The organism is Pseudomonas sp. AC070 (genome assembly GCF_979258635.1).
Window position 1 is genome coordinate 2873242 of record NZ_OZ409871.1, and the last position, 55786, is coordinate 2929027.

At 62.6% G+C, this 55786-nt stretch carries 52 protein-coding genes (2 of these 52 running past the window's edge); 23 read left to right on the forward strand and 29 right to left on the reverse strand.

Going from position 1 to position 55786, the window contains the following annotated elements; genetic code table 11:
• The 7 genes from pxpB to ACZZ0Q_RS12765 all read right to left on the reverse strand — a co-directional run.
• Positions 1–77, reverse strand: partial view of a 5-oxoprolinase subunit PxpB gene (pxpB, locus tag ACZZ0Q_RS12735; RefSeq protein ID WP_463542070.1) — the beginning only. Its footprint begins 628 nt before the window's first position; only the first 77 of its 705 coding nucleotides appear in the window; the start codon lies at positions 75–77; the stop codon falls past the left edge of the window.
• Positions 74–820 (reverse strand): 5-oxoprolinase subunit PxpA, encoded by a 747-nt coding sequence (locus ACZZ0Q_RS12740; RefSeq protein ID WP_463542069.1) that lies wholly within the window; start codon positions 818–820, stop codon positions 74–76. Before ACZZ0Q_RS12740 ends, pxpB begins: the two co-directional genes overlap by 4 nt.
• Before the next feature lie 479 nt (positions 821–1299).
• Entirely contained in the window at positions 1300–2397 is a 1098-nt protein-coding gene (locus tag ACZZ0Q_RS12745) for an extracellular solute-binding protein (RefSeq protein WP_463542068.1), read from the reverse strand.
• Positions 2384–3436 (reverse strand): histone deacetylase family protein, encoded by a 1053-nt coding sequence (locus ACZZ0Q_RS12750; protein WP_463542067.1) that lies wholly within the window; start codon positions 3434–3436, stop codon positions 2384–2386. The genes ACZZ0Q_RS12745 and ACZZ0Q_RS12750 overlap by 14 nt, the downstream gene beginning before the upstream one ends.
• Before the next feature lie 212 nt (positions 3437–3648).
• Positions 3649–4668, reverse strand: a complete 1020-nt coding sequence (locus ACZZ0Q_RS12755) for an AraC family transcriptional regulator (protein ID WP_463542066.1) — start codon at positions 4666–4668, stop codon at positions 3649–3651.
• A gap of 6 nt (positions 4669–4674) precedes the next feature.
• Positions 4675–6396 carry a bifunctional isocitrate dehydrogenase kinase/phosphatase gene (gene aceK, locus ACZZ0Q_RS12760; RefSeq protein WP_463382543.1) on the reverse strand — a complete coding sequence of 574 codons (1722 nt, stop codon included), beginning with the start codon at positions 6394–6396 and terminating at the stop codon, positions 4675–4677.
• 204 nt (positions 6397–6600) lie between these two features.
• Entirely contained in the window at positions 6601–7527 is a 927-nt protein-coding gene (locus tag ACZZ0Q_RS12765) for a LysR family transcriptional regulator (RefSeq protein WP_463542065.1), read from the reverse strand.
• Between the two features lie 106 nt (positions 7528–7633).
• Between ACZZ0Q_RS12765 and ACZZ0Q_RS12770 the strand changes: the two genes are divergently transcribed.
• From ACZZ0Q_RS12770 to ACZZ0Q_RS12795, 6 genes are all read left to right on the forward strand, one after another.
• Entirely contained in the window at positions 7634–9376 is a 1743-nt protein-coding gene (locus tag ACZZ0Q_RS12770; RefSeq protein ID WP_463542064.1) for an amidohydrolase, read from the forward strand.
• Between the two features lie 199 nt (positions 9377–9575).
• Positions 9576–10310: a TorF family putative porin gene (locus ACZZ0Q_RS12775; RefSeq protein WP_463542063.1), complete on the forward strand. Its 735-nt coding sequence runs from the start codon at positions 9576–9578 to the stop codon at positions 10308–10310.
• A gap of 118 nt (positions 10311–10428) precedes the next feature.
• Positions 10429–11811 carry a substrate-binding domain-containing protein gene (locus ACZZ0Q_RS12780; RefSeq protein ID WP_463542062.1) on the forward strand — a complete coding sequence of 461 codons (1383 nt, stop codon included), beginning with the start codon at positions 10429–10431 and terminating at the stop codon, positions 11809–11811.
• A 252-nt stretch (positions 11812–12063) separates the two neighbouring features.
• Positions 12064–12249 carry a hypothetical protein gene (locus ACZZ0Q_RS12785; RefSeq protein WP_463542061.1) on the forward strand — a complete coding sequence of 62 codons (186 nt, stop codon included), beginning with the start codon at positions 12064–12066 and terminating at the stop codon, positions 12247–12249.
• A 408-nt stretch (positions 12250–12657) separates the two neighbouring features.
• Positions 12658–13830 carry an acyl-CoA dehydrogenase family protein gene (locus ACZZ0Q_RS12790; RefSeq protein WP_463542060.1) on the forward strand — a complete coding sequence of 391 codons (1173 nt, stop codon included), beginning with the start codon at positions 12658–12660 and terminating at the stop codon, positions 13828–13830.
• An 8-nt stretch (positions 13831–13838) separates the two neighbouring features.
• Positions 13839–14936, forward strand: a complete 1098-nt coding sequence (locus ACZZ0Q_RS12795; RefSeq protein ID WP_463542059.1) for a sigma-54 interaction domain-containing protein — start codon at positions 13839–13841, stop codon at positions 14934–14936.
• Positions 14937–15081: 145 nt separating this feature from the next.
• On the opposite strand, the gene ACZZ0Q_RS12800 is transcribed toward ACZZ0Q_RS12795, so the two are convergent.
• The 7 genes from ACZZ0Q_RS12800 to ACZZ0Q_RS12830 all read right to left on the reverse strand — a co-directional run bounded on the left by ACZZ0Q_RS12800 (position 15082) and on the right by ACZZ0Q_RS12830 (position 22862).
• The gene (locus ACZZ0Q_RS12800; RefSeq protein WP_463560631.1) at positions 15082–15804 is read right to left on the reverse strand and encodes an ABC transporter ATP-binding protein; all 723 of its coding nucleotides are present in this window, start codon (positions 15802–15804) and stop codon (positions 15082–15084) included.
• Positions 15805–15806: 2 nt separating this feature from the next.
• Positions 15807–16655, reverse strand: coding sequence for an ABC transporter permease (locus ACZZ0Q_RS12805; protein WP_463542058.1), 849 nt, complete (start codon positions 16653–16655; stop codon positions 15807–15809).
• Between the two features lie 75 nt (positions 16656–16730).
• Entirely contained in the window at positions 16731–17747 is a 1017-nt protein-coding gene (locus tag ACZZ0Q_RS12810) for an aliphatic sulfonate ABC transporter substrate-binding protein (RefSeq protein WP_463560633.1), read from the reverse strand.
• Between the two features lie 226 nt (positions 17748–17973).
• A complete protein-coding gene (locus tag ACZZ0Q_RS12815) occupies positions 17974–20394 on the reverse strand; it encodes a TonB-dependent siderophore receptor (protein WP_463542056.1) in 2421 nt (806 codons plus the stop codon).
• A gap of 66 nt (positions 20395–20460) precedes the next feature.
• Positions 20461–21426, reverse strand: a complete 966-nt coding sequence (locus tag ACZZ0Q_RS12820) for a FecR domain-containing protein (RefSeq protein ID WP_463542055.1) — start codon at positions 21424–21426, stop codon at positions 20461–20463.
• Complete coding sequence (locus tag ACZZ0Q_RS12825; RefSeq protein ID WP_463542054.1) at positions 21423–21944, reverse strand: sigma-70 family RNA polymerase sigma factor; 522 nt, start codon at positions 21942–21944, stop codon at positions 21423–21425. Before ACZZ0Q_RS12825 ends, ACZZ0Q_RS12820 begins: the two co-directional genes overlap by 4 nt.
• A gap of 111 nt (positions 21945–22055) precedes the next feature.
• Entirely contained in the window at positions 22056–22862 is an 807-nt protein-coding gene (locus ACZZ0Q_RS12830) for a cyclase family protein (RefSeq protein ID WP_463542053.1), read from the reverse strand.
• 78 nt (positions 22863–22940) lie between these two features.
• On the opposite strand from ACZZ0Q_RS12830, the gene ACZZ0Q_RS12835 reads away from it, so the two are divergent.
• A complete protein-coding gene (locus ACZZ0Q_RS12835) occupies positions 22941–23336 on the forward strand; it encodes a carboxymuconolactone decarboxylase family protein (RefSeq protein WP_463542052.1) in 396 nt (131 codons plus the stop codon).
• A gap of 9 nt (positions 23337–23345) precedes the next feature.
• Here the strand turns inward: ACZZ0Q_RS12835 and ACZZ0Q_RS12840 are convergent, their stop codons facing one another.
• The 4 genes from ACZZ0Q_RS12840 to ACZZ0Q_RS12855 are packed head-to-tail and all read right to left on the reverse strand — an operon-like array spanning position 23346 to position 28365.
• Entirely contained in the window at positions 23346–25712 is a 2367-nt protein-coding gene (locus tag ACZZ0Q_RS12840) for a CehA/McbA family metallohydrolase domain-containing protein (protein ID WP_463542051.1), read from the reverse strand.
• A 43-nt stretch (positions 25713–25755) separates the two neighbouring features.
• Positions 25756–26505: an ABC transporter permease gene (locus ACZZ0Q_RS12845; protein ID WP_463542338.1), complete on the reverse strand. Its 750-nt coding sequence runs from the start codon at positions 26503–26505 to the stop codon at positions 25756–25758.
• A gap of 20 nt (positions 26506–26525) precedes the next feature.
• Entirely contained in the window at positions 26526–27515 is a 990-nt protein-coding gene (locus ACZZ0Q_RS12850) for an ABC transporter substrate-binding protein (protein WP_463542050.1), read from the reverse strand.
• A 13-nt stretch (positions 27516–27528) separates the two neighbouring features.
• Entirely contained in the window at positions 27529–28365 is an 837-nt protein-coding gene (locus tag ACZZ0Q_RS12855) for an ABC transporter ATP-binding protein (protein ID WP_463542049.1), read from the reverse strand.
• A 140-nt stretch (positions 28366–28505) separates the two neighbouring features.
• Between ACZZ0Q_RS12855 and ACZZ0Q_RS12860 the strand changes: the two genes are divergently transcribed.
• The 3 genes from ACZZ0Q_RS12860 to ACZZ0Q_RS12870 are packed head-to-tail and all read left to right on the forward strand — an operon-like array spanning position 28506 to position 31137.
• Positions 28506–29234 (forward strand): GntR family transcriptional regulator, encoded by a 729-nt coding sequence (locus ACZZ0Q_RS12860; protein ID WP_463542048.1) that lies wholly within the window; start codon positions 28506–28508, stop codon positions 29232–29234.
• A gap of 50 nt (positions 29235–29284) precedes the next feature.
• Entirely contained in the window at positions 29285–30295 is a 1011-nt protein-coding gene (locus ACZZ0Q_RS12865; protein ID WP_463542047.1) for an ABC transporter substrate-binding protein, read from the forward strand.
• Entirely contained in the window at positions 30292–31137 is an 846-nt protein-coding gene (locus ACZZ0Q_RS12870; protein WP_463542046.1) for an ABC transporter permease, read from the forward strand. The genes ACZZ0Q_RS12865 and ACZZ0Q_RS12870 overlap by 4 nt, the downstream gene beginning before the upstream one ends.
• Here the strand turns inward: ACZZ0Q_RS12870 and ACZZ0Q_RS12875 are convergent.
• The 3 genes from ACZZ0Q_RS12875 to nirB all read right to left on the reverse strand — a co-directional run bounded on the left by ACZZ0Q_RS12875 (position 31134) and on the right by nirB (position 35007).
• Positions 31134–31820: a substrate-binding periplasmic protein gene (locus ACZZ0Q_RS12875; RefSeq protein ID WP_463542045.1), complete on the reverse strand. Its 687-nt coding sequence runs from the start codon at positions 31818–31820 to the stop codon at positions 31134–31136. The genes ACZZ0Q_RS12870 and ACZZ0Q_RS12875 overlap by 4 nt on opposite strands.
• Positions 31821–32095: 275 nt before the next feature.
• On the reverse strand, positions 32096–32443 hold the full coding sequence (gene nirD / locus ACZZ0Q_RS12880; RefSeq protein WP_463542044.1) for a nitrite reductase small subunit NirD: 348 nt from the start codon (positions 32441–32443) through the stop codon (positions 32096–32098).
• Positions 32443–35007 (reverse strand): nitrite reductase large subunit NirB, encoded by a 2565-nt coding sequence (gene nirB / locus ACZZ0Q_RS12885; RefSeq protein ID WP_463542043.1) that lies wholly within the window; start codon positions 35005–35007, stop codon positions 32443–32445. The genes nirD and nirB overlap by 1 nt, the downstream gene beginning before the upstream one ends.
• 597 nt (positions 35008–35604) lie before the next feature.
• Between nirB and ACZZ0Q_RS12890 the strand changes: the two genes are divergently transcribed.
• From ACZZ0Q_RS12890 to cobA, 6 genes are all read left to right on the forward strand, one after another.
• The gene (locus tag ACZZ0Q_RS12890; protein ID WP_463542337.1) at positions 35605–39621 is read left to right on the forward strand and encodes a molybdopterin-dependent oxidoreductase; all 4017 of its coding nucleotides are present in this window, start codon (positions 35605–35607) and stop codon (positions 39619–39621) included.
• Between the two features lie 294 nt (positions 39622–39915).
• On the forward strand, positions 39916–41121 hold the full coding sequence (locus ACZZ0Q_RS12895) for a CmpA/NrtA family ABC transporter substrate-binding protein (protein WP_463560635.1): 1206 nt from the start codon (positions 39916–39918) through the stop codon (positions 41119–41121).
• Positions 41122–41136: 15 nt separating this feature from the next.
• Positions 41137–41712 (forward strand): ANTAR domain-containing response regulator, encoded by a 576-nt coding sequence (locus ACZZ0Q_RS12900; RefSeq protein ID WP_463542042.1) that lies wholly within the window; start codon positions 41137–41139, stop codon positions 41710–41712.
• Between the two features lie 446 nt (positions 41713–42158).
• Positions 42159–43373, forward strand: coding sequence for an MFS transporter (locus ACZZ0Q_RS12905; protein WP_122498280.1), 1215 nt, complete (start codon positions 42159–42161; stop codon positions 43371–43373).
• A gap of 9 nt (positions 43374–43382) precedes the next feature.
• The gene (locus ACZZ0Q_RS12910) at positions 43383–45062 is read left to right on the forward strand and encodes a protein kinase domain-containing protein (RefSeq protein ID WP_463560637.1); all 1680 of its coding nucleotides are present in this window, start codon (positions 43383–43385) and stop codon (positions 45060–45062) included.
• Between the two features lie 88 nt (positions 45063–45150).
• On the forward strand, positions 45151–45903 hold the full coding sequence (gene cobA, locus ACZZ0Q_RS12915) for a uroporphyrinogen-III C-methyltransferase (RefSeq protein WP_463542041.1): 753 nt from the start codon (positions 45151–45153) through the stop codon (positions 45901–45903).
• Here cobA and ACZZ0Q_RS12920 read toward each other — a convergent pair.
• Positions 45900–46343, reverse strand: a complete 444-nt coding sequence (locus ACZZ0Q_RS12920; RefSeq protein WP_463542040.1) for a hypothetical protein — start codon at positions 46341–46343, stop codon at positions 45900–45902. The two genes, cobA and ACZZ0Q_RS12920, sit on opposite strands and share 4 nt — an antisense overlap.
• A 263-nt stretch (positions 46344–46606) precedes the next feature.
• On the opposite strand from ACZZ0Q_RS12920, the gene ACZZ0Q_RS12925 reads away from it, so the two are divergent.
• Positions 46607–47221 carry a hypothetical protein gene (locus tag ACZZ0Q_RS12925; RefSeq protein ID WP_463542039.1) on the forward strand — a complete coding sequence of 205 codons (615 nt, stop codon included), beginning with the start codon at positions 46607–46609 and terminating at the stop codon, positions 47219–47221.
• A 6-nt stretch (positions 47222–47227) separates the two neighbouring features.
• On the opposite strand, the gene ACZZ0Q_RS12930 is transcribed toward ACZZ0Q_RS12925, so the two are convergent.
• Both ACZZ0Q_RS12930 and ACZZ0Q_RS12935 read right to left on the reverse strand, forming a co-directional pair.
• On the reverse strand, positions 47228–47758 hold the full coding sequence (locus tag ACZZ0Q_RS12930; protein WP_463542038.1) for an MgtC/SapB family protein: 531 nt from the start codon (positions 47756–47758) through the stop codon (positions 47228–47230).
• Positions 47755–47925, reverse strand: a complete 171-nt coding sequence (locus tag ACZZ0Q_RS12935; protein ID WP_463542037.1) for a PSPA7_2676 family Cys-rich small protein — start codon at positions 47923–47925, stop codon at positions 47755–47757. The genes ACZZ0Q_RS12930 and ACZZ0Q_RS12935 overlap by 4 nt, the downstream gene beginning before the upstream one ends.
• A 257-nt stretch (positions 47926–48182) precedes the next feature.
• Here ACZZ0Q_RS12935 and ACZZ0Q_RS12940 point away from each other — a divergent pair, with 257 nt between their 5' ends.
• From ACZZ0Q_RS12940 to ACZZ0Q_RS12950, 3 genes are all read left to right on the forward strand, one after another.
• The gene (locus ACZZ0Q_RS12940) at positions 48183–48407 is read left to right on the forward strand and encodes a hypothetical protein (protein WP_463542036.1); all 225 of its coding nucleotides are present in this window, start codon (positions 48183–48185) and stop codon (positions 48405–48407) included.
• A gap of 56 nt (positions 48408–48463) precedes the next feature.
• On the forward strand, positions 48464–49066 hold the full coding sequence (locus ACZZ0Q_RS12945) for an NAD(P)H-binding protein (protein WP_463542035.1): 603 nt from the start codon (positions 48464–48466) through the stop codon (positions 49064–49066).
• Positions 49067–49286: 220 nt separating this feature from the next.
• Positions 49287–49706, forward strand: coding sequence for a hypothetical protein (locus ACZZ0Q_RS12950; RefSeq protein ID WP_463542034.1), 420 nt, complete (start codon positions 49287–49289; stop codon positions 49704–49706).
• Positions 49707–50104: 398 nt separating this feature from the next.
• On the opposite strand, the gene ACZZ0Q_RS12955 is transcribed toward ACZZ0Q_RS12950, so the two are convergent.
• Complete coding sequence (locus ACZZ0Q_RS12955) at positions 50105–52627, reverse strand: glycogen/starch/alpha-glucan phosphorylase (protein WP_463542033.1); 2523 nt, start codon at positions 52625–52627, stop codon at positions 50105–50107.
• A 98-nt stretch (positions 52628–52725) separates the two neighbouring features.
• On the reverse strand, positions 52726–53127 hold the full coding sequence (locus tag ACZZ0Q_RS12960; protein WP_163016749.1) for a DUF2513 domain-containing protein: 402 nt from the start codon (positions 53125–53127) through the stop codon (positions 52726–52728).
• Between the two features lie 319 nt (positions 53128–53446).
• Between ACZZ0Q_RS12960 and ACZZ0Q_RS12965 the strand changes: the two genes are divergently transcribed.
• The 3 genes from ACZZ0Q_RS12965 (at position 53447) to ACZZ0Q_RS12975 (ending at position 54695) form a co-directional block, all read left to right on the forward strand.
• A complete protein-coding gene (locus tag ACZZ0Q_RS12965) occupies positions 53447–53824 on the forward strand; it encodes a Rho termination factor N-terminal domain-containing protein (RefSeq protein ID WP_463542032.1) in 378 nt (125 codons plus the stop codon).
• Between the two features lie 11 nt (positions 53825–53835).
• The gene (locus tag ACZZ0Q_RS12970; protein WP_463542031.1) at positions 53836–54147 is read left to right on the forward strand and encodes a hypothetical protein; all 312 of its coding nucleotides are present in this window, start codon (positions 53836–53838) and stop codon (positions 54145–54147) included.
• 182 nt (positions 54148–54329) lie between these two features.
• Positions 54330–54695, forward strand: coding sequence for a DUF3509 domain-containing protein (locus ACZZ0Q_RS12975; protein ID WP_122498252.1), 366 nt, complete (start codon positions 54330–54332; stop codon positions 54693–54695).
• 104 nt (positions 54696–54799) lie between these two features.
• On the opposite strand, the gene ACZZ0Q_RS12980 is transcribed toward ACZZ0Q_RS12975, so the two are convergent.
• The 3 genes from ACZZ0Q_RS12980 to ACZZ0Q_RS12990 all read right to left on the reverse strand — a co-directional run.
• Positions 54800–55078 carry a hypothetical protein gene (locus ACZZ0Q_RS12980; RefSeq protein ID WP_463542030.1) on the reverse strand — a complete coding sequence of 93 codons (279 nt, stop codon included), beginning with the start codon at positions 55076–55078 and terminating at the stop codon, positions 54800–54802.
• Positions 55079–55147: 69 nt separating this feature from the next.
• Positions 55148–55393, reverse strand: coding sequence for a hypothetical protein (locus ACZZ0Q_RS12985; RefSeq protein ID WP_463542029.1), 246 nt, complete (start codon positions 55391–55393; stop codon positions 55148–55150).
• A gap of 201 nt (positions 55394–55594) precedes the next feature.
• Positions 55595–55786, reverse strand: the 3' end of a protein-coding gene (locus ACZZ0Q_RS12990; protein WP_463542028.1) for an amidotransferase. Its footprint extends 537 nt past the window's final position; the window shows 192 of its 729 coding nt (coding positions 538–729); its start codon lies off the right edge, out of view; its stop codon occupies positions 55595–55597.

Below are 55786 nucleotides of genomic sequence, written 5' to 3' on the forward strand. Positions count from 1 at the left end.
ATGTGGGCGTCGTCGATGTCGTCGAATAACCGCAGCATCAGGCAATCGACGGCCACGCCCTCAACCCGCAGCTTCATGCCGACTTCAGCCCATCCAATGCCTCACGAATACGCCGCACCGCCGCCCCCGAGGCGGCGTTGTCGCCATGTACGCAAAGGCTGTCGACGTGCAATTGCAGAGCGCTGCCGTCGCTCGCCAACAAAGGTTTGCCCTGCGCCAGATCCAGCGCCTGGGCGACGATGCGCTCGGGGTCGTGGTGCACCGCGCCCGGCAGCTGGCGCGACACAAGATGGCCGGCGCCGTCGTAGGCGCGGTCGCTAAACGCTTCGAACCACAGCGGCACATCGAACTCGGCAGCCAGGGCCTCAGCCGCCGTGTTGTCGGCCCGCGCCATCAGCATCAGGCGCAGGCCGTCGCCATAATTGGCCACGGCCTGGAATACCGCGCGCAGCAGCGCCGGGTTTTTCATCATGTCGTTGTACAGCGCACCGTGCGGTTTCACGTACTCCACCTGCCCGCCTTGCCCCCGGCAAACGCCGGCCAATGCGCCGATCTGGTAATGCAGCAGGTCGATGACTTCTTGCGAGGAACAGGCCATGGAACGGCGGCCGAAGCCCACCAGATCGGGGTACGCCGGGTGCGCGCCAATGCGGACTTTGTGCTCCAGCGCCAAGGCCACGGTGGCGCGCATGGTGCCGGGATCGCCGGCATGGAAACCGCAGGCGATGTTGGCGCAATCGATAAAAGGCATGACCTCGGCGTCAAGGCCCATGGACCAAGCGCCGAAGCTTTCGCCCATGTCGCAATTGAGTAGGACCACGGTTGGTTCCGGGTGGGATTGGGGAGGTTGAAGCGTGGCTCAGGGGGCGGGGTGGGATCAAGGGGCAGGTTAGATTCGGTTTTGTGGAGCGAGCGGTGTTTCCTGCGAAATTCTGGATCCCGAATCGTCGGACCGCCGCGTGCGCGAGGATGACGGAGGTATGTATAAAAACCTCCGTCATCCTCGCGCACGCGGGGATCCAGAATCTTGCGTCGATCACCTATTCCAAAAGTCTCCTACTTCTCCGTCTCAACCTTCGTTTGCGTCCGCGTTCTCAACCGCTCAAACGCCGACAGCGCTTGGTGGAGCGAGCGGTGTTACCTGCGAAATTCTGGATCCCCGCGTGCGCGAGGATGACGGTGATGTGCAGATAGACATCCGTCATCCTCGCGCAGGCGGCGGTCCGACGATTCGGGATCCAGGCTTGCACGTCGAACACTGTCCTCGAAAAACCCACCATCACCCGCGAAACATCACCCTTACTTCCCCGTCTTAACCTTCGTCCACGTCCGCGTCCTTAACCGTTCCAACGCCGGCGGCAACATCTCCACGCTGTACAACTTCGCCTGCATTTCAGGCGACGGATACACGTTGGGGTTGTTACGCAACGCCGGACTGATCAAGTCGTCGGCGGCCTTGTTCGGGTTGGCGTAGGCCACGTAATCCGAAATCGGCGCCACCACCTCGGGGCGTAGCAGGTAGTTGATGAAGGCGTGTACTTCGTCGACGTTCTGCGCGTCGCGGGGAATGGCGAGTACGTCGAACCATGCCGCCGTGCCTTCTTTGGGAATGCGGTATTCGATTTTGATGCCGTTCTTCGCCTCCTCCGCCCGCGCCGCCGCTTGCATGGCCCCGCCCGACCAAGCCAGCGCTACGCAGATGTCGCCGTTGGCCAGGTCGGTGACGAATTTCGATGAGCTGAAGTAGGTGATCGACGGGCGCAGTTTGTTCAGGTGCGCTTCGGCTTTTTTGTAGTCTTCGGGGTTGTGGCTGTTGGGCGACAGGCCGAGGTATTGCAGCACTTCGGGAATCACTTCCGTCGGCGCATCCAGGTAGGCCACGCCGCATTGTTTGAGCTTGGCGAGAATTTCCGGGTTGAACAGCAAGTCCCACGAATCCAGGGGCGCGTCGTCGCCGAGAATGGCTTTGACCTTGTCGACGTTGTAAGCAATGCCATTGGTGCCCCACATGTACGGCACCACGTACTGGTTGCCGGGGTCTTTGGCGGCCAGCACTTTGAGCAATTCCGGGTTGAGGTTTTTCCAGTTCGGCAGCTTGCTCTTGTCGAGTTTCTGGAACACCTGTGCCTTCATGTAGTTGGGCAAAAAGCTGTCGCTGGGCACCACCAGGTCGTAGCCGGAATGGCCGGAAAGCAGTTTGGCTTCGAGCACTTCGTTGCTGTCGTAAACGTCGTACTTGGGTTCGATGCCGGTTTGCTGTTTGAAGCCTTTGAGGGTGTCCGGGCCGATGTAGTCGAACCAGTTGTAGATACGCACCACCGGCTCTGCCGCCATCAGCGTGGCGCTGACCAGCAGGCTGGCACTGGCGACCAGGCTGAGCAATTTATGCCGGCGCATGGGCAGCCTCCGCTTCAAAACCTTGCAGCACGTTCACGGCATTCACGCCGATGGCGTCCACCGCATAACCGCCTTCCATCACAAACAACGTCGGCAGGCCGAGGGCGGCGATGCGCTTGCCCATGCTCAGGTAGTCCGGCGAGTCGAGCTTGAACTGGGAGATGGGGTCGTCTTTGTAGGTGTCGACGCCCAGGGAAACCACCAGCACGTCCGGTGCATAGGCGGCGATTTTCTCGCAGGCATCGTCTAGCGCCGCGCTCCATTGTGCCCAGCCGCTGCCGAGCGCCAGCGGGTAGTTGTAGTTGCAGCCGGCGCCCTCGCCTTCGCCTGTTTCGTCGGCGTTGCCGAGGAAGTATGGGTATTCGTCCAGCGGGTCGCCGTGAATGGAGGCGAACAGCACATCGCCGCGTTTGTAGAACAGCTCTTGCGTGCCGTTGCCGTGGTGGTAGTCGACGTCAAGAATGGCCACGCGTTTGGCGCCCTGGTCGAGAAACGCCTGGCTGGCGATGGCGACGTTATTGAGGAAGCAGTAGCCGCCCATAAAGTCGCTGCCGGCGTGATGGCCCGGTGGCCGGCACAGCGCAAAGGCGGTACGCGCGCCTTGGCGCATGTGGTCCTGGGCGGTCAGCGCAACTTGCGCGGAGCTGTAGATGGCTTGCCACGTTCCGGCGGTAATTGGCGCTTCGGTATCGAAGCAGTAATGGCCCAGCTCACCGATCAGCGCGCGGGGAATCGGGCCGTCTCGGCGCAGGCGGCGGCCGGGAAAGGTTGAGGGCAGCAGGTCGCAGCTGTGCCCTTCTGCCGCCCAGCGCGCCCAGGCGTTTTGCAGAAAAGTCAGGTAGGCCGCGTCGTGTACACGGGCAATCGGCGCCAGGCCGAAATCGGTCGGCGCAATCACCTCGCCGAGTCGTTGCTGCTGCACCCGCGCCAGCACCGTGTCGGCACGGCTGGGCATTTCGAAACAGGGCTGCAGCTGGCCATCGACCAGTTCCGACTGGCCATGGTGAAGACGGTGATCGTCGCTGTACACGGTCAACATGGGCGCTACCTCATCAGTGTTGTTGTGCCCGCATTGTGGGCACGCAACGGCGCTGGCGAGAACGCTGGTAATGGCCAAAAGGGGATCGAAATGGCCAATCTGGTTGGCCGAATACAGATCAAGAACTCGAGGCTGAAGCCTCTCCTACAGGACGGCTCGGCTCCCTGTAGGAGAGGCTTTAGCCTCGATTCCTGCAAACGAAACGCTCAACTCTAAACGCGAAAATAACTCGGCGGCTGCCCGCTCCAGCGCTGGAACGCATGGCGCAACCCTGCGGTTTCGCTGAAGCCGAGCAGCTCGGCGATGCGGTAGATGGGCAGATCGCCCTGTTGCAGCAGCTCTTTGGCGCGACTGAAGCGCAGCTCGTCGAGCAGTTGCTGGTAGCTGGTGTGTTGTTGCTGTAAATAGCGCCGCAGGCTGCGGGCCGAGCAGTTCATGTGCCGCGCCAGTTCGTCGAGATTCGGCGGTTGCTGCAAGCGCTCGGCCAGCAGCGCGCGCACACGCTCAAGCCAGGCGCGGTTGGCGGCCAGCTCGGCGTTTTGCCGACGGCATTGGTCGAGCATTTCCTGGTGGGTGATCGGGTCGGCCAAAGGCAGCGGTTCTTCAAGCCAGCGGGCAGCGAAACCGATGGCGTTGCGCGGCTGGTTGAAGTGCAGCGCGCAGGCAAAGCCGTCGCGGTAGGCCTGGCGTCGTTCAGGGGTTTCGCTGTAGTCGAAATGCGCGGCCACTAGCGGCAACGGCTGGCCGAGCAAGTCGGCGCACACCACATTCAGCGAAGCCAGGCACAGCTCAACGTTGAACGGACGCAGCGCTTCGTCTTCGCCATAACCGGTGGCCACCAACCAGGCCACGTCGCCTTCGCGCACCAGGCTGAGGTTGAAGTAGGTGCCCAGCAGCACCGGGTAACTCAGACCGATGCGCAACGCTTGCCCAAAAGTCGGCGCCGAGAGCAGCGCGTAACCGAGCAAACCATAGGCAGAAATACGGGTGCGTACGCCCAGTTGCAGGCCCAACGCCGGTAGCGCGCTCAGGCGCAAGGCGTTGGCGAACACTTGCTGTTCCTGGCCTGGGCCGATCAGGCGCTTCATGCCGCGCAAGTCGTCGGTGGAAATGCCGCTGCCCTCGAGCACCGCTTCGGCCGTGTGCCCGTGCGCTTGCAACAGGCTCACGGTGAGCGTCGACATATGCAGCGAGTTAAGCCACGAGGAACGGGAGAAAATCGCCTCTGCCATGGGCAGTCAGTTCAGTTGCTCTTTGCGCCGGTACGGGAACACGTCGATGACCTTGCCGGCGCGTATCGCGTCCTGAAGGCTCTTCCAGTAGTCCGCGTTGTACAGGTCGCCATGCAGCTCGCTGAACAGCTTGCGCTGGCCCATGTCGGCGAACAGGAACGGCGGGAATTCCTCGGGGAATACGTCCAGCGGCCCGATCGAATACCACGGCTCGGACGACATCTCGTCTTCGGGATAACGCGGTGGCGGAATGACGCGGAAGTTGGCTTCGGTAAGGGCGCAAATTTCGTCGTAGTCGTAAAACACCACGCGCCCGTGACGGGTGACGCCGAAGTTTTTCAGCAGCATGTCGCCGGGGAATATGTTCGCCGCCGCCAGTTGCTTGATGGCCAGGCCGTAGTCTTCCAGCGCTTCCAATACTTGCGCTTCGTTGGCGTGTTCCAGGTAGATGTTCAGCGGCGTCATGCGCCGTTCAGTCCAGCAGTGGCGCACCAGCACGGTTTCCCCTTCGAGCTCGACGGTAGACGGCGCCACTTCCAGCAATTCAGCCAGGCATTCGGGGTCGAACTTGGACTTGGGAAAACGGAAGTCGGCGAACTCCTGGGTATCGGCCATGCGCCCTACCCGGTCGACGCTTTTCACCATGCGGTACTTCTCGATCACGGTGGCGCGGTCGACGTTTTTCGACGGCGAGAATTTGTCTTTGATGATTTTGAATACGGTATTGAAGCCCGGCAGCGTGAACACACTCATGACCATGCCGCGCACGCCGGGCGCCATGATGAAACGATCATCCGTGTTGGCCAGGTGGTTGATCAGCGCGCGGTAAAACTCGGATTTGCCGTGTTTGTAAAAGCCAATCGAGGTGTACAGCTCGGCGACGTGCTTGCCCGGCAGAATGCGTTTCAGAAAGCCGACAAACTCCGCGGGAATCGCCACATCGACCATGAAGTACGAACGGGTGAACGAGAAGATGATCGACACTTCCGCTTCATCGGTAATCAAGGCGTCAATCTGAATGCCGCGCTCCTCGCGGTGCAGCAGCGGAATCACCAGCGGCCACTGTTCATCGCGGGTGTAAATGCGCCCCACCAGGTAGGCACCTTTGTTGCGGTACAGCACCGAGGAAAACAGCTCGATGCACAGCTCAGGGTCTTTGCACACCCAGTCCGGCAGGTTGGCGCGCAGTTGGCCTTCCAGGCGCGCCAGGTCACGGTTCAAGTCTTCGTAGGGCACGCTGAATTGGTAGTCGGTGAACACCTGCTCGAGCATGCCGGCCAGGTTCACTTGCGGCATATACGTGCGGGTTTGCGCGCCGCGTTCGTGGCTACGCAAGGAAGGCCGCGTGGTGTGAATAAACATGCAGCCGTCACTGATCAGGTCGTGGCTGAACAGGCCGCAGAAAATCGAGTTGAACCAGGTTTCGGCGAGCTCGTCGTCGAAGCGGCTATCGATCAGGTTGATGTAGGCGCTTTTCACCAGCGGCCACAGGTGCACATCGAGCAGCACCTCATCGGCGTGCGCCTGACGCAGGCGCAGGCTGACTTCGTGAACTTTTTCTTCATACAAATTGATGCGCGCGGCGGAGGCCTGCTGAATTTCCTGCCATTGCGCTTGCTCGAAGCGGGCGCGGGCACCGTCGGTGATCTGTTTGAAATGCTCGCGATAGTCATCGAAGCCGTCGAGGATCAACCGGGCGATATCGGCGGCGGGCCATTGCTGGGGCATAAGAAACTCTCGGCAGTGAAGGTCGGCAGGTGAGGGTCGGCGGCAACAAAAGCGGCAACGAACGCCGAGCTTAGCGCGGCGAAGGCGCTTTCTACCAGCCCGCCACGGGTGACCGAAAGACGGACACCTCGTACCGCGACGATGTCATCGAGCTGCGCAACACCAGCCTGTTGGAGACCGGCCCACTGGCGTCACCCGCTTCTTCTAAGTCGTTCCATCCAGCCCGCGCTGGGCCAGAAACGCAGCGAGAAAATCGATAAACGCCTGCACCTTGCCCGTGGCACGGCGGTGGCTGGGGTACACCGCCAGAATGTGCGGGCCGAAGGCATCGGGGTCGATGTCGTAGTCCGCCATTACCCGTACCAAACGGCCATCGGCCAGGTACGGCACCACGCTCCATTCCGGCGTATGCAGCAGGCCGGCGCCGGCCAGGGCGCTGGCCAACAACAGGTCATAGTTGTCGCTGCGCAGCCGCGTATTGGTGGGGTGCGCCAGGGTCAGACGCTGGCCGTCGCGCTCGACAAACCACTGGTGTTTATCCAGCGCCGGGTGCTGGTACACCAGCCACTGATGGGCGCTGACGGTGCCTGGCGTCACTGGCTCGGCCTGGCGTTGCAGGTACGCAGGGCTCGCGCAAATAAAGATGCGATTGCGCCCCACGCGCCGGGCAATCAGGCCGGGCAGATCGCTGTGGCCTTCGCGCAGCGCCAGGTCATAGCCGCTCTCGACCAAGTCGACAAAGGCATCGCACAAGTCGATATGCACGGTCAGTTGCGGATACGCCGCCAGAAACCCCGCACACACTTCATCCAGAAACGCCCGGCCAAACGCCAGCGGCGCGGTGATGCGCAAGTTGCCGTGCAGGCCATGTTGCAGCTGGCCAATCTCCTCGCCCACCTCATGCAAACGCTGCAGCACCTGCCGCGCGGTTTCCAGGTACAGCCGCCCGGCTTCGGTGAGCACCGTGCGCCGCGTGCTGCGCTCAAAAAGGCGGCTGCCCAGCTCGGCTTCCAGGTGGCTGACGGCCTTGGTCAGCGCCGACGGCGTTTTGCCTAACTGCTCGGCGGCGCGGCTGAAACTGCCGTGTTCGGCGGTGGCCACAAACATGCCGAGGGCACTGAGCTTGTCCATGCAGTTTTTCCTCTCAGGCAAAAGGGTTTTGCGCGGCGCAGCCGTTCTGCCAGCCCAACGCAGCCGCTAGTCTCGCCACCAGACCAATAAATACAAGGGGTTTTCCATGAAAAGGTTCATTCCGAACCTGCTGGCGTTGGCGGTGGCTTTTTCCTCGATGGAATCGATGGCGGCTGCCGATCTGGTGTTGTTCAACGGCAAGGTGTTCACCGCCGAAAGCAGCGCGCCCAAGGCGCAGGCTGTGGCCGTAGAGAACGGCAAAATTTTGCAAGTGGGCAGCGACGCTGAGATTAAAGCGCTGGCCGACAGCACCACCACCGTCATCGACCTCGGCGGCAAAGCGCTCATGCCGGGCATGATCGACGCCCACTCCCACGCCGTGTATGGCGGCCTGGAAATGGCCTCGGCGAACATGGCCGACGAAGTCGTGCCCCTTGAAGAATTGGAAAAACGCCTCCAGGGCTGGCGCGCCAACGGCCAAGCCGGGCACGGCGCGGTGCTCGTTGTAGCGGGCATGAACTCGGCCTACTGGGCCCAGGCCGAAGCACTGCGCGAACGCTTCAACGTCGGCGAGTGGGCCGACCAACCCATCGCCTTTATGGGTAGCGATCACCACACCGGCTGGATCAACGCCGCCATGCTCAAACGCGCCGGCATCGACGCCGCGCTGATCAAAAAGCTGCCGGCCGCCGAAGCCGACACCGTGGGCAAGCGCGCCAACGGCGAACCCAACGGCTTTCTGGTAGACGCCGGCTGGGACCGTGCCGCCGCCGTGCTGCCGCCGCCAAGCGACGCGGTGATGTACAAGGCTGGGCAAACCGCCGTGACCTACAACAACAGCCTGGGCATCACCGCCTGGATGGACCCCGCCGCCAACGCCGCGCCCGGCGAAGCGGTGTTTGCCATGAAGCCCACGGAAAAATCCGTCGGCGTGTTGCCGGTGTACAAAGCCCTATCAGAAAAAGGCCAGTTGACGGCCCACGTTGCCGCGCTGCTGGTGGCCAACGGCAAGAGCCGGCCGCGCGACCTGGATGTGTTGGCCAAAGTGCATGACCAGTTCCAAGGCATCCCCAACCTGACGCTGCCCGGCATCAAGATTTTCGCCGACGGCGTGCTCGAATACCCGGCGCAAAGCGCGGCCTTGATTGACCCGTACAACAACTCGCAAAAACGCGGCGAGCTGTTGATCGACCCGGCGCATTTCGGCGAGCTGGTCAGCGCCATCGACGCCCGCGGCTGGCTGGTGCACATCCACGCCATCGGCGACCGCGCCGTGCGTGAATCGCTGAACGGCATCGAGCAGGCGCGCAAAGACCGGCAAAGCGGCATCACCCATTCGATTACCCATTTACAGCTGGTCAATCCGAAAGAATTTGCCCGCTTCAAACCGCTAGACGTGATCGCCGCCATGCAGCTGCTGTGGGCCGCTGGCGACGAATACACCATCGACATGGTCAAGCCCTACGTCAGCGCGTTTGCCTTCCGCTACCAATACCCGGCGCACTCGCTGCTCAAACAAGGCGCCACCATCGCCGGCGCCAGCGACTGGCCGGTGTCGAGCCCAAGTCCGTGGCTGGCCATCGCCCAAGCCATCAGCCGCGAAGGTGCAGAAGGCGTGCTCAACGCCGACGAACGCATCGACCGCGACACCATGTTCTACGCCTACACCCTCAACGCGGCGCGCACCATCGGCCTGGAAAAACAGATCGGCTCGCTGAAAGCCGGCAAGGCCGCCGACTTTGTGATTCTCGACCGTGACGTATTCACCGTGGACGCCAAAGCCCTCGGCGAAACCCAGGTGCTGGCGACGTATTTCGCCGGCAAGCAGGTGTACGCCGCCGAGCAATAACCGTGCGCCGCCTTGCCCTCTCCCCCGGCCCCTCTCCCGCGCGCGGGCGAGGGGAGAACAGCGCGAACGCCTGGCTTCAAGCACCGCGATCGTCCCCTCTCCCGCTTGCGGGAGAGGGTTAGGGAGAGGGCAAGCTGCACGCACGGCGGACCTATCCGTTCACCCCGCCCCATAAAAACCACAACATCGGGATCACACCATGAAGCACGTTTTGCTCGCAGGCCTCGCCCTGTTTCCGCTGCTCAGCCAGGCTGCCATTCCCCTGAATGACGACTTCGCCGTGCAGGTCGATCTGACCCTGGCCAGCGACTACCGCACCCGTGGCATTTCGCAAACCCAGAACGACCCCGCCGCCCAGGCTGGCGCCACGCTGTTGCACAGCAGCGGCCTGTACGCCGGCGCCTGGACTTCGAATGTGGACTTCGGTTTCGGCCTAAAAACCCGGCAAGAAGTCGACTACTACGCCGGCTGGTTCTGGCAGGCGACCGAGGACGTAAGCCTGGACCTGGGCTATCTCAAATACGCTTACCCGAAAGAAGGCCAGTTCAACCAGAGCGAGGTCTACGGCATTCTCGGCGCTTATGGCTTCAAGGCCGCTGCCTACTACTCCAACGACGCGCCCAACATCGTCGGCAAAAACCAAGACACCCTCTATACCTACGTTGGCTACGAAACTACCCTGCCCGCCGACGTCGGCCTGCTGCTGCGCTACGGCCGCATGGACTTCAAAGACCCGCTGTTCTGGTCGCAAAACGGCACCGGCACCGATTCATACCGCGAGTGGGAAGCCAAACTCAGCTACGAGCTGTTCGAGCTGAAATGGGGCCTGAGCTACATCGACACCGACCTCTCGGACGATCAGTGCGCGAGCAATTTCGGCTTTACCGACACCTGCGGCACCACGGTGGTAGCGAGCGTCAGCAAGTCGTTCTGATTGGCGTGTTTGCGCCTTTGCTTTGGCACGGCAACGGCGCGGGCATTGTCACTTTCCTGCAACCTTTCCGACTTATTCTCCGGGCACTTTCCACCGCTCTAGAATAAGGTCCTGCCGCATGCCGCGCGCCCCTGCTGTAACCGAACGTGATACTTGGATTCGCACCGTCACCTTCCTGGTTCTGGGTTTTATCTGCTACGCCTTGCCGTGGTCCGTATTCGCCGCGCTCCCCGCCACGGCGGGCGACGCGCCGGCGTTGCGCATCCAGGGTTCCAACACCATCGGTGCGAAATTGGGCCCCGCCCTGGTTAAAGGCTTGCTGGAACAACAGGGCCTGAAAAACGTGCGCGCCGAACCGACCGGCAATGACAACGAACAGCGCCTGAGCGGCCAGAACGCCAAAGGCCAGAACGTGGTGATCATCGTCGCCGCCCATGGTTCGGGCACCGGTTTTGTTGCCCTCAAAGACGGCAGCGCCGACCTGGCCGCTTCGTCACGCCCAATCAAAGACAGCGAATACACCGACCTCGCCGGCTTGGGTGATTTGAAAGGCCGGGGCGCCGAACACATCATTGCCATCGACGGCCTGGCCATCATCCTGCACCCGAGCAACCCCCTCAGCGCGCTGAGCACCGAGCAACTGGCGCAGATTTTTTCCGGCGACGCGAAAACCTGGGAAGCCCTGGGCGGTCGTGGCGGCGCCATTCACCTGTACGCCCGCGACGATAACTCCGGCACCTACGACACCTTCAAGGAATTGGTACTGGCCAGCCACGGCAAAACCCTGAGCCCCGGCGCCAAGCGTTTTGAATCCAGCGAACAGCTCTCCGATGAAGTGGCCAAAGACCCGGCCGGCATCGGCTTTATCGGCCTGCCCTACATCCGCCAAGCCAAAGCCGTGGCCATCGCCGACGGCGACTCGCAGGCCATGCCGCCGTCCACCAGCCTGATCGCCACCGAAGACTATCCGCTGTCGCGCCGGCTGTTCTTCTACCTGCCGCCCCAGGTGAAAAACCCATGGGCCGACGCCCTGGTGAAATTCGCCCAGAGCCCGGAAGGCCAGGCCATCGTCGCCAAGACCGGCTTTATCGCCCAGACCGTGCAAGCGATCAAAGTGGCGCCCACCGCCGACATGCCGAAGAACTACCAAGACCTGGCCCGCGACGCCCAGCGCCTGTCGGTGAACTTCCGCTTTCAGGAAGGCAGCGCCAACCTCGACAACAAATCGCACTACGACCTGCAACGCGTAATGGACTACCTCAAAGACAACAACAAGCTCAACCGTCAGGTCGTGCTGCTCGGCTTTGGCGACCCGAAAGCCGACCCGTCGCGTGCCGCATTGCTGTCGAAACTACGCGCCATGACCGTACGCCGCGAGCTGGCCAAACAAGGCGTGATGTTCCGCGACATCGACGGCCTCGGCGATGAGCTTCCCGTGGCCGCCAACAGCGCCGAAAACGGCCGGATCAAAAACCGTCGCGTGGAAGTCTGGGTGTACTAATGCGCTGCGGCTTCGGCGTTTGCAGGAATCGCGGCTAAAGCCGCTCCCACAGGGAATGCACCATCTGTGGGAACGCACAATCTGTGGGAGCGGCTGGGCGGCATTCCGCTTCAGCCGCGATTGGCCGGGCCTGCAATCGCATCAAAAACATCGCACCGCGTTGCCGCTGTCGCCCTTAGCGCAATTGCGAGCCCGCACCCGCCCCGTTACTCTTCGCGCTGCGGCGCCGTGGGCTGCGAACAGGGAGCGGTGATGAACAACGTACATGTCGAGTATGTGAAGCTGCGCGGGCAGCAATGCTGGCGCGTGCGTATCGGCTATCGGGGCGTGACCTTTCACGAAGAATTGGCCGCCCGCACTTTCGCCGCGCAACTTCACCAACGCCTTGCCTGGCTGCGCGCCAATCACGCTGAGCAGGATCCCTCCGAGCACGATTAGCGGATCTTCCGCACCTCATTTTCACGCCCCGCCTCACCCCGTGAACGTGGAGCAACAGCGCGGCACCGAACCTAGATATCCACACTATCTGTGCATAACTCTGTGCACAGGACGCTACATGTAGCGTTTTGCGCTGGCGAAGGTGGGTACGGTCAAATAGCGATCAGCGCACCTCTTTTCCCTTCCCCTTGTCTTTACTGTTTGCGGCACAACTGTCGCGCGAGCAACTGTTGCTCCAGCAACAGGCATTCAGCAAACCACTGCTACGCCAGCACCCGCTGCGCCTTGCCGTACTGCCCTTCGGCCTGAAACAGCGGCGTGTGGATGCTGGTACAGCGATTGCAAAACCCTCTTTAACCACGGCCGCCTGCAGGCGACGACGCCGTCTTTCGACATGAGGATCACGCTGTGAATACCGACTCCCACCCGCTGCACTCGGCGCGCCGTTTGGCTGCCGGCTTCGCCGAAACCGCCATTGAGCGTGACCAACGAGGCGGCACGCCCAAGGCCGAGCGCGATGCCCTGCGCGCCAGCGGTTTGCTGGCCCTGAGCATCCCCACCGAGTTCGGCGGCCTGGGCGCGAGCTGGAGCGAGACCCTGACGGTGGTGCGTGAATTCGCCAAGGTCGACAGCTCCATCGCCCATGTCTTCGGCTTTCAACACCTGATGCTGGCCACCGTGCGGCTGTTTTCCAAACCCGAACAATGGCAGCCGTGGTTCGAACAAACCGCGCGCAAAAACTGGTTCTGGGGCAATGCGCTCAACCCGCTGGACACCCGCACCGTGGTGAAAACTTTCGCGGACCACCGTGAGTTCTCCGGCAAGAAAAGCTTCTGCTCCGGCGCCACCGACTCGCAAATGCTCATCGCCTCGGCCATCGACGAAAGCGCCGGCGGCAAGCTGCTGATCGCCGCCGTACCCACCGCGCGCACCGGCATCACCCTGCACGACGACTGGAACAACATGGGCCAGCGGCAAACCGACAGCGGCAGCGCCACCTTTGAACGGGTACGCGTGGAAGAATCGGAACTGCTGCTCGACCCCGGCCCGCTGAGCACCCCCTTCGCCTGCCTGCGCCCCTTGATCGCGCAGCTGCACTTCGCCCATATCTTCCTCGGCATCAGCGAAGGTGCGCTGGACGAAGCGCGGCAATACACCCTCAAAGAAAGCCGCCCCTGGTTTAAATCCAAAGCCAACCACGCCAGCGAAGACCCCTACGTACTGCGCCACTACGGCGAATTCTGGGCCGCGCTGGAAGGCACGCGTTTGTTGGTAGAACGGGCAGCCGGCTTGCTCGACGAAGCCTGGCAAAAAGAACACAACCTCAGCAGCGAAGAACGCGGCCACCTGGCCCTGGCCATTTCCACCGCCAAGGTGTCGGCCACGCGCACCGGCCTGGACCTCTGTAGCAGCCTGTTCGAAGTGACCGGCGCACGGGCCACCCATGCCTCACTGCGACTCGACCGTTACTGGCGCAACGTACGCACCCAAACCCTGCACGACCCCGTCGACTACAAGATTCAGGAACTCGGCGACTGGGCGCTGAACCACAGCTTGCCGACTCCGACTTTTTACTCATAGGCACGACCATGCAGCTGCTAACGCTCCCCGCTTCTCCCGCACTGGCTACCTCGATACGGGCGACCGCTCAGGTCTTCGAAGACCCCAAATCGCAGGCGCTTCTCCCCCATCTGCAACAGGTCGCACCCAGTGAGGCGAGCGTCCTGATCATCGGCGAAACCGGGACCGGCAAGGAGCTGGTAGCGCGCCACATCCACAACCTCAGCCACCGCAGCAGCGGCCCGTTCGTGGCCGTCAACTGCGGCGCCTTTTCTGAATCGCTGGTGGAAGCCGAACTGTTCGGCCACGAGAAAGGCGCCTTCACCGGCGCCCTGGTCGCCAAAGCCGGCTGGTTCGAAGAAGCCAACGGCGGCACCTTATTCCTCGACGAAATCGGCGACCTGCCGATGGCCATTCAAGTGAAACTGCTGCGCGTGCTGCAAGAGCGCGAAGTGGTACGCCTGGGCTCACGCAAAAGCATCGCCATCAACGTGCGGGTGCTGGCCGCCACCAACGTGCAACTGGAACGCGCGATTAACGCCAACCATTTCCGCGAAGACTTGTACTACCGCCTCAACGTCGTAAGCCTGCAACTGCACCCCTTGCGCGAGCGGCCGGGCGATATCCTGCCGCTGACCCGTTACTTCCTGCGCAGCTACAGCGGCCGCCTCGGCTACGGCGACGTGCAACTGAGCGCCGAGGCCGAACGCAAACTGCTGAGCTACGGCTGGCCGGGCAACATTCGCGAGCTGGAAAACGTCATTCACCACACACTGCTGATCTGCCGCGACGACCTGATTCGCGAAGAGGATTTGCGTCTTTCAAACCTGAGAATCGACCGCCCGGACGAAGTGCAAACCCCGCCGGAAGAATCTGCCGAGGCGTTGCTTGAGCGGGCGTTTTTGCGCTTATTTGAGGAGCAAGCCGGCGACTTGCATGAGAAGGTGGAGGACACGCTTTTGCGGGCGGCGTATCGGTTTTGTCATTACAACCAGGTGCATACGGCGAGCTTGTTGGGACTCAGCCGCAACGTGACGCGGGCGCGGTTGATTGCGATTGGGGAGTTGGTCGTTAACAAACGACGGGGGGATGAGGTTGCGACCAGGGTGTTGCAATTGTCGATTTGAGTTGCGCGAAGGAAGGGGCGACACCAAAACGTTCGGTATTCACTACACACCACTCGCCCAGCGATAAAGGCAGCGAGGTAATTCACAAGCCAGATCAAAAGCGCATATCGAGACTCGATCCCAAACCGGCCCACCTACGTGGGCCTCAAATAACATGCGCCAACTGCAGCTCAGTCAACGCCTCCCCCTTCAACTTCCCCAACTCCGGATCCCGCCGATCCCTCGGCCGCCCCAACGGTACATCGAGACCGAGTCGGATACTGCTCGGCTGCTGACTCCCCATCACCAACACCCGATCACTCAAGTACAGCGCCTCATCCACATCATGCGTCACCAGCAACAACGCAATGCCGTGGTGCTGCGCCAATTGCAGCAACAAGTCCTGCAACTTCATCCGCGTAAACGCATCCACCGCGCTAAACGGCTCATCGAGCAGCAACACCTGCGGCCGCGAGTACAGCCCGCGCGCCAGCGCTACACGTTGCGCCATGCCGCCAGAAAGCTGCTTGGGCAAGGCGTCGGCAAAACCGTCCAGGCCCACTTCAGAGATCAGTTGCCGCACCCACGGCGCGTCGTAGTCGGCGCCGGCGCTGAAGCCGATGTTTTGCGCCACGGTCAGCCACGGCATCAGCCGGGGTTCCTGGAATACGAACGCCACATCGGCGCCCTGCTCGCTGCGGCTGACGGCGCCGCTGAAGTCGCGTTCGAGGCCGGCGACAATGCGCAGCAAGGTGCTTTTGCCGCAGCCGCTGGGGCCGAGCAGGCTGACGATTTCCTGGGGGTGCAGGCGCAGGTCGATGTTGCGTAATACGGTGACCGCGTCGAAGTGTTTGCGCTCGATGCGCACGTTCAGAAGTGCCTGCGCCATGCTCAGTTCTCGGTGGGGCCGGCGCTGTGGCCGGTGAAGGCGTCGCGCCAGGCGAGGAAGTGCTGTTCGAGTTTTGCCAGGACGCCGTCGCACACTTTGCCGAGCAAGGCGAGCACGATGATGGCGGCCAGCACGATGTCGGGACGCGAGGTTTCGCGGCCGTCGGTGAGCAGGTAGCCCAGGCCTTTGGTGGCGGCGATCAGTTCGGCGGCGACGAGGAACATCCAGGCCAGGCTCATGCCGCTGCGCAGGCCCGTGAACAGGCCGGGCAAGGCCGCGGGCAGCAGAATGCGCCGCGCCAGTTGGGTGGCGCTGAAGCCGTACATTTGCCCCACTTCCACCAGTTTGCGGTCGATGTTGCGGATGGCCGCTACGCCGTTGAGGTAAACGGGGAAGAACGCGCCAATGGCGATCAGCACCACTTTTGAGGTTTCGTCGATGCCCAGCCACAGCAGCAGCAACGGCACCCACGCCAGGCTTGGAATCGCGCGCAGGCCGGCGAAGGTGGGTTCCAGATAGGCTTCGGCCTCACGGCTCAGGCCCACCCAGGCGGCGGCCAGAAGCGCCAGGCCGGCGCCGATGGCAAAGCCGGATAACACGCGAAGCAGGCTGGCGCCGATGTGGTTCCACAGCTGCCCGCCGGCCAGGTCGCGCAGGGTCAGGGCAATGTCGCTGGGTGCCGGCAGTTGGTACGCCGGCACCCAGCCGATACGCACTACAAACTCCAATGCCAACAGCGCCACCACCGGCAGCACCAGGCCCTTGGCGCGGCGTTTCCAGGCAGCGCTGTCGAATGCCGGCTTCCAGCTGCGCTCGGTGGACAGGGGCAGGGTTTTGCTTTTGCTTGTCATAGGGTTGGCCCTAATGGATGCAACTACCGCCGTACCATCATTCGTGGAGGAGTTCTGTTGGGCGGCAAGGGTCGTTTACTTGGCCGCAACAGCCTGCTTGCTGAACGACGGTTCGATCAGTTGATCCACCACGGCGTTCACGTCCACGCCTTTGCGTACCAGTTCTTCGGTCAGCAGAATCGGCGCGGCGGCTTTGAGGGCGGCGATGTGTTCGGCACCCGGTTGCGAGTTGCTGAAGTCGGTGCGTTGCAGTTGCAGCTTGGCGACGTCCAGCGGCAGGCCGGATTCTTTGGACAGAATCTGGGCCAGCTCTTCGGGGTTTTCCTGCGCCCATTTGCGCGCTTTTTCGTAGGCGGTAATCACTTTGTCGATGGCTTGCGGGTACTGCTTGGCGAACTTCTCGGTGACGTTGATGACGCCGTAACTGTTGAAGTTGACGTTGTGGTACAGGATGCGCGAACCGGCCTGCAATTGGCTGGCGGCCAGCAGCGGGTCGAGGCCGGCCCAGGCGTCGACGTCGCCTTTTTCCAGGGCGGTGCGGCCGTCGGCGTGTTGCAGGTGCACCAGCTCCACGTCGTTTTTGCTCAGGCCGGCTTGCTCCAGGCTGCGCAGGGTGAACAGGTACGGGTCGGTGCCTTTGGTGGCGGCGACTTTGTGGCCTTTGAGGTCAGCGACGGTTTTGATCGGCGAGTCTTTGGCCACCACCAATGCGGTCCATTCCGGGCGGCTGGCGATGTACACGGTTTTGATCGGGCTGCCGTTGGCGCGGCTGAGCACGGCGGCCAGGCCGGCGGTGGAGCCGAAGTCGATGCTGCCGCTGTTGAGGTATTCCAGGGCGCGGTTGCTGCCTTGGCTGAGGGTCCAGGTCACTTTGCTGCCCTCGCCCACGCTCTGTTCCAGCCAGCCGAAGTGTTTGAGCACCAGGCTGGTCGGCGAGTAGTAGGCGTAGTCCAGGCGCAGTTCTTGGGGCAACGCGTCGGCGGCCTGGGCGGTGTGCGCAGCGCCAAGGGCGGCGATGGAAGCGCCCAGCACCAGGCCGGCAGCGGAAAAAAAACGAGCCAGGCGGCGCGTGCGGTACGGGGTGCTAGCCATGGAAAAACTCCTTGTGATGACGGGGCGACCGTTCTTTGCTTATGCCTAAAAAGAAGGACTAAGCAGCGAGTCGCTGTTCACAAGGAATATTGCAGCACTCATGCCAACCCCTGCAGCCCAGAGGCGGCGCGGGGTTGAGCACGTTGTGCGGTCATGTTTGCTGTTAGGTGGCCAACAGCCTGTTGATCCGGTGTTGCTCTAGCAACAGTTGCGCAACAAACAGTGGTCAGAAACCGAGGGTGGCGGAGACCAGGTACGTACGAGGCGTCGACAAACTCAAGCCCGGTTCGCTGTCGTCAGAGGCGCCGGCTGAGGCCCAGTAGCGCTCGTTCATCACGTTCTCGATGCCGGCGCGCAGGGTGATGTCTTTTTCTGCCGCTTTGAAGGCGTAGCGCGCGCCGACGTCGTAGCGTTCCCAGCCATCGATTTGCTTGCTGTTGGCCTGGTCGAGGTACTGCGAGCTGGAGTGGATGCCACGCGCGGTGAGGGTCAGGCCCGACACGCCGGGCACGTCCCATTCGGCCCCGAGGTTAACGTTGTATTCGGGTGTGGCCGGGGCGCGGTTGCCGTCTGCCACGCCTCCGACGGTGCCGGTCAGTTCGCTGTCGATGTACATCAACCCGCCCATCAGGCGGAAGCCTTGCAGCGGCTCGCCGAATACGCTCAGTTCGATGCCTTTGTTTTCACGCTTGCCGTTGGGGCCGAACACCCGCGAGGTGGCGTTGGTTTCGTAGGCTGGCTGTTTGATGCGGAACGCGGCGGCGGTCAGGGCGAAGCTGCCGAGGTCGTACTTGGCGCCCACTTCCACCTGACGGCTGATAAACGGCGGGAAGATTTCATCGGTGTTCACCGACGTCGACGGGGCGATCTTGCCCTGGCTCAGGCCTTCCATGTAGTTCGCATACAGCGATAGCTCGTCGGTGAGTTTGTACAGCACGCCACCGGAGGGCGAGACCTTCTCTTCGTCGTAGGCGGTGTCGCCTTTTACGTCGTTGCTCCAGTCGTCCACCTGCACCCGCTGCCAGCGCGCGCCGAGGGTGAGCAGTAAACGGTTTTCGAAAAAGCCCAGGGTGTCCGACAGCGCCACGCCGCTGAAGCGGTTCTCGGTGTACACCTCGGCGTCGGGGCGAATCGGCGTGGTCGGTGTGGGCGTTTGCACCGGGCTGTAGAGGTTGCTGGTGGCGTTGGCGTAGCGCGCGCCGCCGTTGGTGAAGTCCATGTAGAAGTAGCTGGCCGCAAGGTTCAGCTCATGGCTGACCGGGCCGGTGTCGAACCAGTTGCGCACGCCGGCGGTGGCGGTGCGCACCGACTCGTCGCGGGTGAAGTCACGGGGCTGCACAACAAAGGTGCCGGCGTCGTTGTTGACCGGCACGTTGTGGCGCAGGAAGTCGTGGTTACTTTCCCGCGCACCCACAGCGCCGTAGGCCATCAACGAATCGCTGAGGTCGTACTCGGCGTTTACCGCGCCAAAGGTGTCTTCGGTGCGGGCTTTGGTCCACGACTGCGCGTAGTTGTGGCGCACGTCATCGGCGTCCGGCACCTTCGCAGCGGCGCCGACCAGCACACGTTCCTGCGGCGCATCGGTGTCGCGTTCGGTGTGGCCGATGTCGGTGGACAGGCGCAGGCGCTCGCCGCGAAAGTCCAGGCCCAGCACGGCCATTTCGCGGTCGACGCTCTGATGATCCCACTCGGTGTCACCGGACTGTTTCACGCCGTTGAAGCGCAGCCCGAACTGGTTGCCTTCGCCAAAGCGCCGGCCGATGTCCACGGCGCCGCCGACCTGGCTGTCGGAGGCGTAGCTGCCGGTGAATTCGGTCAGTGGCTTGTCGTCGGCGCGCTTGGCCACCACGTTGATGCCGCCGCCCACGCTGCCGCGCGGAGAGATGCCATTGATAAGCTGGCTCGGGCCTTTGAGTACGTCGACGCGATCGGCCATTTCCATGTCGATGGAGTACGTCGGCAAGATGCCGTAGAGGCCGTTATAGGAAACGTCGCTGTTGAACAGGCTGAGCCCGCGAATGGTGAACTGCTCGAAGCGGCCACCGGCCGGGTTGGTGGCGCGCACGGACGGGTCGCTGGCGACCAGGTCGTTCAAGGTCCGCGCCTGCTGATTCTTCACCGCCTCGCTGGTGTAGGTGGTCATGCTGAACGGCGTTTCCATAAAGTCGCGCGAGCCAAGCAAACCTTGCGAGCCTCGGCGGGCGATCTGGCCACCGGCATAGCGCTCAGCCTCGGCGGCGTGCTGACCGCCGGTGATGCTGGTGGGCGCAATTTCCACGGCGCTGCCCACGGGCGCAGTCGGCACCACGGTGTAGGCACCCTCGCCCGCTTGCTGCAGCTGCAAGCCGCTGCCTTGCAGCAAGCGCGCAAACCCTTCTTCCACGCCATAGTTGCCGGACAGGCCGGGACTATTGCGGCCGCTGACCAGAGCCGGGTCGACTGATAGATTCACACCGGCCTGACTGGCGAAGCGGGTGAGCGCACTGCTCAGGCTGCCGGCGCCAATCTGCACGCTGTGGCGAGCGTCGTCGGCCAGGCTGGGCAAGGCGTGCAGCGCGCTGGCCAGGCTCAGGATCAGGCCCAGTTGCGACAGCGGGCGCAAGGCGAAAGGCAGACGGTTGGGACGATGAGGCTGGACGACGGACATGGAAGAACGCTCTCGATTCAATTCACTTGCCTGGAATGACCGGCGAGATGAAAAAAAGGGACAGCCTCAGCCCACATTATTGTTGCGCGGCGCTTTTTTCGGCAGCAGCGTCACCCAGTAACGCGTGCGCGATTGCACCTCCACCGGCAAGGTGGCGGCCAGCAGCGCCAGCACCGTGTCGGTGTTGTCGAGGCGGAAACTGCCGGTCACCCGCAGCCCTTCCAGCTCCGGCGACCAGCGCAACAGCCCTGGTCGAAAACGGCTCAACTCACGCAGAAAATCGCCCAGCGCCTGGTTGTCGGCGACCAGCACGCCGTCGCGCCAACCCGGCTGCGACACTTCAAAGCGCCGCACCGGGCTGATGCCGCCGACGTTCACGTCTACCTGCTGTCCTGCGCGTAACACCAGCGGCGCACCGTGCAAGGGCTGCACGCTGACCTCGCCCCCGTACATCGACACGTGGCAGGCGTGCTCATTGCGGCGCACGCACAGCTCGCTGTTGGCGACCGATAGTTGCCCGTACGGCAATTGCACGGTCAGCGCCTGGTTGCCGGGCACCGTCAATGCCAACTCGCCGCGCAGCAAGGTGACGGTGCGTGTGGCCAGGTCGAGGTTCACGGCGCTGTCGGTGCTGAGTTCGACGGTGCTGCCATCGGCCAGCCTGTGACGGCTGCGCTCGCCGATGGCGGTGTGCAGGTCGGCGCTCCAGACGTCCAGCGGCAATTGGCGGCTGATAAGCCAGCCGGTTGGCACCAGCGCTGCCACCGCCAAGGCGCGTTTGAGCGCGGCGCGGCGGGCCAGGTCCGGGCGGTCCAGCGTGGCCATGGCCAATTCTGGCGGCACGCCGCTAAAGCGTTCGCGCAGCAATTGGGCTTTCTGCCAGGTGGCTTCGTGGTGGGAATGGCTGTTGCGCCACTGTTGCAGGCGGCGATGGTCGTCTTCGGTGGCGGCGCCCGACTCCAGCAATGCCAGCCAGCGCGCAGCGGCGCGGGCCACTTCCACGGTGTCGCTTGCCGGCAAGGCGCGCATCACAGCTCCACCAGCAAGCAGTGTTCGTAGGCCTGGGCCATGTAGCGCTTCACCGTGCGCTCAGAAATGCCCAACTGCTCGGCGATGTCGCGGTAGCCAAGGCCATGCAACTGGCTTAACAAAAACGCGCGACGCACCGGCGCTGCCAAGCCATCGAGCAGTTCGTCCAAGGCATGCAGGGTTTCAAGCAGCAACCAGCGCTGTTCCGGTGACGGCACGCATTCTTGCGGCAGCTGCGCGAGCGCTTCCAGATACGCCTGTTCCAGGCTGCGGCGGGTGTAGAAGTTGCTCAGCAGGCGCTTGCCGACGGTGAGCAGATAGGCGCGCGGCTCGCGTAAATCGGCCAGCGGTTGCGCGCTGGAGAGCACGCGCAGGAAGGTGTCCTGGCTGATATCCGCCGCATCCCACGCGTTGCCGACGCGGCGGCGCAACCAGCTTTCCAGCCACGTGCGGTGCTCGCGATACAGCGCGGTCAGGCCGGGCTCCGCCCTGTGCTGCGGCGTTGAGGCGACTTCAGTCATAGCGAGAGGCTCTGCCTACGAAACAAATGAGATTGATTCTATTTAAGGCAGAGCGTCATACCAAGCGATTTTATAAATCCAGGCGTTTAAAGCACCGCTGAAAACCCGATGCTACGGCAGGATGGCAAACACTCGCGCCGGAAAGCCGCTGCCCTTTTCGATTTTTGCAAAGCTCACCACAGCCAGCGCACCGGCCTCCGGCACTTGGTAGAGGTTGTCGAGCAGCTCGATCTGGTAGTGGTTTTTCCCAAGGATGTACGACTCCAGCGAGTAGTCGTCTTTGCTGGTGGCAATGCCGGGATCGGTGTCAGTTGTTTCATGGCCGGAGGCGGTGATTTTTCGGGTTTCGTACAGGTACACCAGCACCTCTTTGCTCCAGCCCGGATAGTGCGCCACGCCTTTGTCGTCGAGGTTTTGAATCTTGTCCTGGCTCGGCCAGCGCTTGGACCAGTCGCTGCGCAGCGCCACAAACGCGCCGGCGGGGATGGCGCCGTGGCGTTTTTCCCAGGCTTTTACATCGTCGAGGGTCACGGTGTAGTCCGGGTTCTTTTGCACCTGCTGGTGAATGTCCAACACCACCAATGGCAGCAGTTGCTCGGTCACCGGAATCTGGTCGACGGTGCGCAGGCCGGTGTGGAAATGCGCGGGCGGATCAACGTGCGTGCCCCACTGCCCCACGTGGGAATACAGGTCCACCTGGAAGCCGTCTTTCTCGATGGTGTAGAGGGTTTTGCGCTGCGCCGGCTCGAAGCCTTTCCAGTGCGGAATCTGCTCGTTATAGCTGTGGGTGAGGTCGACCCACTTATGGCTTTTCAGCGACTCGTACACGTTCCATAAACTGGGCTCGGCGGCGCTGGCCGTGGCGGTGTACAGGGGCAGTAACGCGGTGGCGGCTAAGGCCAGAATGCGCAATGACATCGGTTCATCTCCTTGATAGCGTTAAAGCAGACGGTAGTTTCCATTCGGCTCAACGCAAAAAATATTAGGAATAAGAACATGACGTCCAAGCACTTAATCGAATATGAAAATGCCAATGCGCGCGTACGGGCGGTGTACGACGACATCAAGCAAACGCGCCAGGTTGATCAGGTGAATAACTTCTGGAAATGCATCGCCGCGCACCCCGACACCCTGGAGCGCACCTGGCAGAGCCTCAAGCAGGTGATGGCCCCGGGCGCGCTGGACGCCCTGACCAAAGAGCTGATTTACGTCGCCGTCAGCGTCACCAATAACTGCCCGTATTGCATCGGCTCGCACACGGCGAGCGCGCGCAAAGCGGGCATGACCGACGAGATGTTCGGCGAGCTGCAGGCGGTCATCGGCATGGCCAACGAAACCAATCGCCTGGCCACTGGCTACCGCGTGCCGCTGGACGATGCCTTTAAAGACTGACCGCGCGCCTTACACGCTGACAAACACCGCCGAGGTCCAAACCCGCGACTGGTCGCGCTGGCGTGCGGTGATAAACAGCGGGTGCTCGCGGGCCGGGTCCAGCGCCAGTTCGTCGAGCCCAATACTGCCCTGCACCTCACGTGGCAACGGCTGCTCGGTGATGCGTTCCAGCGCCACTTGCAGTTCGGCGCCCGGCAGTTTTTCCACCACCGCGCCCTGCTCCAGCAGCTGCTCGCCCGACACCTGCGCGCTCACGGTCGGGGCGTGCACATGGGGATGGGGCTGCAGCGCATCGCCCACTTTCACGTAAGCGTCTACGCGGCTGGTGAGGCTGATGCGCGCGCCTGCCAGTTGCGACAGCTCGATTTCCAGGCTGTCGGTGTCGCCATTGGTGTCGGTGCGAAAGGCAAGCGTGGTGGCGTTTTTGCGCCACACTGTTTGTTCCGGGTGATCGGCGCCGAGGAAGTTGAAGCCGTTGATGACGGCGCCCGTAATCTCGATTTCGCCGCTCCAGTACGCACCGCGATAACGGTCTTTAATCCGTGCGCCGCCCAGGCGAACCCGCACGCGGCGGCTGGAAAGCCCCGCTTCTTCATGCAGGTTGCGCGACCAGATGCACTGTTCGCCGTCGAACAGTTCCACCTGCTCCCAACCGGCATCGCCAAGCAGGCGGTAGTCCAGGGTTTGCCCGGCTTCAGCGCGCAGCACGTCACCCATCAGGTGTGAACCGACCTTCACCACGCCCACGCTGCGTTCGCCGGTGGTGGCAAAGGTGTGCCGGGCGCGCAGTGCTTTGCCGACGCCGGCGCGGTCGAAGCTGTCAGCGAATACGCCGGTGAGGCCGCCGCGCGAACCAAACACCGCCGTGGCCGGCACGCCGCCGCCGCAACGGCCTTGGTGCTCGTCACTGTTGGCCGCCGCGCCAACGCGATAACCGCGCTGCAAGGCTTCGGCATACACCCAATGAAATTGGCCCCAGGCCGAGCCCACTTCGATCAGGCGTTCGAGCTCCGGGTGATGCCAGTCCAGGTTGCAGCGGCGCCCGCCCACGTGCGGCATCATCAAATGCCCTTCGGGATTTTTCGCGTAGGCGGCGTACAGCTCATCCACCGGCCAGGCGCCAGGTTTGATGGTGCCGGCGGTGAATTCATTCCATTCGAACGAGCGCACCAGACGCCCTTGCGCGTCGAAGGGAAACTCCGGCTTGCCGTCGTGCAGGAACACCACGTTGCGGTCGCCACCGGCGCAGGAGTTGCCGCACCACTCGGTGCCTGGGTAGCAGACGAAGCGCCCCGGCTCGTTGAGTTCGCCGATCAATGCCACGGCGGCGTCCCAGCGTTTTTCGGTGATGTTGAAGTCGTTGGCGGTGTAACCCAGCACGTCGAGGCCGGCCACGTCGCGGCCATAGCTGAGGTTATAAAGCGTGTCGTTGGTGCCCACGGTGTCATCGGAATGCACGTGCAAATCGGCATACAACGGGCGAATGCCGGCGCCCGCCTCGTCCACGGTGATATACGCCTGCGCCGGGGCGATGCCCGCCTCGTCGGGCTGCACACTTACGGACCACTCGCCCACCTCCTCCAGCTTCAGCGCGGGCACCCGAACCACCGCCCAGCCTTCGCCCGCCAAGGTAATCGGCAGCGCCAGGCTGCCGCGCGGGCCGTTAAGCAGCAGCGTGCCGGTCAGCGGTAGGTTGCGGCAGGTATTGCCCCAAGCGTCGTCGGCGCGAATCAGCACATCGAACGGCTGCCCCTGGCTGACCAGACGCGGCACGATCGCCAGTACCCGCTCCGGCACGCCGGGCACGATATCGAGCAGCAAATCGCCCGGCACTTCGGCAAATTTCGAGCTGCCCAGCGGGTCGATAAACAGGCGCAGGCGGAAGTCTTTTTCAACAAAGCTCTGCACCCGCGTGCCCGCCCCGCCTTGGCGACGGTCGCCGATGCGGATAACGATGCGGTCGCCAGGGTTGAGGTAGCCGTCCACGATGTCGATGAGGATGGCTTTCTGAAACGGCCGCTCGTGGCCCTTCTGGTCGAAGCGCACGCTCAGGTGCTGCACGGTGGCCGGGCTCTGCCCTGGCACCAGCTCGCCGGCCTGGTATTCGGCACTTACGTAGTTGGCGGCGCGGGGATCGGAGGTCTGAAACAGCGCCCAATCGGAGTAGAACTTGAACGCCAATTTGAGCCAGGCGCCGTCGGCCAGGCCACTGGCACCGACCTCGTACACGAAGGTGATTTCGTCCCACTGACCGGCCACCAGGGTTTGGCGGTCGCAACGGATGCTGCCCAGAAACGGCCGCGCCTTATTGCGCGCATACAGGCCGACGGGGGCGGTGTATTCACCGGCTTCACGGGGATCGAACGTCTGGCTCACGGTAAGTCCTCTTGATCAAAAAAGAATGCAGCGGCGCGCCCGTTCAGGCGGCACGCCACGCTTGGTAGTGACGCTCGATGCGGCGGAACACCAAGGCTTCCATCAGCCAGGCGAGCAAGCCGATCAACACGATGCCCAGCAGCACCTGGCTGCTGTTGCCGATCTGCCCGCCCATCGACACCATCCAGCCGATGCCTTGCGAGGCGCCGATCATTTCGGCGGCCACCAGCGCACGCCAGCCCTGGCTGAAACCAATGCGCAACGCGGCGGTGAGAAACGGCAGCGACGCCGGCAAATACACCAGGCCCAGCAACTGCCAGCGATTGGCGCCCAGGGTGCGCGCGGCGCGTACTTCGCCGTCGCGAATACCGAGCACGCCTTCCTGAATGGTCACGGCCATGGGGAACACGGCGGCGATAAAAATCACCAGCACGATGGAGAAAAAGCCAAAGCCGAAAATAATCAGAATCAGCGGCGCCCAGGCAATCGGTGGAATGGCCATAAACAGGCTGTTGAGCGGCGAGATGAAATCGCGAAAACGCCGCGACAAACCCGCCGCCCCGCCCAACACCACGGCCACCACCACCGCACTGAAAAAACCGGCCAGCTCCTCAAGCACGCTGGCCTTGAACTGCTTCCACAGCGAGCCGTCGTCAATCCAGCGCAGCGCTTCGCCTGCCACGGTCCAGGGCTGCGGCAGCACGTAGCTGGGAAATCGGCTGGCCAGGGCAATCCACACCAGCAGCAGAAACGGCAGCGAGGCCCAGCCCCAGTTCGGTGTTGGCAGTGACAAGGTGCGCTTCATGGCTGGGCTCAACGCGAGGCTTTTTGCAGGTACGAGGTGTCGACCAGATCCTTGAGGGGAATCTGCGCGTCCATGAATTTCAGTTCGTTGGAGTAGTTCATCAGGCGCTGGATAAACGCCAGGTCCGAGGCTTGCAGGTCGGCCGACCAGCCCAGACGCTTGCGCGCTTCGGCGACGATTTCCACGCCGCTGACGGTGCTGCCGTCGGCGCGTTGCACGGTTTCCAGCTTGAAGGCCTCGGCAATAATTGCGTTGGCCTCAGCCGGGTGCTCGTTGAGAAAGGCGATGGCCTTGCGGTGGGCGCGCAGCAGTTTCACCACGTCATCGGGGCGTTGCTGCAAGGTTTCCGGCAGACCGATCACCACGTACCACGGGTAGTTGGGCAGCGCCTGGTTAACGTCGAGCAACAGTCGCGACGAGCCGCGCAACAGCGCCTGGCTGACAAAGGGTTCCCAGGTGAAGGCCGCATCGACAATGCCGCGCTCCAGCGCCGCGTTCATATTGCCGGGCGGCATGTCGACGATTTCGACGTCGGTGTCCGGTTCCAGCTTGGCGTTTTCTTTGAGCACGTAGCCGCGCAGCAGCACGTCCATGCCGCTGCCCTTTTTCACCCCGGCCAGCTTGTGGCCTTTGAGTTCGGCGAGGCTCTTGATTGGGCTGTCGCTGCGGGTCAGCACGGCGGCCTGGCCGTAGTTGACCTTGGCCAGAATCACGCTCTTCAAACCGCGTGCGTACCACTGATACACCGGCGGCGTGCCGACGTAAGCCACATCCAATTCATGGGCCGCGAGTGCCTGTTGAATCACCGGACCGTCGCCCAGGGCTTTGATGTCCACCGCCAGGCCTTCGTCGCGGTAGTAGCCCTGTTTCTCGGCGACGATAACCGGCGCGTTGGCCATGGCCATCACGTAGCCGATACGCAGCGGTTCAGCGGCCTGGGCGCCACCCAGCCAGGAAGTAGCCGCCAGCGCGACGGGCAACAACAGTGCTTTGATCATGGAATTCTCGATATCAGGAAGTGAGTTCAGGAAGCGACGGCGACTGCGCCATGACGTCGCCGATGCGTTCCATCAGCTCGTTGCGATAGTCGAGAAAAGCCGGCAAGCGGCGGGTGTCACGGTTAGTGCGGGGGCGCGGCAAGTCGATGGCGAGCTCGCTGTGAACGCCCCCTGGGGCAATGTTCAGCACCACCACGCGGTCGGCAAGAAACACCGCTTCGTCGATGTCGTGGGTGATGAACAACACGGTCTGGCCAAGCTCGGCCCACAGCCGCAGGGTTTCTTCATTCATGGCGTTGCGGCTGATGGCATCGAGCGCAGCGAACGGTTCGTCCATCAGCAGTACCTGCGGCTCCAGCGCCAGCGTGCGGGCCAACGCCACGCGCTGCTGCATGCCGCCCGACAGCTGACGCGGCAAGCGCTCGGCAGCCGCTTCCAGGCCGACCAACCGCAGGTAATGCAGCGCCTTTTCACGCTGCGCCGCCACGTTCTGCTCGCCGGCCACACGCAAACCGAAACGCACGTTTTCCAGCGCGCTTAGCCAGGGAAACAGCTGCGGGCTTTGGAACACATAACCCAGCGCCGGCAACTCCGGGCGCGCCGCTTCACCGTGCACCAGCAAGCGCCCGGCCTGGGGTTTCTGGAAACCGGAAAGCAGGTTGAGCAAGGTGGTTTTGCCGCAACCCGACGGCCCAAGAATGGCCACGAACTCGCCTGGCTTGGCGCTCAGGCTGAAGTCGCGAAACACCACGTGGCCGTTGGGGTAGGCGAAATGCGCGGCATCGACCTGCAAGGCGGGCTGTGGCATGGCGAACTGTGGCATGGCGAGTTGGGTCTGGAATCGGGACATGGCAGGCGCCGTAAGGTCATTTATACTGTCTGTAGTCGTCATAATACGTATTAATACAAGTTAGCCCCAAGACTGAAAATTCATAACCTTAGAAGCACAGGGCCAACTGCCATGTCCTTCATGCTCTGGACGCCTCAACCGTGACCTTGCAACGCGACAGTTCCACCTCGCTTTACGAGCAGATCGCTCACCAATTGCTGACTGAAATCCAGCAAGGCCACTTTGGCGCGCTGGGCAAATTGCCGTCGGAATCGGAGTTGGTTGAGCGCTTCCAGGTCAGCCGCGTGACCATCCGTTTGGCCCTCGCCAAGTTGGGCGATGACGGCGTGGTCGAGCGCAAACAAGGCAAAGGCACGTTCGTGGCCGCGCAACAGGTGCGCCACGACCTCGACGCCCTGCGCAGCTTTCACGACTCGCTGGTCCTGCAAGGCTTGGCGCCGACCATGCGCCTGCTCGCCCATCGCCGCGTGGCGGTGCCGGACGAGCTGACCGCGCTGTTCAGCGAGGCCTGCGTGATGGTCGAGCGTTTGCACTCTGTGGACGACGAACCCATCGCTTTCGCCCGCAGCTACCTCACCGCCGAGCTCGCTGGCGTCGACTGGCCCAGCGTCGAACAAGAGCCGCTTTACTCCGTGCTGGAGCGCGTCACCGGCAAACCCGTGGTGCGCGCCGACATGGCTATTCGTGCCCGCGAAGCCGACAAAAAACTCGCCGAACACTTGGGCATCAAACGCGGCACGGCGCTGCTGGTGATGCAGCGCACCTCGTGGTTCGACGAGCAGCAATGTTGTGATCGCACCACCTTTTACATCCGCCCCGAACGCTATGAATTTGTTCTCAGCGGCGTGTTCAAAAACCGTCAGGCGTAAAAGAAATCGCCTAGGATTCGCAACGACTCTCCGCACAAAAGGAACGCGCGATGCATTCGATTACTCGCTGGCTGGGCGGCGCTGCACTGGCTTTCACCTTGTTAATGCCAACGGCGCACGCGGCCGAGCCGAAGCCGATTTACTTCGGCAACCTCACCTGGGAAAGCGGCAGCCTGATCACCGAAGTGCTGCGCGTACTGGTGGAAAAAGGCTACGGTTTGAAGACCGACACCCAGCCCGGCAGCACCGTCAGCCTGGAAGTGGCCCTGGCGCGCAACGACATTCAGGTGATCGGCGAAGAATGGGCCGGCCGCAGCCCCGCCTGGGTCAAAGCCGAGGCCGAAGGCAAAGTGTTTGGCCTGGGCGACATCGTTAAAAACGCCGATGAAGGCTGGTGGGTGCCCGACTATGTGATTCACGGCGATGCCGCCAAAGGCATCAAAGCCGTGGCGCCGGACTTGCGTTCAGTCAGCGACCTGCCCCGCTACGCCGAGGTGTTTCGCGACGCCGAGCAACCGGAAAAAGGCCGCTTCCTCAACAGCCCCGCCGGCTGGACTTCGGAAGTGGTGAACACGCAAAAACTCAAAGCCTATGGCCTGACCGACAGCTACGTGAACTTCCGCACCGGCTCGGGGGCTGCGCTGGACGCGGAAATCACCTCGTCCATTCGCCGGGGCAAACCGGTGCTGTTCTATTACTGGTCGCCCACCCCGTTGATGGGCCGCTACAAGCTGGTGCGCCTGGAAGAACCGGCCTTCGACGCCGACGCCTGGAAAACCCTCACCGACAGCAAAAATCCCAACCCGCGCGGCAGCCGTTCACTGGCGGCGCGCTTGTCGGTTGGTGTGTCGGCGCCCTTCCGTGAGCAACACCCCGAGCTGGTGGCGATGTTTGAAAAGGTCGACTTCCCCATCGCCCTGCTCAACAGCACGCTGGCGAGCATGAGCGAACAGCGCCAATCGCCCCGCGCCGCCGCCGAGGCGTTTCTAAAAGCCAATCCGCAGGTCTGGCAGGCGTGGGTCAGTGAACAAGCGCGCAGCAAGGTCGAGGCGGCGCTGTGAGTTCAGGCTTTCCCGAAAGCCTGCACCACTCGATCGCCGAGCCGGTCAATCGCCTGGTGGATGGGTTGGTCGTCAACTATGGCGACCAGCTGCGGCAAGTGGCCGACACCTTGTTGCTGGGCGTCACCTGGCTGGAAAGCGGCTTGAGCGCCCTGCCCTGGTGGTTGCTGCTGATAGGGGTATTCGCCCTCGCCTGGCACGCCGGGCGCAGTTGGAAACGGGCGCTGGCGCTGGTGGCGCTGATGTTTCTGATTGGCGTGGTCGGCCTGTGGGACAAGCTGCTGCAAACCTGCGCCCTGGTGCTGGTGGCCACCGGCTTGTGCGTGCTGCTCGGCGTGCCCATCGGCGTGCTGCTCGCCTTCCGGCCCACGGCGCGGCGAGTGATCATGCCGGTTCTCGATGTGATGCAGACCCTGCCCAGCTTCGTGTACCTGATTCCCGTGCTCATGCTGTTTGGCCTGGGCAAGATTCCCGCGATTTTCGCCACGCTTATCTATGCGCTGCCGCCGCTGATTCGCCTCACTGATCTGGGCTTGCGCCAAGTCGACACCTCGGTGCGCGAAGCCGCGCGCTGCCTGGGTGCCACGCGCTGGCAAGTGCTGCGCAATGTGGAATTGCCGCTGGCGCTTCCCAGCATCATGGCCGGGCTGAACCAGACGGTGATGATGGCGCTGTCGATGGTGGTCGTCGCCTCGATGATTGGCGCGCGCGGGCTGGGCGAAGAGGTGTTGGTGGGCATTCAAACCCTGGATGTCGGCCGTGGCGTGGAAGCCGGCCTGGCGATTGTGGCGCTGGCGGTGATCATCGACCGCATCACCCAGGACTACGGCCGCCGGACCTAGTTGTCCACCACGAGGCCATGGCGCTCGGCAATTTCCTTGTACACGCCGTTGCGCCGCAGCTTGGCCAGCGCCTGGTTGAAGCGCTCCAACAACTGCTCGGTGTTGGGGTAGTTGCGCGACGTCATTAGGTAGTTGTGGCCGACCGCCAAGGGCGTTTCCAGCGTGTGAAAGTTGCCTTGCTCGTTTGGGAAATTCTTGCGAATCACATCCCAACCCACCACATCCACCGCCGGCGCCAAATCCACGCGCCCGGCGTGCAGCTTTTTGAAACTGGAGTCTTCGCTGGTCGCCAACTCCACCTGCAAGCCGGCGTCGGCCAGCAGCGCCTCGTAGTAATAACCGCGCACGCCGCCGATGCGGTACTCCTGCAATTCGCTCAGGTCGGTAAAGGTGCGCGGGTAACCCTTGTCGACGGGGCTGTAATAAAACAGCAAGGTTTTCTTCGCATACAGCGGCTGGGAAAACAGGAATTTGGCGTCGCGCTCCGGCGTCGGCACGTACGGCATAGTTGCCCACACGTTGGCGTCATCCGTCTCGCGCTCACAGCGCGGCCACGGCATAAAACGGAAGGCGAATTTCACCCCCATTTCCTTGCCCACTTCCGGCAAGAGCTCGGTGAGAAAACTGTTTTTCGGGTTGGCACTGACGAAAGGCGGCAGCTCGCTGGTGGCGATGGTGAGCACGGGCGTGGCGGCCTGCGCCGGGCCACTTAGCGCGGCCAGGCAAAGGATGGAGAGGATGAGCGTTTTGATTGGATTGTCCGCCTGGGTGGCACGCTGGGTGAGTTATAGAACTCTAGACAATTTAAATCTGGGCGGCCGTCAGAACGGTGGTGGATTCGGCCCTCCCCCCTAGCCCCTCTCCCGTAAACGGGAGAGGGGAATTGATCGAGGTTGGCGCGGCATACTCGGTTTAGCCCCCTCTCCCGCTTGCGGGAGAGGGCTGGGGTTAGGGGCCGTTAAGCCAAAAACACCTCCACCACCTCCCCACTCACCCGCACCGGCCACACCTTCAACGCTTGCTCCGGGTATTCCAAGCACGTTCCATCCTGCAAGCGAAAATGCTGCTTATACAACGGCGCCGCCACCACCAGATCCCCCGCCAGGCTGCCAATAATCCCGCGCCCAATCACGTTGGCGCCGGACAACGGGTCGCGGTTTTCCACGGCGAAAATCTGCTCGCCTTCGGGCAGGTAAAACAGCGCCACCTGGACGCCATCCACTAGGGACACCACACCAGAATTGGCCACCAGATCCGCCCGCGCGCACACGCCGGTCCAACCTTGTTCACGTGCCATGGCCTGCATCACACCACCTCCACTGCGTTGATCAGCTTGAGTTCGTCGAGCTGAATCGGGCGAATCTGCCCGCGCTCTTTCACGAAATGAATATCCGGGTCGCCGCCCTTGGCGTTGACGAAGGTGCGGAAGCGTTTGAGTTTTTCCGGATCTTTCAACGCGTTCGCCCATTCGCATTCGTAGCGGTCGACCACCAGTTGCATCTGTGCTTCCAGCTCGGCGGCCAGGCCCAGGCTGTCGTCGATGATCACGGCCTTGAGGTAATCCAGGCCGCCTTCCAGGCTTTCGCGCCACACCGAGGTGCGTTGCAGCTTGTCGGCGGTGCGGATGTACAGCATCAGGAAGCGGTCGATGTAGCGGATCAGCGTCTCGTCATCGAGGTCAGTGGCGAACAGTTCGGCGTGGCGTGGGCGCATGCCGCCGTTGCCGCTGATGTACAGGTTCCATCCCTTCTCGGTGGCAATAACGCCCACGTCTTTGCTCTGCGCTTCGGCGCACTCGCGGGTGCAACCGGATACCGCGAACTTGAGCTTGTGCGGAGAGCGCAGGCCCTTGTAGCGGTCTTCGATAAACAGCGCCATCTTCACGCTGTCCTGCACGCCGTAGCGGCACCAGGTGCTGCCCACGCAACTCTTCACGGTGCGGGTCGACTTGCCGTAGGCGTGGCCGGTTTCAAAGCCGGCGGCAATCAGCTCGCCCCAGATATCCGGCAGCTCATGCAACTGCGCGCCGAACAGGTCGATGCGCTGGCCACCGGTAATTTTCGTGTACAGGTCGTATTTTTTCGCCACCGCGCCAATGGCGATCAGGCCGTCCGGGGTGATCTCGCCACCGGGAATACGCGGCACCACCGAGTAAGTGCCGTTCTTCTGCATGTTGGCCATAAAGGTGTCGTTGGTGTCTTGCAGCGGCACCAGCCACGGTTCCTGAATCGGCCGGTTCCAGCACGAGGCGAGAATCGAGCCGATGGCAGGTTTGCAGATGTCGCAGCCGACATGGCCTTTGCCGTGGCGGGCGAGCATGTCTTCAAAGGTTTCGATGCCGCCCACGCGCACCAGCGAGTAAAGCTCTTGGCGCGTATAGGCGAAGTGCTCGCATAGGCTCTTGTCGACCACCACGCCGCGCGCGGTCAGTTCGTGCTCGAACACCTGCTTGAGCAAGCCCGCGCAGCCGCCGCAGCCGGTGGCCGCCTTGGTTTGCGACTTCAGGCCAGCGAGGTCGCTGCAACCGTTGTCGATGGCGCAGCAGATCGCGCCTTTGCTGACGTTATGGCACGAGCACACGGTGGCCGTGGCGGGCAGCGCGTCCACGCCCAGAGCCGGGGCGGCGGCGCCTTGGGGCAGAATCAGGCTGGCCGGGTCGGCCGGCAAGGTGATGCCGTTCTGCACGTATTGCAGCAGCGTGTCGTAGTAACTGTTGTCGCCCACCAGCACGGCGCCGAGGGCCTGTTTGCCGTCAGCGGAAACGATCAGGCGACGATAGGTGGAGGTGGCTTCGTCGATAAACCGGTAGCTGCGCGCACCTTGCGTGGCGCCATGGGCATCGCCGATGGAGCCGACGTCCACGCCCAGTAGTTTTAGCTTGGTCGACATGTCGGCACCGAGAAATGGCTGGGCGCTGTCGTCGCTCAAGCCCACCGCGTCGCACAGTTGCGCGGCCACGCTGCGGGCCATCTGATAACCCGGCGCGACCAAACCGAAAATGCTGCCGTTCCACGCCGCGCATTCGCCGATGGCGAAAATGCGCGCATCGCTGCTGCGGCACTGGCTGTCGATGGCGATGCCGCCCCGGGCGCCCAGTTCCAGCTCGCAGGCTTTGGCCAGGGCGTCTTGCGGGCGGATGCCGGCAGAGAACACGATCAGGTCGGTTTCGAGAAATTCGTCATGGGCGAAGTTCATGCGGTAGCGGTACTCGCTGCCCGGCGTGATCGATTGGGTGCCGCGCGACAGGTGCACGCTTACGCCCAATTCCTCGATGCGTGCTTTCAGCGCCTGGCCGCCGTGGTCGTCCAATTGCACCGGCATCAGGCGCGGGGCGAATTCCACCACATGGGCTTCAAGGCCGAGCGACTTCAGGGCGTTGGCCGCTTCCAGGCCCAGCAAGCCGCCGCCGACGACCACGCCACGGCGGGCGTTTTTCGCGGCGGCCTGAATGGTGTCCAGGTCCGCCAGGGTGCGGTAGACCAAACGCGAGTCGCCGGCCGCGCCTTCAATCGGCGGCACGAACGGATAGGAACCGGTGGCCAACACCAACTGGTCGTACGGCACGCAGCCATTGGCGGTGATCACTTCCTGGCGGGCGCGGTCGATTTCCAGCACCGGCACACCCAGATGCAGGGTCACGCCGGGCGTCTGGTACAGCGCGGCCTCGCCCAAGGCCAGCGACTCGGCATCGCGGCCGCCGAAGTACTCAGACAAATGCACACGGTCATAGGCGCGCAGCGGTTCTTCGCTGAACACCTGAATGCGGTAATGCGCCAAGGCGCCCCGCTCCACCAGTTGCTCGACACAGTGATGGCCCACCATGCCGTTGCCGATTACCACCAGGGTTTGCAGTTCATTTGTGCTGTTCATAGACGTACCTGCCAGAGCCAACGCGGTTTTGTCGAAGCAAAAAAAAAGCGCCCGGAACCAAAAAGGTTCCAGGCGCCTTTGCCTGTTCGTGCTGCCGGCCCTTGAGCCAAAGCAGTCATGTAGTACCCGGGCCGTTAGCGGCCAGACGATCGCCATTGATCGACAGGGCATCCCACACGCTGCAACGCGGCGGGTTGCAGTCTCGTATGCAGCGGTTGTGCCAGAAGGAAAACAACAACGGCGCAGAGGCCGTGGCGTGGGGGTTTTGCGCAGTGGCGTGGGGGCGTTGCCGCGCCCGAATCTGGAGCCAAAACAGTGCGACCACCTGCCCGACGCCCCAATTCGGACCCAAGAAACCCTGTGGGAGCGGCTTTAGCCGCGATGCTCTTAGCAGCCAAAGCATCGCGGCTAAAGCCCCTCCCACGGGGGTGTGCAGGGCTCGCGAGGTTGTTGGCCCAGCCATTGCTACACACACACGCAAAGGCCATCAACGTCGATGGCCGCACTTTCAGGCAAAGGCGCCATGCAGCCCCGTTGAAAAACGGTGCGCTGCATGGCGCCTTTTTCGTTTCAGCGGGGAATGGCATGGGCGAGATCATCACCAGCAAAAGCGTACGCAGCGTGTGCCCTTATTGCGGCGTGGGCTGCGGCATTGTCATGCAGGTGGAAAACAACCTGATCGTCAAAGTGTCCGGCGACAAACAGCACCCCACCAACGCCGGCCGGCTGTGCACCAAGGGCAGCACGTGCGGCCAAGCGGTGGCCAACAGCGGGCGCATGGAACACGCCTTTATGCGCCAGGAACGCAACCGCGACCCGGTGCGCGTGGGCATCGAACAGGCAATCGAGGCCACCGCCAGCCGCTTGCGCAGCATCATCGACACGCACGGGCCAGACGCCGTGGCCTTGTATGTGTCCGGGCAAATGTCGCTGGAAGCCCAGTACCTGGCGAACAAACTGGCCAAGGGTTTTATCCGCAGCCGGCATATCGAATCCAACTCGCGGCTGTGCATGGCCAGCGCTGGCAGCGGCTACAAGCTGTCGCTCGGCGCCGACGGCCCGCCCGGCTCGTACGACGATTTCGAGCACAGCGATGTGTTTGTGGTGATCGGCTCGAACATGGCCGACTGTCACCCGATTCTGTTTCTGCGCCTGCTCGACCGCTTAAAGGCCGGCGCCAAACTGGTGGTCATCGACCCGCGCCGCAGTGCCACGGCCGACAAGGCCGATCTGTTTTTGCAGATTCGCCCGGGCACCGACCTGGCCCTGCTCAACGGCCTGCTGCACCTGCTGGTCGCCAACGGCCACAGCGACAAAGCCTTTATCCAATCCTTCACCGACGGCTGGGAGGTGATGGAAGATTTTCTCGCGCTCTACACGCCCGCCTACGTCGCCGAAATCACCGGCCTCGCCGAAGCCGATATCCGCCAGACCGCGCAATGGATCGGTGAAGCCGCCAACTGGATGAGCTGCTGGACCATGGGCCTCAACCAGAGCATTCACGGCACCTGGCACACCAACGCGCTGTGCAACCTGCACCTGGCCACCGGCGCCATTTGCCGGCCGGGCAGCGGACCGTTTTCCCTCACCGGCCAACCCAATGCCATGGGCGGCCGCGAGATGGGCTACATGGGCCCCGGCCTACCCGGCCAGCGCTCGGCGCTGGTTGCCGACGACCGCCAGTTCATCGAACAGCTGTGGGCACTAGAACCCGGCGCCCTGCGCGCTGAAGCCGGCGACGGCACCGTGGCGATGTTCGAGCAAATGCGCGCCGGGGCGATCAAGGCTTGCTGGATTATCTGCACCAACCCGGTGGCCAGCGCGCCCAATCGGCAGACGGTTATCGAGGCGCTGCAAGCCGCCGAACTGGTGATAACCCAGGACGCTTACCTCGACACCGAAACCAACCGCTACGCCGACATTCTGCTGCCCGGCGCGCTGTGGGCCGAAGCCGAGGGCGTGATGATCAACTCCGAGCGCAACCTCACCCTCATGCAAGCGGCCGTGCAGCCGCCCGGCGACACCCTGCCCGACTGGCAACTGATCGCCCGCGTGGCCTGCGCCATGGGCTACGCCGAGGCCTTCCGCTACACCAGCGCGGAGCAGGTGTTCGAAGAAATCAAACAGGCCGCCAACCCCGGCACCGGCTACGACATTCGCGGCGCCAGCTACGCCCGCTTGCAGCAGGCGCCGGTGCAATGGCCGTGCGCGAGCGAGGCGACTGGCGAGCGCAACCCGATCCGCTACCGCAGCGAAACCACCCTGCGGTTCCCCACCGCCAGCGGCAAAGCGCAGTTTTTCGCCCGCCCTTATCTGCCGCCCGCTGAACTGCCCGACGACGACTACCCGCTGGTGCTCAACACCGGCCGCGTGCAGCACCAATGGCACACGCTGACCAAGACCGGCAAGGTGCCAAGCCTGAACAAACTCAACCCCGGCCCGTTCGTGGAAATTCACCCCAGCGACGCCGCGCGCCTGGGCATTCGTGCCGGCAGCAAGGTGGAAATTCTCTCACGGCGTGGCCGCGCGGTGTTGCCAGCAGTGGTCAGCGACCGGGTGCAGTTAGGCAACTGTTTTGCGCCGTTTCATTGGAATGATGTGTTTGGCGAACAGTTGGCAATCAACGCCGTCACCAGCGACGCCATCGACCCGATTTCCCTGCAGCCGGCGTTCAAGTTTTGCGCTGTCGCCTTGCACCCCGTCAGCCCACCCGACGAAGCGCTGCCCTCGCCCTCCGCCAAGGAATTTGCTCCGATGACAATCGATGCCTTCGCCCGCCAGCTCAACCTCGACGGCCCGGCCCCACTGGCGTTGGCCAGCGACGAGCAGCTGTATATGCAAGGCTTTCTGCTGGGCCTGCGCAACGAGCAAGCGCGCCAGGCCGGCGTGCCTACGCTGCCCGCCAGCGCGCCGTTTGCGCCGAACAATCGGCTGTTGGTGAACGGGCTGCTGGCCGGTTTGTTCTCCCGCGCCGCTGAAGCGCCCAGCGCCGAAACCGACAGCGGCGAGGCGCCGTGGCTCGTTCTTTGGGCTTCGCAAACTGGCAACAGCGAAACCCTCGCTGCCACCTGCGCCGAACGCCTGGGCAGCGCCGGTCAGCGGGCGAAGCTGCAAGCCATGGACGAGGCCAAGCTGGACGACCTGCGCAACGCCGCCGGCGTGCTGTTAGTGACCAGCACCTTTGGCGACGGCGACCCGCCCGACAACGCCAGCGACTTCTGGCACAGCCTGCAAAGTGCCGAGGCCGACGCCCTGGTCAACAGCCGCTTTAGCGTGTTGGCTCTGGGTGATTCGAGCTACCAGCAATTTTGCGGCTTCGGCCGCAAGCTCGACGAACGCCTGGCCGCCCTCGGCGCCGAGCGTTTGCAGCCGCGCCTAGAATGCGAGCCCGACTTCCACGCCCCCGCCGAGCAATGGCTGACGCAGCTGTGCAGCCGCTTCGCCAGCAACAGCGCCGCGCCCGCCCTGCTGCGCCCGACGCCAAGCGAAAGCAGCACGTACAACCGCGCCAACCCGCTGCGAACCACGCTGGTGCACAACCAGGTGCTGAACCGCCCGGGCTCGGTCAAAGAAACCCGTCACCTTGCCTTCGACCTGACCGGCCACGACTTCCCCTACCAAGCCGGTGACGCGCTGGGCGTGTGGCCGAGCAACGACACCGCGCTGGTCGATGAACTGCTCGCCACCCTGCGGCTTGATGGCGACAGCACCGTCGAACTCGACAATCAGGCGTCGATGCCGCTGCGTGAAGCCCTTACCGAGCACCTGGAAATCGCCCGCATCAGCCCTGATCTGCTGCGCCGCGTGGCCGGGCACAACGGCAGTCCGTTTCTGCAAGAACTGCTGCACGAAGGCAATCAGGCGGCGCTGCAAGATTGGCTATGGGGGCGGCAGGTGCCGACGCTGCTGCGCGAATACCCCATCGCCCTCGACGCCCAACAACTGGCGCGCCTGCTCAAACCGTTGCAGCCGCGCCTGTACTCGATCAGCTCCAGCCCGACCGTGACGCCAAACGAAGTACACCTGACCGTCGCCGTGGTGCGTTATCAGCATCAAGGCCAGGCCCGTGGCGGCGTGTGCTCGACCTTTCTCGCCGACCGCGCCGCCAACACGGGCGTGCGCATCTTCCTGCAACGCTCCACCCACTTCCGCCCGCCGCAAGACCCGGCCACGCCGCTGATCATGATCGGCCCCGGCACCGGCATCGCCCCGTTCCGCGCCTTTTTGCAAGAGCGTCAGGCCCAAGGCGGCACCGGAAAAAACTGGCTGTTCTTCGGCGAACAGCGCGCCGTGAGCGACTTCTACTACCACGATGAACTGCGCACCTGGCAACGCAGCGGCCTGCTCACCCGCCTGGACACCGCGTTCTCGCGCGACCAGGCCGAGAAGATTTACGTGCAACAACGCATGCTCGAAGAAGGCGCCGCCCTCTGGCAATGGCTGCAACAAGGCGCCTACGTGTGCGTGTGCGGCGACGCTAGCCGCATGGCCAAAGACGTGGATGCCGCGCTGAAAAAGATCGTGCAGGTGCACGGCAAAATGACCGCCGGGGCGGCTACGTTGTATGTGAGTGGGATGAGTAAGGATCGGCGGTATTTGCGGGATGTTTATTAGCGGCGCGCATTGCCTGTTGGATGTTTGTCAGGGCATCAATTCTGGATTCCCGCGTGCGCGGGAATGACGGAGGTTTTTGTAACGATCACCGTCATCCCCGCGCAGGCGGCGGTCCGGCGATCCGGGATCCAGAATCTCAAGGCTAACCACGATATCCGGCACACCCTTTGCTCTCCCATTCTCAAAGACCATCATCAGGCCAACCCCAGTCATGACAACGGCGTCGTGCGCAACTGGCCCTCCAGGCCGGACGCTACGGCGCTTTTTTTTGCAATACGGTTTGGGAACAGCGCCATGAGCGACTCAAGCAATCCCCTGGATGCCCTTCACGCCCTCGCCTGGGTGGCCGGCAGCGATGCGCCGGAAAAGAACGTGCTGAACCTGGGCTTCATGCCGCTCAGCGATTGCGCCTCGGTGGTGGTCGCCGCCACGCAGGGCTTCGCGCAGCCCTATGGATTAACGCTTAACCTCAAGCGCCAAAGCTCGTGGGCTGGCCTCAGTGACAAGCTGCTGTGCGGCGAACTCGACGCGGCGCACAGCCTGTACGGCATGGTCTACGCCCTGCAACTGGGCATCAGCGGTGCGCCGGCCACCGACATGGCGGTGCTCATGGGCCTGAACCAGAACGGCCAGAGCATCAACCTGTCGCAGCCGTTGAAAGACGCTGGCGTGACCACGGCCAGTGCACTGAACCTGCGCGCGCACCAAAGCGGCTCAAAATTGACCTTCGCGCAAACCTTCCCGACCGGCACCCACGCCATGTGGTTGTACTACTGGCTGGCGAGCCAGGGCATTCATCCGCTGCAGGATGTGAACAGCGTGGTTGTGCCGCCGCCGCAAATGCTCGCGCACCTGCAAGCCGGGCGTATCGACGGTTTTTGCGTGGGCGAGCCCTGGGGCGCGCACGCCATTGCCCAGGAGCAAGGTTTTACCGTCACCACCAGCCAGGCGATCTGGCCGGACCACCCGGAAAAAGTGCTGGCCAGCACTCGCGCGTTTGTCGAGCAATACCCCAACACCGCGCGCGCGTTGGTAATGGCCGTGCTGGAAGCCAGCCGTTTTATCGAAGAAAGCCCTGAGAACCGCCGCAGCACCGCGCAGTTGCTCAGCGCCAGCGAGTTTCTCGATGCGCCGGTCACAAGCATCGAACCGCGCCTGCTCGGCCGTTATAGCGACGGCCTGGGCGCCAGCTGGCACGACGAACACGCCCTGCGCTTCCACGCCCACGGCGCGGCGAACTTCCCGTACCTGTCGGACGGCATGTGGTTCATGACCCAGTTCCGCCGCTGGGGCCTGCTGCGTGAAGAGCCCGACTACCTCGCCGTGGCGCATCAGGTGCAGCAGCTTGAGCTTTACAGCCGAGCGGCCGGCAGCCTGGAAATCACCGTGCCGGCCTCGCCCATGCGCAGCAGCCAGTTGCTCGACGGCAGCGTGTGGGACGGCAGCGACCCCGCCGCCTACGCCCGCAGCTTTGCCTTGCACGCCTTTAGCGATCAGTAAGCGGAGCCGCCAGCCATGTTGCGAATTCTGCTGATCAACGACACCTCCAAGAAAGTCGGGCGCCTGCGCGCCGCCCTGAGCGAAGCCGGTTTCGAGGTGATCGACGAATCCGGCCTGACCATCGACCTGCCCGCCCGCGTTGAAGCCGTGCGCCCCGACGTGGTGCTGATCGACACCGAATCGCCGAGCCGCGATGTGATGGAGCAAGTGGTACTGGTCAGCCGCGACCAGCCCCGGCCGATCGTGATGTTCACCGACGAGCACGACCCGGACGTGATGCGCCAGGCGATTAAATCCGGCGTGAGCGCGTACATCGTCGAAGGCATTCACGCCCAGCGTTTGCAGCCGATCATGGACGTGGCCATGGCCCGTTTCGAAAGCGACCAGACCCTGCGCGCCCAACTGCACGCCCGCGACCAGCAACTGGCCGAACGCAAACGCGTGGAACTGGCCAAAGGGCTGCTGATGAAAATGAAAGACTGCAACGAGGATGAGGCTTACACGCTGATGCGCAGGCAGGCGATGAGTCGGCAGCAGAAATTGATTCAGGTGGCGGAGCAGATTATTGCGATGAGTGAGCTGTTGAATTAATCCTTTCGCCGTAGCACCGGGTCTCTTCCGAAACTCTGGATTCCGAATCGTCGGACCGCCGCCTGCGCGGGAATGACGGTGGTGTTTGGGAGAACACCGTCATCCTCGCGCACGCGGGGATCCAGAATCTCAAGTCGTACGCGTTGGTGCGTACACCGAGTCCAGCGCTCCAAAACGCAGCACAACAAAGCACGCCTATCCGCCAGAACAGCTCAAAACCCCCATCCCAGGCCCCTTCACCAAACCTGGCACACAACCTGCTCATACATCCTCACAGGTAGCCAACGGCGGTTGCCCCACCACGACAAAGACGTCGCTATTCCCTAGGCCCACGTGCCCGGAGGAATGCGGCGTTTTTTGCGTTTTTGGCCTCGGAAACGAGGGGGTGGAGCAGCCGTAAAGCTGCCCACCTGCAAACACATTTCCTTTTGCAGATGAGGTGTTCAATGAACAACAACAGTTTCTGGAAAGCCGGGCACACCCCCACGCTGTTTGCGGCGTTCCTGTATTTCGATTTGAGCTTTATGGTCTGGTACCTGCTTGGCCCAATGGCGGTGCAGATTGCTACCGATTTGCAGCTCACCACCCAGCAGCGCGGTTTTATGGTCGCCACGCCGATTCTGGCCGGCGCGCTGTTGCGCTTTGTGATGGGCATGTTGGCCGACCAGCTGTCGCCGAAAACGGCGGGCATTTTTGGCCAGATCATTGTCATCGGCGCCTTGGCGGTCGCTTGGCAGTTGGGCATTCACAGTTATGAGCAAGCGCTGCTGCTCGGCGTTTTCCTGGGCATGGCTGGCGCTTCGTTCGCGGTGGCATTGCCGCTGGCGTCGCAGTGGTATCCGGCCGAGCATCAGGGCAAGGCCATGGGCATTGCCGGCGCCGGTAACTCGGGCACGGTGCTCGCCGCGCTGGCTGCGCCGGTGTTGGCGGCGGCGTTTGGCTGGACCAACGTGTTCGGCCTGGCGCTGATTCCGCTGGTGCTCACCCTCGTCGCCTTCAGCCTGATGGCGCGCAATGCACCCAACCGCGCCAAACCAAAATCCATGGGCGACTACTTCAAAGCCCTCGGCGACCGTGACAGCTGGTGGTTTATGTTTTTCTACAGCGTCACCTTCGGCGGCTTTATCGGCCTGGCCAGCGCCCTGCCCGGCTATTTCCACGATCAATACGGCCTCAACCCGGTGACCGCTGGTTACTACACCGCTGCCTGCGTGTTCGGGGGCAGCCTGATGCGTCCTCTGGGCGGCGCGCTGGCGGACCGTTTCGGCGGCATTCGCACGCTGTTGGGCATGTACGCGGTAGCGGCCATCTGTATCGCGGCGGTGGGTTTCCACTTGTCCAGTTCGGTGGCGGCATTGGCGTTGTTCGTGGCGGCGATGCTTGGCCTGGGTGCTGGCAACGGCGCGGTGTTCCAACTGGTGCCACAGCGCTTTCGTAAGGAAATTGGCGTCATGACCGGCCTGATCGGCATGGCCGGCGGCATCGGTGGTTTCCTGCTGGCGGCGGGTCTGGGCGCAATCAAGCAAAACACCGGCGATTACCAGTTGGGCCTGTGGTTGTTCGCCAGCCTCGGCGTGGTGGCCTGGTTTGGTCTGCACGGGGTGAAACGCCGCTGGAGAACCACCTGGGGTTCGGCCGCCTTCACCGCGGCACGCGTTTAAGAGCACGCCATGAGCCTGCAACTGAGCTACGCGCAAGCCAGCGCCAGCGGACCACGGGCTGAGAACCAGGACGCTGTGCGCCTGGTCACGCCCGCCCCGGCGTTGGCCGCCAGCAAGGGTTATTTATTCGCCCTGGCCGACGGCGTCAGCCAATGCGCGGACGGCGGCCTGGCCGCCCGTTCGACCCTGCAAGCGTTGGCGCTCGACTACTACGCCACCCCGGAAACCTGGGGCGTGGCGCAGGCGCTGGACCGTTTGCTGCTGGCGCAGAATCGCTGGCTGCACGCCAACGGTGGCGGGCAGCCGCTGCTCACCACCCTGAGTGCGCTGGTGGTGCGCGGCAAGCAATTTACCCTGGCGCATATTGGCGACTGCCGCGTGTATCGCTGGTTCGCCGGGCAGTTGCAGCGCATCAGCGAAGACCACGTGTGGGGCCAGCCGGGCATGCAGCATGTGCTCAAGCGCGCCATGGGCCTGGAGCAGCATGTGGTGGTCGATTACCTGGACGGTGAATTGCGCCAGGGCGAGAGCTTTCTGCTGGTGAGCGATGGCATCTGGGCGACCCTCAGCGAGGCGTCGATTGCTGGCATCTTGCGTGACGAAACCGAATTGCAGGCCGCCAGCCAGGCGCTGGTGACCGCCGCGCACAAGGCCGGCAGCCAGGACAACGCCAGTGCCTTGTTGGTAAGGGTCGAAGCCCTGGGCGAAGCGAGCCTGGGCGATGTGCTCGGCCAGATTGAGCAATGGCCCGTGCCACCGGCCCTGAAGCCTGGGCAATTGTTTGAAGGCTGGAAGGTGGATGCCCTGGTGGGCCAAAGCCGTCAATCGCTGGTTTACCGCGTTCGTGCCTCGGGGCCCAACGCACAACAAACCCCCTGGCTGCTGAAAACCCTGCCAGCCAGCCGCGAAAGTGACAGCAATGCGGGCCAGGCCTTGTTGCAGGAAGAGTGGTTTCTGCGCCGGGTGGCCGGTCGTTACTTTCCCGAGGTGCACCACGCCAATCAGCGTCAGCACCTGTACTACCTGATGCGCGAACACGAAGGCATCACCTTGGCCGAGCACTTCAACCTGCACGGCAACTTCGGCCTTAACCACTGGCTGGAAATCGCCTCGCGCCTGTTACGGGCGCTGGGCATGTTGCACCGGCGCAATATCCTGCACCGGGACATCAAACCGGAAAACCTGCTGCTCAGCAGCGACGGTGAACTGCGGGTGTTGGATTTCGGCCTCGCCTACTGCCCTGGCCTGTCGCCGCAGGACAACGGCGAGCTGCCCGGCACCCCCAGTTTCATCGCCCCGGAAGCGTACGCCGGCGCCGCGCCGAGCGTGGCGCAAGATCTCTACAGCGCGGGCGTGACCTTGTACTTTCTGCTCACCGGGCATTACCCGCACGGTGAAATTGAAGCCTTTCAACGCCCGCGTTTCGGCGTGCCTGTTGCGGCCAGTCGCTACCGGCCCGACCTGCCGGAATGGCTGGTGCACAACCTGGAAAAAGCCTTGGCCAACGACCCGGCGCAGCGTTTTGAAACCGCTGAAGAATGGCTGCTGGCCCTGCAACAAGGTGAACACCAACCCCCTGCCCGCCCGCGCCCCTTGCTGGAACGCGAACCGCTGAAGGTGTGGCGTGGGCTGGCGTTGGTTTCGCTGCTGATCAATATCGGGCTGCTGGTGTGGGTATTACACACATGACGACACGATCCATGACCCCATTCGCGAGCAAGCTCGCTCCTACAAAAACGTGCAGCGCGTTTAGCCTGACCCGTTGGAGGAAATTCCTATGAGCGCAAAAGTCTGGTTGGTGGGCGCCGGTCCTGGTGATCCGGAGTTGTTGACCCTTAAAGCCGTGCGCGCCCTGAACGCGGCGCAGGTGGTGATGATTGACGACTTGGTCAATCCGGCCGTGCTCGAGCATTGCCCTAACGCCAAGGTGATCGCGGTGGGCAAGCGCGGCGGCTGCCGTTCGACGCCGCAGGAATTTATTCACCGGCTGATGCTGCGTTATGCGCGGCAGGGCTATTGCGTGGTGCGCCTGAAAGGCGGCGACCCGTGCATTTTCGGCCGAGGCAGTGAGGAAGCCGACTGGCTTGGCGCCCATGGCATTGAAGTGGAACTGGTCAACGGCATCACCGCCGGCCTGGCGGGCGCCACCCAATGCGGCATTCCCCTGACCCTGCGCGGCGTGGCGCGCGGTGTGACGTTGGTGACGGCCCACACGCAAGACGACAGCAGCCTGAACTGGCGCGCCCTGGCGCAAACCGGCACCACGCTGGTGATCTATATGGGCGTCGCGAAACTGGCCGAGGTGCAGCGCGAGTTGCTGGCCGGTGGCCTACCGGCGCACACGCCGGTGGCCATGATCGAAAACGCCTCGCTGCCGCACCAGCGTGAATGCCGCAGCCAGTTGGCGGGCATGCACGAGGCAGCGTTGGCGTTTGAACTGAAGGCCCCGGCCGTTCTGGTGATCGGCGAGGTGGCCGCGCTCGGGCAGTTAGCCGTGGCGGCTACTGAAGCGCCGGCCTGTGCGGGTTAGATAAACCGTTGCTTAGCGACGCCGCGTGGCAGGCGGTTGCGGCCGGGCAGTTGTTGCAAGCGTTGCTGCCAGGCGGCACGTGGGCTGAGCGCGGCGGCGGCTTTGGGCGCAGATTCCGGTTTTGCTGCGGGCTGAGGTTTGCTGGCAACGGGTTTGGCTTCGGTAGGCTTTGCGGCAGGCGCATGGGCTGTCGGCTTGGGCTCACTGGCGACGGTGGTGACTGCTTGGCCGTCTTCGCTGGCGGCAGCTTTCGCGGCTTTGGCAGCAGCGCGTAGTTCGGCCAGGGTTGGGGTTTTACGCACCGGTTCGGCGGCGGCCTTTTCCGCGGCGCGAAGGCACAGCTTGCAGGTGACCTGGCTGAGATCGGCAGCACTTTCGAGACTGGCGCCGGTGCGGCCGCAGGCGATGGTGTCCGGGGACGGCGAGTAATGGGTGGCCAACGGTGTGTCTCCTCTGGTCGGGGCGCGGGATTTTACACAGCCGGTGGCCGGGGTAAAAGGGCTTGAAATTCAGATGGATAGGCGGCGGTTGGAAGCGTTGGGCAGGCGCCGGGTGTACGACCAAAAGCATCCCGGCTAATCGGAATGTCGCCCAGCCGCTCCCACAGAAAACCTCGGCCCTGTGGGAGCCGCTTTAGCCGCGATTCCTGGAGAAGAGGATGCCGGCTATAGTCTCCCCTCCTCCTATCTCGGCGCTCTGCTTGATGAATGTTGTGATTGCCCTGCTCGGCCTGCTGCTCACTTCAATGGCATCCGCCGCCGCCCTCGACCCCAACGCACCCGCCCCCATTCCCTCGCCTGTCTCTCAGGTCGAATGGCGCGCGGTATTGGCAGAGGTGAAATCGCCGGTGGCCAACCTGGAGGCACGTGCCAGTCGCGAAGCGGGCTTGCTTCACGGCCCCGCCGAGGTAGCCGCCGAGGGTTTGGTGGATCGCATTGCCGGTGCCAATAACTATGCGTTGCAGCCGCTCCAGCCGTTCGTGGCAACGCTGGGCAGTTCGGCGACTTTGTCGACTTTCGTCGATACCCAGCGCGATCAGGCGGTGCGCAAGAACGGCACCCTGGTGAATCAGCCGCAGCCGCTGCGGGTGGGCTATTCAATCGTGGTCACGCCTAGCTTGCAGCCCGGCACGCCGGAAGGTGTGGTGATGAGCGAGGTGGTGGTGGCGCAAACCCTCGCCGAGGGCAGTGCGGTGCATCAGGCCAACGCCTATAACAAGGCCGGGCTGCGCGAGGGGGATTTTCAAACCTTGGTGTGGACCACCGGCAAGCGCCAGTTTTTGTTGGTGTTGCGGCGCAAGACCGCGGCGCCCCTGTAGGCGGGCTCACTTCGGCGGGTCTTCGTCCTCTTGCGTAAGCTGACCCTGCTCCGGGCTGCCCTTGTCCAGCCGACTCATCAGGTGCGGCACCAGATTAAGCACGATCAAGCCGAAGACCGTACCCAGCAGCGCCGTGGCCTCGCGGCCCAGTCCGACCGTAATGCCAATCGCGCACGTGAGCCAGATACCCGCCGCCGTGGTCAGGCCTTTCACTTCATTGGGCGAGCGCCCTTTCAGAATGGTGCCGGCGCACAGAAAGCCGATACCGGCGACCACGCCTTGCATCACGCGGCTCATGGCATCGTCTTCAGCGCCCATTTGCTCCGCCGCCATCACAAACAGCGCACTGCCCAGGGCGACGAGCATATGGGTGCGAACCCCGGCTGATTTCCCTTGTTGTTCGCGCTCCCAACCGAGCAACCCGCCCAGCAGCGTGGCGAGCGCCATGCGCAAGGTGACGCGGGTGGTGTGGGCGATGTCGTTAAGGTCGGAAAACTCGCCAATCACGGTGGCAAGAATCGTCTCCCACGTGTTCAAGCGGCGCCGCCGTGCCCGCCCTCGCCCGTGGCAGTCGGCAGGCCCTCGGGCAAGTAACGGTGCGCGCCGCAGCGTGAACAGCATTGGCACAGCAGCAGCTCGCTGCCGAACAGTTCATGGGTGGGTTCCAGCCAGTTACAGCCTTTTAGAAAGCAGACAAACGTCATGTCAGCACCTCTTGCGGACCTTGCCGCGAGTTACGCCGTACGTCACGGCCGAGCGTGTTTGTGCATGTCTCCCTTTAATCGACTTTCGCGCACCCGCATTGGTTTAACCATTTTTCGCTGATAGCGACATTTACGCCGTCGTTACGCGCGTGTAACCGACTCGTTGGCTGCCTTTACCGCTTGGCAAATAAAGCTGAACCCTTTGCCCTACCAAGCGGCCAAAGTTAATACCTGCCACCGTTGGAGAAACTCTCAAGATGAGCGGCAACTATTCGTTTGTGGTGCATTACCAGCTTCAGGGCCAAGCCAAGAGCGTGGAGGTGCAAAGCGACACCGAGGCGTTCACCGAAACCCAGGCCCGTCGGCATGTCGAGTCGCTGCACAGTTCAGCCAAGAGCAGCGATATCACCGAGGTTACGGTTAGCGCCGGGCAACCTGGCGGACCCAACGAACCGGGGCGCCAGCGCGCATCCAACGGCTGAAATTCGCACCTGCTTTCCAATTCGCGACACCCACCACCCTCACGAGAATCGCCTAGATGAAAAATCTCGAAACGCCTGCCGTAAAACTCGCTGTGTACGGCGCCCAAAGCAGCATTGGAAACGCGTTGATGGTTGAAGCCTTGGCGCGCCAGTTCGAGACCACGTTGATTCTGGATGACCTGAACGCCGTAAACGCCCGCCCCGGCCTGAGCACCATTCAGGGCGACTTGTACGACGCTATCAGCGTGAGCCACAGCATCGCCGGACGCGACGCGGTCATCGTCGTGCTGCCCGCCTCTGACCACGACCACCAATTCGAAAGCACCTTCAAAGCCGTCACCGCCCTGCTCGATGGCTTGCCGGTCGCCGGTGTGAAACGCCTGCTGCTGCTCGGCGACTTTACCTGGCTGGACGGCGGTGACGACGGCCTGACCGAACCGCTCGGCCACCTGAAAGAACGTCTGACTGCGAGCCCCGTGGTGTGGACGCTTTTCGACGCGCCAACCGCCGACGTGCAGGGCGAAGCGATGACCAGCTTCGTCAGCCAAGTGATCGACGAGGTGTGCCACGCCGAGCACATGCACCAGCGCATCCGCATTCACGCGCAGCCCACGGCCGCGCCCAATCCCGTTGATGTCGACGTTATGCCGCAGCCATAAGGGGCAGCAGGAGGACCGTATGCCACCTGAAAGCGTTGTGTTGCTACTGATCGGAACCTGGCTGCTGGTGGCAGCGGCCGCTTTGTGGGGGATGCTGCGCATCGCCCGTCGCCACCACACCCGACAACCGAGCCGGTCGCCCCAACCCAACCGGCCCCGGCCCGCACCGATGCGGCACAAACCGGCCCGAGCCGGGCATTGATAGAGGAGCGCGTGCAGGATGGATAGCCAGGCAGTCGATAGCCAAACCTTTCTGGATGCGTTTATGACGCTGATGCACGAATGCGCCGTGCCCTTGTTCGAGGAGGCGAAAACCTACGCGCAAGGCGCGGGGTTGGAGGTACGCGTTGAGCTGCATGGGCCGGAAAAAGCCAGCCCAGGGTTGTGTCTGTTGGTGGCGTATCCGGAGGGTCAGGGTGAGCCGGGTTTCAACAGTTGTTGCATCACGGCTGAGCCTGAGCAGCAACGAGTGTTGCATGAGGATTTTTATGCTGATAGCAACCAGCGGCGGGTGCAGCGGGGGAAGTTGGCGTCGATTAATCAGATGGTGTTGCATACGCGGTTGGCGACGTTTTTTCAGACGGCGTTTGGGTTGCAGCCGGATTACATTGCTAAGCAGCACCCTGCTGGGTTTTGGTGAGCGGGGGTTGCTCACCAGGTTAGAAAAATCGCGGCTGAAGCCGCGTTTTTTTTTTGAGCGGCGGCGCTCTGGGCCGGGCTAATAGCCGTGAAACTCTGGATCCCCGCCTGCGCGGGGATGACGGAGGATCTTTCAAAGACCACCGTCATTCCCGCGCAGGCGGGAATCCAGTATTTCAAGCCGTACATGGTAGATCGGCGCAAAGAGGCCAAAAGGTCTAGCCCCAAGCTTCGCCCTCCGCTGCGCTGCGGGATAGATCACAAAGCCAGATCAAGTGCAGACGTTAAGCGCCGGCTGGGGCGAATCTCCGTCGACTGATAAACCAATCGCGGCTAAAGCCGCTCCCACAGGTTGTGCGATTTCTGTGGGAGCGGCTTTAGCCGCGATGCTATCAACCCTCATTTCTTGGGAGGCATCGCCTTCCAAATATCCTCGGCGTATTCACGAATGGTCCGGTCCGAGGAGAACCACCCCGTCCGCGCAGTATTCAGCACCGCCGACCGCCACCATTGGTTGGGCTGCTGCCACAACTCGTCGACTTTGCGCTGCGCATCCCAATACGAGTCGAAGTCCGCGCAGAGCATGTAGCGGTCGTGATGCACCAGGCCATCGATCAGGCCCACATAGCGCTCTGGATCATCCGGCGAGAACACCCCTTTGCTGATGGCTTCCAGCGCCGCGTTCAGTCGCGGTGATTGCTGGATCACGTGGATGGTGTCGAAGTCGCCATTGCTCATGCGCGCTTTCACTTCCTGCGCGGTCATGCCGAAGATGAACATGTGTTCCTGGCCGATCAGTTGGCTCATTTCCACGTTGGCGCCGTCCAGGGTGCCGATGGTCAGCGCGCCGTTCAGGGCAAATTTCATGTTGCTGGTGCCGGAGGCTTCCATGCCGGCGGTGGAAATTTGTTCCGACAGGTCGGCCGCCGGAATGATGGTTTCCGCCAGGCTGACGTTGTAGTTCGGGATAAACACCACTTTCAGCAAGCCGCGCACGGTCGGGTCGTCGTTGATGGTGCGGCTGATGTCGTTGGCCAGTTTGATGATCAGCTTGGCCTGGTGATAACTGGCGGCCGCCTTGCCGGCGAAGATTTTTACGCGCGGCACCCAGTCGGTGGTCGGCTCGTTACGAATGGCCTGGTACAACGCCACGGTGTGCAGCAGGTTCAGCAGTTGGCGTTTGTATTCGTGAATCCGTTTGACCTGCACGTCGAAAATCGCCTCGGGGTTGAGGTCGATGTTCAGGCGCTCTTTTACCAGCCGCGCCAAGGCTGCTTTGCTGTGTTGGCGCTGGGCGACGAACTGCTTGCGGAACGCCGGTTTGTCGGCGAACGGTTCGAGTTCGATCAGCGAGGTTTCCGGGCTGTCGAGTACCCCAGGGCCAATGCTTTCGGTGAGCAATTGGGTGAGCTGCGGGTTCACTTGGTAGAGCCACCGGCGGAAGGTGACGCCGTTGGTTTTGTTGCGGATGCGGTCGGGGTAAAGGTTGTGCAAATCGCGGAATACGGTTTCGCGCATCAGGTCGGTGTGCAGCGCCGACACCCCGTTAATGCTGTGCGAGCCTAAGAAGGCGAGGTTGCCCATGCGCACGCGGCGCCCGTGTTCTTCTTCAATCAGCGACACCGAGCGCAGTAGGTCGAAGTCGTGGATGTCTTTGGCCCGCAGCGAGTCGATGTGGTGCGCGTTGATCAGATAAATAATCTGCATGTGCCGAGGCAGCAGGCGCTCCATCAACGACACCGGCCAAGACTCCAGTGCTTCGGGCAGTAAGGTGTGGTTGGTGTACGACAGGGTCGCTACGGACAATTCCCAGGCGGCAAACCATTCGATGCGGTACACGTCGACCAACTGGCGCATCAACTCGGCCACGGCAATCGCCGGGTGGGTGTCGTTGAGCTGGATGGCGACTTTTTCCGGCAGCGAGTGAATGTCGCCATGCAGGCGCATGTGGCGGTGCAGCAAGTCTTGCAGCGAGGCGGAAACGAAGAAGAATTCCTGGCGCAGGCGCAGTTCTTGACCGGCCTCGGTGCTGTCGGCCGGATACAGCACGCGCGAGATACTTTCGGCACGCACCACGTCGGCCACGGCGCCCAAGTGGTCGCCGGCGTTGAAGCGTTCCAGTTGCAGGTCTTCCAGCGCCCTCGCCCGCCAGAGCCGCAAGGTGCTAACGCCGGCGCGGCGCCAGCCAACCACCGGCGTGTCGTAGGCAATGGCGCGGATAATTTCGGTGGGCTGCCAGTGTTGGCGCGGCACGTCGTTGCGCTCGGTAACGGTATTAACGCTGCCGCCGAAGCCGACGTTGTAGCTCACCTCCGGCCGCTCGAATTCCCACGGGTTGCCGAAGTCGAGCCAGGTTTCGGTGTGTTCGTGTTGCCAGCCGTCGCTGATCACCTGTTTGAACAGACCGTGCTCGTAGCGAATGCCATAGCCGTGGCCGGCGATGTTCAGCGTGGCCATGCTTTCGATAAAGCAGGCGGCCAGTCGGCCGAGGCCGCCATTGCCAAGCGCGGCATCGGGCTCCACTTCGCGGATGCGCTCGATGTCGACGTCCAGCTCGGCCAGCGCTTCGCGGGCGGTCTCCAGAAGGCCAAGATTGCTCAGGCAATCGACCAGCAGTCGGCCAATGAGAAACTCCAGCGAGAGGTAATACACGCGCTTTTGCGGCTTGCGATCGACCCGCGCCTCGGCCTCTTCCCAGTTGTCGACCAGGTGATCGCGGGCGGCCAGGGCGATGGCTTCAAACCAGTCGTGGATGTAGGCATTGCCTGGGTCTTTACCGACGGCGTATTTGAGCTTGGCCAGAATGCTTTGCTTGAAGGCCTGAACGTCGGCGCTGGATGAAGTGCTGGAGCTTGGGTTGTCAGACGGGGTGCCAGTGGGATTGGACGTGGCCTCGTCTTGCGACTTGCGATCGGCGGACATGGGCGTGCCTCGGTCAGCTGAGTTGAGCGCGAGTGAAGGCGGCAGCCAGTGGCCGGCTCAAGGCCGCCACTGCTACCGAATGAAAACGGGTTGCCGTGTTAATTAAAGACGGCGTCGTTCTGCGCGTGGCGGGAGACATTAAATGAGCTGCCGCTGTCGCTGGGGTAAAGCGCCATGGTCGATTTCAGGGCGTCGATGGTGATGCCGCCCAGATGCTCGGTGAGGAAGGCTTTCTTGACCATCCACAGGTTGTCGTCACGGATCAGGTCGAGCAGATCGTGGCCGGTAAGGGTCAGCGATTTGCCGATGCGCACCAGCTCGCCGCTGAGCGGACGGTGGTCTGCGCATTCCACCAGGCCAGCCTGCTCAAGCAGGTGCAGGTGATAACTGACGCTGTCGCTGGAGTGCCCGTCGATGCGGTGGGGAAAGAAATGATGACCCTTTTGCAGGCTCTCGATTTCCAGCAGCATTTCGCGCAACAGCTCCCAATCTCTTTTCATATCCTTCGCTCCTCGTCCCCGTTTCCTGATGTGCAGACCCGCTCCAACCGATTAAGTGAGTGGCCGGTTGCAGCGAGTGAAATGTGCAGGGGACCGTTGCAATGACCGAAGCCAGTCGACCATCAGGCTGCGCGCAACACTGACGCTCGAGCGATGGGCAGACCGGTCCCCTACAGAATAGGTGTGTGATTGCGCGTGAGAGTTCAACCAATTTTGCCCTCAGCGAACCGTTCGCGGAAAAAGCTGAACTCCCGGCAACGGCCCTGGCTCAGAACCTGTAACGGGCTCGCTACAGCCCCGCTTCATGAGGAGAGTGATCATGCCGCGCGCAAGTAAAGACAAGTACACGGCCGAGCAAAAGCGCAAGGCCGAGCACATCGAAGAAAGCTACGAAGCCAAGGGCGTTTCCAAAGGCGAAGCCGAGGGCCGCGCCTGGGCCACGGTGAACAAGCAATCGGGCGGCGGCGAAAAGGCCGGCGGTTCCGGGCAGCGCAAGGCGCCGGGAGCCAAGAGCGCGGCGCGCAAATCGTCGGCGCGCCAGGCCGTTGCCACTAAACATGGCGCGACCCGCCCAGGGCAGAAGCTCGAAGAGCAAAGCAAGGCCGACCTGATGATGCGCGCGCGGGACATGAATATTCCCGGGCGCTCTAGCATGCGCAAAGCCGAGCTGGTCTCGGCCCTGAAGAAAGCGTCCTGAGGAGTTCACCAATGGCTAATCCGGGTTATCTCGAACGTTTGCTCGCCGTGGCTGGCGGCGCCTTGCTGATTCGTAAAGGCATGGCCGTCAAAGGCGTGCTCGGCGCCGCCGATATCGTCCTGGGCGCGGTGGCCGTCTACCGTGGCTTGGGCCGAGCGCGCCATCCTGCGCCGCCGAGTTATCAACTCAAGCACCTGCCGGAAGTGGCACAGCGCGTGCCGCGCAAACCGGCACCGCGTGGCTATCAACCGCAAACCTTCGTACCCGACGAAACCGGGCCGGATGTGCCGGTGAAAACGCCGTTTCAGCAGCCCTTCAGCTAAACGGCGCGAGCTGAAATTGCACTTTGCAAGATCGGGTTTCGCCCGATCATGCAAAGTGCACGAATGTTGCGCTCGGAAAAATCCGTAACCTATTGTTTTATATAGTCTTTTATCGTACGAAATTTCTGGCATGGCATCTGCTCTATTCCCTCCATCTGAAAAGAATCAATGGAGTACATGGAATGCAACTGGCCATCAAAGAATTCTTCGACGCGTTTCCTCAACACACCGTTGCCATCAAACCGCGTCCAGACGGCTCATTGCTGCTGTCTCTGGTTGGGCAGAACGGCAAGCCGCTGTGCAAGGCAATTAAAAGCGAAGAGCTGCTGAGCCAGGCGCGCATGCACACCCTGATTCGTGAACTGCACCGTGAAATTAAAATCGAGGCTGGCCTGCTGCGCTGGCGCGGGGATGAAGCGGCGTGGGTTGAGCGCGAATTGCCGACTTACGTTGAGGGTCCGATTCACGTGACCAAAGCGAAAACCCTAGCTCGCCGTTCAAATCAGGAATTGCGTCAGCGCCGCGTGCAGAAAGCAGTGGCGTGCTAAGCGCGCTGTAAACGAGCGTCAGCGGACAGGGAATGTTCGTCATTAACATCGAGGCTGAAGCCTCTTCCGCACGGCTGGCAACAGTTGGATGGTCGGGAGGCGCTTCAGCCTTGTTGTATCTTTGATTCAGCGCCCTGCTCTTCTGAACCTGGCTTGGGCTCGCGGCTGGTACGGCGCAGCAAAATCACATCGGTGATATCCACACCACACGCCTTCACCCATTCCAGTACCGGCTGCCCGGCGACCTTCGCCACCGGCGGCTTTTCGCCGAATACCTCGGTCACTGCGCGAAACGCGACCACTTGAATGTTGGGCACGCTGCGGGCCTGCAACTGCAGGTGGCGCTCCACGTTGTTGTATTTATAAGTGACGAGCCAGTCCATACAACAGGCCTCATGTATTTCGGCAGTAAGTCTTGACTATAGCTGCTGAAAAAAACTGCCAACCCGGCGTTACGGCTGTGTGACTGTGTCGGCATTTTTCTTCAGGCCCCGGCAGTTCATGGCGCACAGGCAGAACTGCAGCAGAATCAGCGCATATGCGTGGGTGTGCAGCCCCCAGATCACCCACAACACATTGCTCAGAATAAAAACCCAAAACCCCATCATTCGGCGGCGCGCACTTCTTGCGCCAATCAGCCAAGCGGCCATTACCGTGACGGCCATGGCCGGCCACTGCAAAAGATCGAGATAGTCCATCGTGCTGCGTTTTCCTCCGGTCTTCAAAAGGCGACGGCAACGAAACGCGGCGCTTAATTTTTGTGACCGTGGGAAGGAAAAAATGAGCGGGGATTTTGATGATTGGCACGGCAGGCGGGCTGAACAAGCGCAAACAGCTCGAGGCTAACGCTACTCCCAAAGCAACGAACAACCTGTGGGAGAGGCTTTAGCCTCGATGGATCAGGCCGGCGACGCCGCCTTGTCTTGCGCCACGAAACGCATCATCCACTCGGCAACAGCGGCGCCTTGGTGGTCGTGCTGCAGGCTGTCGATGCCGGATTTGTAGATTTTTTCGCCCAGGTGCTGCTGGCGAATTTCCAGCAAGGCGCGGGAATAGTCGTGAATGAATTCCGGGTGACCCTGGAAGCACAG

Excerpts from the sequence above, each read along its gene's own strand:
- aceK (WP_463382543.1), bottom strand. The coding sequence starts at position 6,396 with ATGCCCCAGCAATGGCCCGCCGCCGATATCGCCCGGTTGATCCTCGAC.
- ACZZ0Q_RS12765 (WP_463542065.1), bottom strand. The coding sequence starts at position 7,527 with ATGGACAAGCTCAGTGCCCTCGGCATGTTTGTGGCCACCGCCGAACAC.
- nirD (WP_463542044.1), bottom strand. The coding sequence starts at position 32,443 with ATGCAGGCCATGGCACGTGAACAAGGTTGGACCGGCGTGTGCGCGCGG.
- ACZZ0Q_RS12775 (WP_463542063.1), top strand. The coding sequence starts at position 9,576 with ATGAAGCACGTTTTGCTCGCAGGCCTCGCCCTGTTTCCGCTGCTCAGC.
- ACZZ0Q_RS12965 (WP_463542032.1), top strand. The coding sequence starts at position 53,447 with ATGCCGCGCGCAAGTAAAGACAAGTACACGGCCGAGCAAAAGCGCAAG.
- ACZZ0Q_RS12770 (WP_463542064.1), top strand. The coding sequence starts at position 7,634 with ATGAAAAGGTTCATTCCGAACCTGCTGGCGTTGGCGGTGGCTTTTTCC.
- ACZZ0Q_RS12755 (WP_463542066.1), bottom strand. The coding sequence starts at position 4,668 with ATGGCAGAGGCGATTTTCTCCCGTTCCTCGTGGCTTAACTCGCTGCAT.
- ACZZ0Q_RS12780 (WP_463542062.1), top strand. The coding sequence starts at position 10,429 with ATGCCGCGCGCCCCTGCTGTAACCGAACGTGATACTTGGATTCGCACC.
- ACZZ0Q_RS12975 (WP_122498252.1), top strand. The coding sequence starts at position 54,330 with ATGCAACTGGCCATCAAAGAATTCTTCGACGCGTTTCCTCAACACACC.
- cobA (WP_463542041.1), top strand. The coding sequence starts at position 45,151 with ATGAGCGCAAAAGTCTGGTTGGTGGGCGCCGGTCCTGGTGATCCGGAG.
- ACZZ0Q_RS12750 (WP_463542067.1), bottom strand. The coding sequence starts at position 3,436 with ATGTTGACCGTGTACAGCGACGATCACCGTCTTCACCATGGCCAGTCG.
- ACZZ0Q_RS12945 (WP_463542035.1), top strand. The coding sequence starts at position 48,464 with ATGAAAAATCTCGAAACGCCTGCCGTAAAACTCGCTGTGTACGGCGCC.
- ACZZ0Q_RS12855 (WP_463542049.1), bottom strand. The coding sequence starts at position 28,365 with ATGTCCCGATTCCAGACCCAACTCGCCATGCCACAGTTCGCCATGCCA.
- ACZZ0Q_RS12970 (WP_463542031.1), top strand. The coding sequence starts at position 53,836 with ATGGCTAATCCGGGTTATCTCGAACGTTTGCTCGCCGTGGCTGGCGGC.
- ACZZ0Q_RS12830 (WP_463542053.1), bottom strand. The coding sequence starts at position 22,862 with ATGTCATTGCGCATTCTGGCCTTAGCCGCCACCGCGTTACTGCCCCTG.
- ACZZ0Q_RS12795 (WP_463542059.1), top strand. The coding sequence starts at position 13,839 with ATGCAGCTGCTAACGCTCCCCGCTTCTCCCGCACTGGCTACCTCGATA.
- ACZZ0Q_RS12810 (WP_463560633.1), bottom strand. The coding sequence starts at position 17,747 with ATGGCTAGCACCCCGTACCGCACGCGCCGCCTGGCTCGTTTTTTTTCC.
- ACZZ0Q_RS12980 (WP_463542030.1), bottom strand. The coding sequence starts at position 55,078 with ATGGACTGGCTCGTCACTTATAAATACAACAACGTGGAGCGCCACCTG.
- ACZZ0Q_RS12985 (WP_463542029.1), bottom strand. The coding sequence starts at position 55,393 with ATGGACTATCTCGATCTTTTGCAGTGGCCGGCCATGGCCGTCACGGTA.
- ACZZ0Q_RS12815 (WP_463542056.1), bottom strand. The coding sequence starts at position 20,394 with ATGTCCGTCGTCCAGCCTCATCGTCCCAACCGTCTGCCTTTCGCCTTG.
- ACZZ0Q_RS12835 (WP_463542052.1), top strand. The coding sequence starts at position 22,941 with ATGACGTCCAAGCACTTAATCGAATATGAAAATGCCAATGCGCGCGTA.
- ACZZ0Q_RS12785 (WP_463542061.1), top strand. The coding sequence starts at position 12,064 with ATGAACAACGTACATGTCGAGTATGTGAAGCTGCGCGGGCAGCAATGC.
- ACZZ0Q_RS12800 (WP_463560631.1), bottom strand. The coding sequence starts at position 15,804 with ATGGCGCAGGCACTTCTGAACGTGCGCATCGAGCGCAAACACTTCGAC.
- ACZZ0Q_RS12745 (WP_463542068.1), bottom strand. The coding sequence starts at position 2,397 with ATGCGCCGGCATAAATTGCTCAGCCTGGTCGCCAGTGCCAGCCTGCTG.
- ACZZ0Q_RS12895 (WP_463560635.1), top strand. The coding sequence starts at position 39,916 with ATGAGCGACTCAAGCAATCCCCTGGATGCCCTTCACGCCCTCGCCTGG.
- ACZZ0Q_RS12925 (WP_463542039.1), top strand. The coding sequence starts at position 46,607 with ATGAATGTTGTGATTGCCCTGCTCGGCCTGCTGCTCACTTCAATGGCA.
- nirB (WP_463542043.1), bottom strand. The coding sequence starts at position 35,007 with ATGAACAGCACAAATGAACTGCAAACCCTGGTGGTAATCGGCAACGGC.
- ACZZ0Q_RS12850 (WP_463542050.1), bottom strand. The coding sequence starts at position 27,515 with ATGATCAAAGCACTGTTGTTGCCCGTCGCGCTGGCGGCTACTTCCTGG.
- ACZZ0Q_RS12865 (WP_463542047.1), top strand. The coding sequence starts at position 29,285 with ATGCATTCGATTACTCGCTGGCTGGGCGGCGCTGCACTGGCTTTCACC.
- ACZZ0Q_RS12955 (WP_463542033.1), bottom strand. The coding sequence starts at position 52,627 with ATGTCCGCCGATCGCAAGTCGCAAGACGAGGCCACGTCCAATCCCACT.
- ACZZ0Q_RS12940 (WP_463542036.1), top strand. The coding sequence starts at position 48,183 with ATGAGCGGCAACTATTCGTTTGTGGTGCATTACCAGCTTCAGGGCCAA.
- ACZZ0Q_RS12905 (WP_122498280.1), top strand. The coding sequence starts at position 42,159 with ATGAACAACAACAGTTTCTGGAAAGCCGGGCACACCCCCACGCTGTTT.
- ACZZ0Q_RS12900 (WP_463542042.1), top strand. The coding sequence starts at position 41,137 with ATGTTGCGAATTCTGCTGATCAACGACACCTCCAAGAAAGTCGGGCGC.
- ACZZ0Q_RS12910 (WP_463560637.1), top strand. The coding sequence starts at position 43,383 with ATGAGCCTGCAACTGAGCTACGCGCAAGCCAGCGCCAGCGGACCACGG.
- ACZZ0Q_RS12805 (WP_463542058.1), bottom strand. The coding sequence starts at position 16,655 with ATGACAAGCAAAAGCAAAACCCTGCCCCTGTCCACCGAGCGCAGCTGG.
- ACZZ0Q_RS12950 (WP_463542034.1), top strand. The coding sequence starts at position 49,287 with ATGGATAGCCAGGCAGTCGATAGCCAAACCTTTCTGGATGCGTTTATG.
- ACZZ0Q_RS12825 (WP_463542054.1), bottom strand. The coding sequence starts at position 21,944 with ATGACTGAAGTCGCCTCAACGCCGCAGCACAGGGCGGAGCCCGGCCTG.
- ACZZ0Q_RS12960 (WP_163016749.1), bottom strand. The coding sequence starts at position 53,127 with ATGAAAAGAGATTGGGAGCTGTTGCGCGAAATGCTGCTGGAAATCGAG.
- ACZZ0Q_RS12935 (WP_463542037.1), bottom strand. The coding sequence starts at position 47,925 with ATGACGTTTGTCTGCTTTCTAAAAGGCTGTAACTGGCTGGAACCCACC.